This window comes from Dickeya sp. ws52, assembly GCF_007210685.1.
Classification (GTDB): domain Bacteria; phylum Pseudomonadota; class Gammaproteobacteria; order Enterobacterales; family Enterobacteriaceae; genus Dickeya; species Dickeya chrysanthemi.
Window position 1 is genome coordinate 57,672 of sequence record NZ_SZVX01000012.1, and the last position, 57,671, is coordinate 115,342.

Here is a 57,671-nt window from a genome sequence, read left to right on the forward strand (position 1 = left end):
AAACAAGCAAACCATTCACAAAACAAACCAATCGCAAAACCAAGCGGACCATAAAAACGCCCCGTTGCGGCAAGCAAACGGGGCGTCAGGCTTATTCTTCTTCGTCGCTGTCTTCTTCTTCCAGCAGTGCCTGATAGCCAGCGGCATCAAGCAATTCGTTCAGTTCGGCTTCGTCAGAGGCTTTGATGCGGAACAACCAGCCTTCGGCGTAAGGCGCGCTATTTACCAGCTCCGGCGCACCTTCCAGCTCTTCGTTGATTTCCACGATTTCACCGCTGATCGGCGCGTAAATATCAGACGCCGCCTTGACGGATTCCGCCACCGCGCAATCGTCGCCGGCGTTTACCGTACTGCCAACCTCCGGCAGATCGACAAACACCATATCACCCAGCAACTCCTGCGCATGTTCGGTAATACCTACGCTGTACACGCCATTGCCTTCCGCCATCACCCACTCATGGGATGAGGTATATTTCAGTTCTGCCGGAACATTGCTCATTGCCACCTTCTCCTTCCATTAATGCCAAAAATTAAAACTGAACCAGCGCTTTGCCGGCGCGGACGAAATTCGGTTTGGTCACGTGCACCGGCATCTCACGATTGCGAATCTGCACGATTGCCTGCTCGCCGATACCGGCGGGAACACGGGCCAGCGCAATGCTGACGCCCAGCGTAGGCGAAAACGACCCGCTGGTGATCACCCCTTCCTGCATGACGCCATGATTATCGGTAAAGCGGACCGGTTGACCGTGACGCAGCACGCCTTTTTCAGTCATCACTAAACCGACCAACTGTTCAGTGCCTTCCGCCTGCTGGCGTTCCAGCGCCTCACGACCGATGAACTGACGGTCTTCCGGCCGCCAGACAATAGTCCAGCCCATGTTGGCCGCCAGCGGAGAGACGGTTTCATCCATGTCCTGACCGTACAGGTTCATGCCCGCTTCCAGACGCAACGTGTCACGCGCACCCAGCCCACAGGGTTTTACACCGACGGACAGCAGTTGTTGCCAGAAGCCGACCGCCTGTTCCTGTGGTAACGCAATCTCATAGCCTGCTTCGCCAGTATAGCCAGTGGTGGCGATAAAGAGGTCGTCGGCCTGCACGCCGAAGAAAGGTTTCATGCCCGCCACGATGTCACGTTGGGCATCGCTCAGCAGACTACGCACCTTTTCCTGCGCCTGCGGCCCTTGCACGGCTATCAACGACAGATCTTCGCGTTCGGTGATAGCCACCATGAACGGTTTGGCATGTTCGGTAATCCACGCCAGATCTTTTTCACGCGTGGCGGAATTCACCACCAGCCGGAAATAGTCTTCGGTCTGGAAATAGACGATCAGATCGTCGATCACGCCGGCCGACGGCGTCAGCATCGCGGTATAGAGCGCTTTGCCAGGCTGGGTTAATTTGGCGACATCATTCGCCAGCAGGTAACGCAAAAATTCGCGGACACGGGCGCCGCGCAAATCCACGATAGTCATGTGCGACACATCGAACATGCCGGCGCTGCTGCGTACGATGTGATGTTCATCCAGTTGGGAGCCGTAATGCAGCGGCATCATCCAGCCATGAAAGTCCACCATTTTGGCGCCATCGGCCAGATGCTGTTCATACAACGGGGTGTGGTTTGCCATTCTTTTCTCTCTACGTTAGCCGCGCGTTGTGATGCCAGGCTCCACGACGCAAACGTTTATCCTGCCGTTGAACTTACCACCGAAGCGCGCGTTCCACCACTCCTATAGCCATAAGTTTATCTATATAAAAAATCTGTTTTACCTCCATCAAACCCTCTCGACTACAAGAATATAAAACCAATAAATTTAAAAAATTAAAGATTAAAATCCATTAAATAAAAAATAATAAGTATCTTTATGCAAAAATAAATGAATACCTGGCGTGATGCCAAAACACTCTCCGCCACATTGAATTAGATAAAGTAATGCGAAAAAGGCTTAAAATTAGATTATTTCAGGTCACCCGGCATTCGTCTTTGATTGTTTTCACCAGTCGATTTTGTGATCGCCATTCAGGATATCTTCCCGACAACGACAATACACCGTGATTGATGGCAGCAATGGGAAGGCGGTTCGCCACGACAGGTTTCACACTGGCGGCATCGGCAGGCTATCCATCAGACAACGATTTGATTTTTATCAATCAAGCGCGAGCTTTCACCACCGCCCGCAACAGGCGGAACTAGATTGATTATTGACCTTACCGCTGCCGGCCAGGCAGCGAAAAATGGATAGCGGACAAGCCACCATAATTAAAAATCAATATGTTAAGGAGAGTGCATCGTGACGCACAGAATGATACTGAATGAAACGTCCTACTTTGGCAGCGGCGCCATCGCCCATTTAACAGCAGAGGTGCAACGGCGCGGTTTCCGCAAAGCGCTGGTGGTGACGGACAAAGAGCTGGTGAAATACGGCGTCGCCGGTAACGTGACCGCCCTGCTGGATAACGCCGGGCTGCCTTATGAGGTGTATGACGGCGTGATCCCCAATCCGACTATCGCCGTCGTCCAGCATGGGGTCGAGCGTTTTCAGGCCTCCGGCGCTGATTATCTGATAGCTATCGGCGGCGGTTCCCCGCAGGATACCTGTAAAGCCATCGGTATTATTATCAACAACCCGGAATTCGCGGATGTACGTAGTCTGGAAGGGGTGGCCGCCACCCGTAAACCCAGTGTGCCTATCTTCGCGATACCGACAACCTCCGGCACCGCCGCCGAAGTGACCATCAATTATGTCATCACCGATGAAGAGAAACGGCGTAAATTCGTCTGCGTCGATCCGCACGATATTCCGATTGTGTCGTTTATCGACGCGGACATGATGCGCAGTATGCCGGCATCGCTCAAAGCCGCTACCGGCATCGACGCGCTGACCCACGCTATCGAAGGGTTCACCACCCAAGGCGCCTGGGAACTGACCGACATGCTGCACCTGAAAGCCATCGAAATCATCAGCCGTTCGCTGCGTGATTCCGTTGCCGGGAAAGCGCAGGGCGTAGAAGACATGGCGCTGGGGCAATACATCGCCGGTATGGGTTTTTCCAACGTCGGGCTGGGGCTGGTGCACGGCATGGCGCACCCGCTGGGCGCGTTTTATAACACTCCACATGGCGTCGCCAACGCCATTCTGCTGCCGCATATCATGGCCTGGAATGCGGAGTATACCGGTGAAAAATTCCGTGCCATCGCCGTTGCCATGGGGGTGAAAGGCGCAGACGACATGCCGCTGGCGCAGGTGCGGGAAGCGGCGATTCAGGCGGTACGGCAGTTGGCGCAGGATGTGGATATCCCGGTGCAATTGCGCCAGGTCGGCGTCAAAGAACAGGATATTCCGGCACTGGCGCAGGCGGCATTTGACGATGTCTGCACCGGTGGCAATCCGCGCCCGGCAACGGTGAAGGAAATTGAAGCGCTGTATCACGCGATCTACTGATTGCTGACCGCGCAGCGACGGTTTGACTGCCAACCGTTTTGCGGATAACGCGATCACACGCAACACAGTTGCACGCGGAGCATAGCGGGATGCGGCAAAAAACGCGCGTCCTGCCAATATCGGACTGTTTATCCTGCCGCGCAGTATACGCGGCAGGTCAGCCAAGCCCCTCCATGTCATAGGAGCTTCAGGACGCGTGGAGCAACAGGTGCCCATCTGGTGCCTCAAAATACACCGGGCATCATGGGCGAACAGCGCTCTAAAAGGCTGCAAAGCCTTGCAGCAGGTAGGATTAGTACCAGCAGGTAAGATGAGTCCTGAACCGCGGGCGATATCGCGCCCTAGATCAGGTGGCTGATATTGACGTTCTCCATCAGGTAATGGTTGTCGGAATAATCCACCGGAATCGCAATCACCGCCGGTCCATCGACATCCATCGCCTGCCAGAGCTTCGGCACCAGCTCGGCGGCGGATTCAACGGCGAAACCTTTAGCGCCGAACGCTTCCGCATAGGCTTTGAAATCGATGGGGCCGAACTTGACGCCGGAAGAGCGGCGATACTTCTTCTCTTCCTGAATTTCCACCATGTTGTAGGCGTTATCTACCCAGATAATGTGCAGAATGTTCGATTTCAGCCGCACCGCCGTTTCCAGCTCCATGCTGGACTGCATGAAACCGCCATCCCCGGATACCGACACGACCTTCTGTTTCGGGTTGACCAACGCCGCGGCGATCGCCCACGGCAGCGCAACCCCCATGGTCTGCTGTCCGTTAGTCATCAGTATCTGACGGGCTCGGAAGCTATAAAGATAACGCGCCAGCCAGATATGAAAGCTGCCCATATCCACGCACAAGGTCACGTCTTTATTGACCAGATCCTGCATCACCCGCACCAGGCGCAACGGATGGATAGCAAAGCCATCCATGTTGATGGCACGGGTCGCTAATTGGTGGCGCAACTGGCTGCGCTCTTCCAGAATCGCGGCCGCCTGAGGAGACAACACAATCGGCGAACTCAGTTGCTCGTTGAGCATATCGACGGTAATGCTGATATCGCCGACCAGTTCCACATCCGGGCGGTAGGCGCTTTCCACTTCAGCGGGCAGCACATCAATGTGCACCAGCGTCGCCTTACCGGAATTCCACAGCGCCGGGGCGTACTCCACCGGGCTATAACCGACCGTGACGATAAGGTCCGCCTGTTGTAACAGTTTGTCGCCGGCCTGATTGTTGAACAACCCGACCCGGCCGGCAAAGTGATCAAAATGCTGTTGATCGATAACCCCAGCGGCCTGATAGGTGCTGGTCACCGGCAAGCCGCTATGATGCAGTAACCGACGCAGCGCCTGCGCGTTTTTCGGCTGGCTGGCCATCAACCCCAGCAGCAATATCGGGTTTTTCGCGTTTTTGATAAGCCCGGCCACATGTTCGACATCCCGTAGCGGCGCGCTATTGAGGGTCGGCAGCGAAGTACGCGCCAGAATCGGGCTGTCTGCCGGTTCGTTGACAATATCTTCCGGCAGGCTGATGAATGCGGCGCCCGGCCGGCCAAACTCGGCGGCGCGAAAGGCGTTGGCCATCACTTCTGAAATCGCGGACGACACGGTGATTTCCGCGCTGTACTTGGTCACCGGTTGAAACAGGCTAACGGTATCCAGGCTTTGGTGGGTCAGTTTCAGGCGGTCGGCACGTTTCACCGCGCCCCCCAGCGCCACCATCGGGTCGCCTTCTGCCGTTGCGGTAGCCAAACCGGTCACCAGGTTCGAACAGCCAGGCCCCGATGTCACCAGCGTCACACCAGCTTTACCGGTCAGGCGACCGACGGCCGCCGCCATAAACGCGCCGTTGGCTTCATGCCTGACGGGAATGGTCTGGATCGACGAATCCACCAGTGAATCAAACACGCGATCGACTTTTGCACCAGGAATGCCGAAGACATAGTTGACGCCTTGCTGCTCAAGATGTTTTACGATCAGTTCAGCACCACTAGACCAATGCTGTTGACCATCCATATTTTCCATAATGTTTATCCTCTGCATAACAGTGTGCTTGTGCTTTCAGTACCTGCTCGATGCCTCAACTCTCCACGGAGTGAATCACGCTATCGAGATCTTCAGGGGATAAATTGGCTTTCAGGAAATCCCTGTCACGGGGAAGATCGATAACCAGTTTGGCGATGGAGCCAAACGTCAGCACGCCTTCTTCCAATTGATAATCAAGGATATGCCCACCACCTTTACGATCCTCGGTGATGAAGTGCTCGTGATAACCAGCCACATTAATCCCCTGAACATAGGCAGGACTACGGAAACCGACCACGCTGCCCGGACACTGTTCGAAACGGAACGTGGGTTGTTGGGCAATCGCTTCCAGCATCGGTTTATAAGGACGTTCCTGGCGAGGTACCGTACGGGTTTCGACATGGCTAAATCGGCCATCTATCCGCAGGGCACAAAACAGATTATCTGTTGCAATCAACTCATCAATGCGCCGATGAATCGCTTCACGGTCGGTCGCTTGTCCAAAATGGATCTGCTCCGTCGGCCGGAAAAACGTCATCACCGCGAAGGGCGTTTTTTGGTATGGCAGCGCCGCACGCGCACTGCCGTCTTCACGGAGTTGGAAGATGCGGCTATTCAGCGCGACCAGTTCACCGTCAAGATTATTAAACGTTCCTAATCCAAAATCGCCATGTTTAAGAAGCTCTTCCATCGTGACGTGACCTTCGTAAACGCCATTAATAAGGCCGCTCATTAATGACGTTTGATAAATAACGCACTCTGGATGCTGTTGTTGATGATGAAGTGCAAAGCTGGTCAGTTCCCTGACACAGGGGTCGACACAGTTAACATCTTTCATATCCATCCCCTTCCGACGATGATCAACTTAAATTTATTTAATGTTTCACTTGAATATTGACCTTCGTCACACCAAAGTTCCAATACAGAAATGTGGCTGTTTGGAGATCGAAAATATATGGAGTTACGTTACCTGCGCTATTTTGTCGCAGTGGCCTCAACCCGGCACTTCACCCGTGCAGCAGAAATACTGGGCATCTCGCAACCGCCGTTAAGCCAGCAAATTCAGAAGCTTGAACGGGAAATCGGCACGCCGCTGTTCAAACGGCTGACCCGTGGCGTAGAGATGACGGAAGCCGGCGAAGCGCTGTATCAGGACGCCAGCCATATTCTGGAACTGGCCGATTCGGCCGTAGAAAGGGTGCGCAGCATCGCCCGCGGTGAAAGCGGCGTGATCAACGTCGGCTTTTCCTGCGCGGTCACCTTCCACCCGGCGGTGCTGACGCTGCTGCGCCGCTATCGGCAGCAGTATCCCAATGTCCGGCTACAGCCGCGTGAAGAACATATTCATGAAATTCTGGAGAGCCTGCGTAACCGCACCACGGATATCGCGTTTGTGCGGCTGCCTGGCGACATCGGCGATGAGTTTGAAGGCGAATTACTGGCGGACGAGCCGATGCGGCTGGTGCTGCCGGAACATCACCCATTCGGCGATCAAACACAAATCAATCTTGGGCAGTTGCGGCATGAACCCTTGATCATTTTCCCGCGGGAACTGTGCCCCAGCCTGCACGACCTGATTGTCCGCGCCTGCTACCTGTCGGGTTACCAACCGAAAATCAATCCGTTGGCGCCGCACCTCACCGCCACCATCAGTATGGTGGCGTCGGGTTTTGGCGTGACCTTTGTTCCTGAATCGTTGAGCAGCATCCAGACCGGTAATGTGACGTATCACGATACCAACACGCCGCACCTCACCACGCAGATTGCCGTCATCTGGCGTAAGCATGACCGCTCCGCCACGCTGCTCAATATGTTGCAGCTGGTACGCCACTATCTGCACCACGCCTGATTGCCGCCGGCATACCAAACCTGCCGTCGTTAAACGGCAGGTCATCGAAAAATCACACGACATCGGTTGTATAGCCGAAAATCTGATATATGATATTAGTTATCATTATCAATAAAAGAGGCCACCATGCTGACTGCCATGATCGCCGCCTGCGGGCTATGGGGAATAAGCTGGTATTTTGGCAAACGCTTATCCAGTGCCTGGGGCGTACTGCTACCGGCAACGCTGTTGCCGCTGCTGGCCCTGCCGGAACTGAATCTCACCCATCTGAAATACATCTGTGCACTGGCGATGCTGCTCACATTAAGCATGTTGTTTCACCGCCGTATGCGCCACTATCTGCTGCTGCCGTCCTGCATTGCGCTGGCAGGCGGCCTGGCGGCGCTGTCGCTCACGCTCAGAGGGTGGCAACACTGGCCCTGAAGCAGACTGATATTCAGAAATATTAGAGAAAACAGATGGTTGATATCGTTATTGAGGAGTATTGCTGTGCTGGAACAAAGAAGAAAATAAGGAGAGTGGTGCGAAGAGAGGGACTTGAACCCTCACGTCCTAAGGACACTAACACCTGAAGCTAGCGCGTCTACCAATTCCGCCACCTTCGCACTGTGTACGACGATTTACTGCAATGTATTGATTTGCATCCCAGTGGTGCGAAGAGAGGGACTTGAACCCTCACGTCCTGAGGACACTAACACCTGAAGCTAGCGCGTCTACCAATTCCGCCACCTTCGCAGGTACTGTGAAATACAAATCTGTGGTGAGTTTGGTGCGAAGAGAGGGACTTGAACCCTCACGTCCTAAGGACACTAACACCTGAAGCTAGCGCGTCTACCAATTCCGCCACCTTCGCAAACCAAGCAACATTACGTCACATAATGTCACCACGGAGGCGCATTCTAGAGGTTTTGCCATCAACGTCAATGATTATTTCCATACCGTTGCCGTATTTGCTGTAAAAATCAGCACTCAGACAAACGGCGCCTGATGAAAGCACTGCGCAAGCCACTCGATAACCACCCGAATACGCGGCGCCAGAAAGCGCCCGGAGGGATACATCACATACAGCGGCATATCGGGCGGCGGCAACTGCGGCAGGATTTCCACCAGTTCTCCGCTCGCCAGCAACGACGACGTCAGGCCGTAACGCGGCGCCTGAATAATCCCCATGCCGGCCTGACAGGCGGCGATATAGGCGTCGGCGCCGTTGATTTCCACCAGGCTTGGTAACGAGCGGGTGATCAATTGCCCTTGCTGCATAAATTCCAGCGGGTAGCGCTGCGATGTGCGCAGCGAAAAATAGCTCACCATACGGTGCGACGTCAGCGCTTCCAGCGAGTCAGGTACGCCAAATTCCGCACAGTAGGCGGCCGAAGCACAGGTAACCTGCGGTAAAGACGGTAACGAGCGCGCCACCAGCGAATCATCCTCCACCTGCCAGGCACGCAGTACGCAGTCCACGCCTTCGCGCAGTACATTAATCGCGGCATCGTTGGCGCTCAGCACCAGCGAAATCTGCGGATAGCGGCGGTAAAACGCGGGCAACGACGGGATCACCACCTGCCGCGCCAGCGAGTGCGGCATGTCGATTCGCACACGGCCGCTGGGCTGCTGGCGCTGATGGGAAAACAGCGCGTCGGTCTCATCGATCTCCGCCAACAACTGCACACAGCGCTGGTAATACAACAAGCCTTCGTCCGTTACCTGCACCTGGCGGGTGGTGCGTTGCAACAGGCGCACGCCCAGCCGCAGCTCCAGCCGTTTCAGCGTCTGGCTGACGGTGGCGCGCGGCAGCCCCAGCTTTTCCGCCGCCCGGCTGAAACTTTCCGTCTCCACGATGCGCACGAATACCCGCATGGCCTGAACCTGATCCATCCCCGGCTCCATTGTTTGTATTTTACAAACAGTGTTGCATAAAACCGCGAATTTATCTTTTTAACTCAAACAACCACACTGCATAGACGAAGCGAACAACACGGAGCAACAACATGCAACAGCGAAAACTCGGCCCGCAGGGGCCAACGGTCTCAGCCATTGGCCTCGGCTGTATGGGGATGAGCGATTTCTATTCCACCGGGCAGGATGAAAGTGAAGCCATCGCCACGCTGCACCGGGCGCTGGAACTGGGCGTGACCTTGCTGGATACCGCCGATATGTACGGCCCGCATACCAATGAAGAACTGGTAGGAAAAGCGATTAAAGGCAAACGGGAACAGGTGTTTCTGGCTACCAAATTCGGCATTCTGCGCGACCCGGCCAACCCGGCGCTACGCGGTGTCTGCGGCCGACCGGAGTACATTCGTCAGGCGGTCGAAGGTAGCCTGAAGCGCCTGGGTGTTGATGTTATCGATCTCTACTACCAGCACCGTATCGACCCGGCCGTACCGATTGAAGACAGCGTCGGCGCGCTGGCTGATTTGGTGAAAGCGGGCAAGATTCGGTATATCGGCCTGAGCGAGGCGTCTGCCGCCACACTGGAGCACGCGTACCGCGTTCATCCCATCACCGCGTTGCAAAGCGAATACTCCTTGTGGACGCGCGACGTGGAAGCGGAGATCCTCCCCACCTGTCGCCGTCTGGGTATCGGTTTTGTGCCTTATAGCCCGCTGGGTCGCGGCTTCCTGACCGGCGCCATCAAACAGCCGAGCGATCTGGCCGCAGACGATTTCCGACGCGGCAACCCGCGATTTAGCGACGAAAATTTCGCTAAAAACCGGCAACTGGTGGATAAAATCACGCAACTGGCGCGGGAAAAAGCGGTCACGCCATCGCAATTGGCATTAGCCTGGGTGATGGCGCAGGGCGAACATATCGTGCCTATTCCCGGCACCAAACGTCGTCGCTATCTGGAAGAAAATGTCGGCGCGCCGTCAGTATCATTGACGCCGCGTGAGCTGGATGAGATCAACGCCATCTTCCCACCGCAGGCAGCCGCCGGCGAGCGCTATGGCCGGGAAGGAATGGCGACGCTCGATAACGCCTGAACGTCGCATGACGCCCGGCAAAAACGCCGGGCGGCTTAGTTAGCGTTTTTTATTACGACGCAGCACCGCGCGATACACGCGGAAACGACCGGTCTGGGCGAGAACTTCGTGGCTGCCGAAGGTCTCGTCCAGCAGCGCCGGGTACGGCAGAAAGGCGTTGGCGACGATGCGCAGTTCACCTTCCATGTTGAGGTGGGCAGCCGCACCGCGAATCATCATTTCCGCCGCATGTAGGCTGGTTTGCATACCGTCGTGGAACGGCGGGTTAGAGATAATCAAATCAAAGCGCCCCTGAATATCAGAGTAAACGTTGCTGGCAATCACCTGTCCTTCCAGCTCATTCGCCGCCAGCGTCGCCCGGCTGGCTTCCAGCGCAGCCGCGCCGACATCACTCAGCGTCAGGCGGATTTTCGGCGATAGCCGGGCAAACGACGCCGCCAACACCCCGGCGCCGCAGGCAAGATCGAGCACTTTACCTTTACGATGCGGCTCCAGCGTCGAAAGCAGCAACTGGCTGCCGACATCCAGACCATCACGGCTGAATACCCCCGGCAGCGTACAAACCGTTGCACCATTTACATCATATTCCTGCCACCAATCCTCCAGTGCAAACGCGGAGGGCGCATCCAGACGGCCGTGATACAAACCGCAGCGACGCGCGCTGTCTATCTTATTGATGGCGGCGATCGGCTCCAGAATCCCCTCGGCGCTGCGCACACCGCTGCGGTTCTCGCCGACGACAAAAATCTCACAGCCGACCGGCAGCAGCGACAGCAGATTAGACAGTTGGAACTGCGCTTCCTGCTTGCTCTTCGGCCAGTAGTAAATCAGGGTGTCACACCCGGCCACCATTTCCGCCTGCGCCAGCAACGAAAAATGCGCGTTGTCGCCCAATACAGGCTGCAACTGCTGCCAGTGATGATATTGCGTGGTGTGCACGGTCACCGAAGCCGCCTCAAAATGTGCGGGCAGCGTATCCTGCAAATCACCGGCAAACAGTACCCGGCGGGCAACAAATTCATCACTATGGCGCAGTATCACTTCACTGGCGGGGGTTAATGCTGACATCAGGTCTGGCTCCTCAATAAACTGAGCGGGGATTATAGTGGTTTGTTGGCGCAGGTTCAGCGATTTGTTAGCATAGCGCCGCACTATCGTGCACCGTTATCATCATGATCATCGGGCACCACCATCGCACGCAGAGTGAGTAAGGCATGACATCAAGACGGGACTGGCTGTTGCAGCAACTGGGGATCACCCAGTGGACCTTGCGTCGTCCGTCGGTGCTGAAAGGCGAAATCGCCGTCAGCCTGCCGCCCGACGCCCGGTTACTGATCATTGCCGATCCACTCCCCGCCAGCGACGACCCGCTCTTGCAGGACGTGGTGCGCAGCCTGCATCTCTCCGCGCAGCAGATAGTCGGCCTGACGCCGCGTCAGGCGCAGATGCTGCCGGAGCACACCCGCTGCCACAGTTGGTGGCTGGGGCTACCCGCCACCGACCAGTGGGATGGCGTACAACTGACCAGCCCGACGCTGGCCGAGCTTTATCACAATGCCGGGGCCAAACGCGCCCTGTGGCAACAGATTTGTCACCATGAACATGATTTCCACCCTGACCGCGGCTGACCTGCCGCAAGCGTTTGAGATTGAACGCCTGAGCCACGCCTTCCCGTGGAGCGAACAAACCTTCATCAGCAATCAGGGCGAGCGTTACCTCAACCTGAAACTGTGCCGTGACCAGCAACTGGCGGCCTACGCCATCACCCAGGTGGTGCTGGATGAAGCCACGCTGTTCAATATCGCCGTCGCCCCGGCGCACCAGCGCCACGGCTACGGGCGTCAGTTGCTGGAGCACCTGATTGCCGAGCTGGAACGCCGCGACATTCTGACGCTGTGGCTGGAAGTGCGTGCTTCCAACGCCCGCGCCATCGCGCTGTATCAAAGCATGGGATTCAACGAAGTATCGGTACGGCGGGATTATTACCCGACCACCACCGGCCGGGAAGACGCCATTATTATGGCGCTGCCGCTGGGGTAATAAAATCCTTAAGTACAGGATGACGCTTTTCCGGCGTCAAAAACTGTGCTGAGGTGGGCGACTTCACCGGGTGAGCGACAGAACGTCGCGAAAGCCCGTGCCGTGTTGGACAAAAACGCCGGGAGCGTTTTTGAACAGCGTTTACGCTGGCCCGAAGGGCGAGCCCCAGGGATGGGGCGAGTAATCGCGTCACGGGCGGCCCGAACAGCGAAGTCGAACGCCGAAGGAACCGCGTAGCGACACACCATTTTGCAACGCAAAATGGAACAGCGTTTACGCTGGCCCGCAAGGGTGAACCCGTCAGGGTTCATAGTTTAGCCACCAGCCAGAGGTCAAGGAGAGGTGGCGCTTGCACCTCTCCTTGTCGTGCGTGCAATGAAGCTGCAAAGAAATGACACCGTTTATCCCGCACGAAATGACTCACTGACCGGACAAACTTCACCATTCACAAGACAACATAGCTGTTTGTCAACAGCATCAAGCCTCGGCTTTATCGCCCAGCAGTACCGATTCCAGCGCGATTTCGATCATCTCGTTAAAGGTGGTCTGGCGCTCGGCGGCGGTGGTCTGCTCTTGGGTGCGGATATGGTCGGACACGGTGCAGATAGCCAGTGCTTTAGCACCGAATTCCGCCGCCACGCCGTAGATGCCGGCTGCTTCCATTTCCACACCCAAAATGCCGTATTTTTCCATCACGTCGAACATTTGCGGGTCCGGCGTGTAGAACAGATCGGCGGAGAACAGGTTGCCGACGCGGGCGTTAATGCCGCGGGCTTTGGCCGCGTCCACCGCGTGGCGCAGCAGGTCGAAGTCGGCAATGGCCGAGAAATCATGATCTTTAAAGCGCATACGGTTCACTTTGGAATCGGTGCAGGCACCCATCCCGATCACCACGTCGCGCAATTTCACATCGGCACGCACCGCACCGCAAGAACCCACGCGGATGATTTTCTTCACGCCGTATTCTGTTATCAGTTCTTTGGTGTAAATGGAGCAGGATGGGATACCCATGCCGTGGCCCATCACGGAGATACGACGGCCTTTGTAAGTACCGGTGAAGCCCAACATGCCACGCACGTTGTTCACTTCCACCGCGTTTTCCAGAAAGGTTTCCGCGATGTACTTGGCGCGCAGCGGGTCACCCGGCATCAGTACCACGTCGGCGAAGTCACCCATTTCTGCATTGATATGTGGCGTAGCCATCCTTTTTCTTCCTTTTTAAATTCAGTGTGAAATCATGATGATGCAGTATAGCGGCGCGCGGTCAGCGCATCGACCTATCAACGCATCTATCGGTTAAAACAGCGGCGTACCGTAATCCATCGGCGACAGGCCGAAATAATGAGCAACCGTCTGGCCGATATCGGCAAAGGTGGTGCGGTGGCCGTAATCGCCCGGCTTAACGTTAGGCCCGTAAATCAGCACCGGCACGTGTTCGCGGGTGTGATCGGTGCCCGGCCAGCTTGGGTCGCAACCGTGGTCGGCGGTCAGAATCAGGATGTCATCGCCCGTCACCCGCGCCAGCATCTCCGGCAGGCGGCGGTCAAACAGCTCCAGCGCGGCGGCATAACCGGCAATATCACGGCGATGGCCGTAGGACGAGTCGAAATCGACAAAATTGGTGAACACGATGGTGTCGTCGCCTGCCTGCTCCATCTCTTTCAGCGTGGCGTCAAACAGCGCATCGATACCGGTGGCTTTCACTTTTTTGGTGATGCCGACGTTGGCGTAGATATCGGCGATTTTCCCCACCGACACCACATTGCCGCCCTTTTCGTCCACCAGCTTTTTCAGCATAGTTGGTGCCGGCGGCTCCACCGCCAGATCGTGGCGGTTACCGGTACGCTGGAACTGGCCGGCTTTATCACCGACGAACGGCCGGGCGATCACCCGCCCAATGTTGTAACCGCCTTCGGTCAGTTCCTCACGGGCGATTTCACACAGTTCGTACAGCTTCTCCAGCCCGAAGGTCTCTTCGTGGCAGGCGATCTGGAATACCGAATCCGCCGAGGTATAGAAAATCGGCTTGCCGGTTTTCATGTGCTCCTCACCGAGCTGGTCGAGGATCACCGTACCGGAGGAATGACAATTGCCGAGATAGCCCGGCAGCCCGGCGCGTTCGACCAGCCGGTCCAGCAGCGCCTGCGGGAAGCTATTGTGTTCGTCGTGGAAATAGCCCCAGTCGAACAGCACCGGCACACCGCCGATTTCCCAGTGGCCGGACGGCGTATCCTTGCCGGAAGAAATTTCGCTGGCGTACGCGTACGCGCCGATGATCTCCGCCTGCGCGTCCAGCCCCGGCGGAAAGCAACCGGTGGAACCTTCGGCCGCTTTGCCCAGCCCCAGACGGCTCAGGTTCGGCAAGTGTAGCGGTCCTTGTCGGCCGATATCCGCCTTGCCTTGTGCGCAGGCTTGTGCGATATGGCCCAGCGTATCTGAACCTGCGTCGCCAAACCGTTCGGCATCGGCGGCGCTGCCAATCCCGAACGAGTCGAGAACCATAATAAATGCACGTTTCATATTGTTATCTCCTGCGTCGTGCGTAAGGGCACAGCGTGTACATAAAGTATCAATGCGCGTAGGGCAAAACGGCGACCAACGCTTAGATATCCGCGATATCCAGTCGGCGATAAATCAATGGGCAAGGCGCAGGCACCTGAGAATCCAGACAGATTGCTTCACGCAACGCCTGTGCCGCCTGCTGCCAGTCCGATTCGGTTCTGGCATGGATAACCGCCAGCGGACGCTCGGCATCCACGCGGTCGCCCAAACTGACCATGTCGCTCAGCCCGACACTACTATCAATGATATCACTGGCCTGACGTCGACCACCACCCAGCGCCACCACCGTCATGCCCAAGGCGCGCGCATCCATCGTGCTGACGAAGCCTTCCTGCTCAGCAAATACCGGCTTGCTGAGCGTCGCCGGTTGCAGATAGCGATCGTAATGCTCGACAAAATCCGCCGGGCCGCGCTGGGCTGCGACCATACGGCCAAATACCTCCGCCGCCCGGCCGTTGTCCAGTACCGCCTGCAATTTGGCTCGTGCCTCGGCGGCATCACGCGCCAGGTTACCGGCCAGCAACATCGATTCACACAGCGCCATCGTCACCTCAAACAGACGTGGATTACGCTGTTCACCGGTGAGAAAGCGTACCGCTTCGCGTACTTCCAGCGCATTGCCGGCACTGGAGGCCAGCACCTGGCTCATGTCGGTCAACAATGCGCTGGTGCGGCAGCCGGCATTATTGGCGACGCCGACGATCGCCTTCGCCAGTTGTTCAGACTGTTCATAAGTCGGCATAAATGCGCCGGAGCCGACCTTAACGTCCATCACCAGCGCATCCAGCCCTTCCGCCAGCTTTTTCGCCAGAATCGAGGCGGTAATCAGCGGGATGGAATCCACGGTAGCGGTGATATCGCGGGTGGCGTAAAAACGCTTGTCCGCCGGCGCCAGCGAATTGGTCTGGCCGATAATCGCCACCCCGACCTGACGGATAATCTGCCGAAATACCTCATCTTGCGGGAAAATATCCAGCCCCGGAATCGACTCCAGTTTATCCAGCGTGCCGCCGGTGTGGCCCAGGCCACGGCCGGAAATCATCGGCACATAGCCACCACAAGCCGCGACCATCGGCCCCAGCATCAGCGACGTCACATCGCCAACGCCGCCGGTGGAGTGTTTATCCACCAACGGGCCGTTGAGGTCTAACCCGGACCAGTCCAGCACCGTGCCGGAGTCGCGCATCGCCAGCGTCAACGCCACCCGTTCATCCATGGTCATATCGTGAAAGAAGATGGTCATCGCCAACGCGGCGATTTGCCCCTCCGACACGGTGTTATCGCGTATTCCATTAACAAAAAAGCGAATTTCTTCCGCACTGAGCGGATGGCCGTCCCGTTTTTTACGGATAATTTCCTGAATCAACAACACGGTGTGTTCTCCTGCCTGGTCCATACAGACTTACGCGCCGCGCTCGTCCGGCGCGAACCGCATCAGTAGCCGCTGCGCGCCTGCCCGGCGGCGTGCCCCAGCGTGGTCAGCAAGCTGCCGAGCAAGCCGGATGCGCCGAAACGAAAATGACGGGCATCCGCCCAGCCAGCACCCATTATGCTGTCGGCAAGTTGCAGGTAATCAGCGGCATCCTGTGCGGTACGCACGCCACCGGCCGGTTTAAACCCAACCTGCTCGCCCACGCCTTTATCGCGGATCACACTCAACATCACCTCAGCCGAATGCAACGTGGCGTTCACCGCCACTTTCCCGGTAGAGGTTTTGATGAAATCCGCCCCGGCCTCAATCGCAATCTCGCTGGCTTCACGAATCAACGCATCGGTTTTCAGCTCACCGGTTTCAATGATCACTTTCAGCAACACACCGGCTGCCGCACACGCGCTCTTACAGGCTTTCACCAGTTCGAAACCGACCTGACGATTGCCCGCCATCAACGCCCGATAGGGGAACACCACGTCCACTTCATCGGCGCCATAGGCAATAGCCGCATTGGTTTCCGCCAGCGCGATATCAATGTCGTCGTTACCGTGCGGGAAATTGGTCACGGTGGCGATACGAACATCCGGCGTACCCTGCTCGCGCAGTACCTTACGCGCCAGCGGCACAAAACGCGGGTAGATACAGATGGCGGCGGTTTTCCCCGCCGGGCTGTTGGCCTGACGGCACAGGGCCGTCACCTTTTCATCGGTATCGTCATCATTCAGGGTAGTTAAATCCATCAGTCCCAGCGCACGTTGCGCCGCCGCAGTTAAATCAGTCATACAAGGCTCCCGCTAATCAGCCACAAGGTCGTCTCTTCGGCGAGTATCGTTATTTCACCCGGAGATTACGGCTATATTGTGGTTTTATTCACACAGAAAAGAAATTACACCAACATAAATCACGATCAATGTGAATATTATCACAACCCTGTGCATAACATCGCGCCGGATTGTACCGGTATCGCACACCCGCGCTTATCCCCGCTGGCGCGGGGAACACTCTAAAATTACATACTTGTTTTATAATGATTTTTAAGAGCTAAAAAATTCCACCGGCTTTTTTACGTGATTAAAGGGCGCTAAATTATTGATAAATCAATACTTCGGTTTTCTCCACCGCGCTCCACCACCCCATATCGCCGCTACGTGCTGCCTTCACCGACATAACCCCGTAAAATAGGCGCTTCGAACATACAGAGGGAAAAACGGTGAAAGACACCGGAGCAATATGGTTCCTGTATCTGCTGCGTACCGGCAGCGGGCTGCTTTATACCGGTATCACTACCGATGTGACGCGGCGGCTGGCACAGCACCAAAGCGGGAAAGGCGCGCGCGCATTACGTGGTAAAGGGCCGCTGACGCTGGTGTATCACTGCGTGGCAGGCGATCGCTCCACGGCGCTGAAATGGGAATACCGCGTCAAGCAGTTGAGCAAAATGCAAAAAGAAAGGCTGGTGCAGCACCAGCCTTCAACAGTTGCCGATTTTCAACCACTGTTCAGAAACGATTAAACGGTTCCGCGTACTCCACCAAACCGCTGGCGCCTTGAAAATGGTTGTCTGCCAGCGGGTAAACCTGAAAGTCCGACTCGCACCCCAGCCAGCGGCAATAAAGCTGCTGCTCCGCCGCCGGCACAAAGCCGAAACGCGCGTAGTAATGACGATTACCCAGCACGACTACGGCGGTATAACCGAACTCGTTAAGTGCATCCAACCCGGCATACACCAACTGCTCGCCAATACCCTGACGTCGATGGCTTTCATCCACCGCCATCGGGGCCAGCGCCACCCATTGCAAATCCTCGCCACCCAGCGTCACCGGGCTGAAGGCCGCGTAAGCTATCACGCCGCCTTCGTCGTCAGTCGCGACGATCCCCAGCGTCAATTGGCCGTCTTCACGCAACTGATGCACTAACTCCGCCTCGGCGCTGGTCGGAAACGCGCGTCGCAGCAGGGCATCGATCCCCGGCGCATCAACCGGAATTTCAACGCGAATCAACATGATACTGGCGCGTGCGGGCTGGCCTGCTCCGCGCCCTCCTGTAAACCGGCTGCCACGAATCCGGCCAGTTGCAGCAACGCAACCCGCAACGGCGCCGGCATATTTTCCAGCTCGATGGCATCCATCAGGTTTTTAACGTACAGCCCCAGTTCGGTATCGCCTTCAATGCGCAGGCGACGCTGGAAAAACAGCGTGTCCGGATCTTCACGACGGGCGGCGATCAAAATCAGATCGTTGGCATCGGCGCTGAAACTGACGTCCGCCAGCTCGTTATGGCCGATCTCCAGCCGGTTATCACGCAGCGTAACAAACCACTGCAAACCGATATCCCGCACTTCGATTCGCAACCAACGCCCGTCAAGAAAATCCAGTTCACCTTCTTCCAACGCCTGACGGAACTGCCATCCCAGCAATTGCTCCAACACCCGGCGTTGCAGGAAGAAAGGCGTTAACGTTAACGGCTTACTCAGTAAACGCGGCCCCTGACGCACAATCTGCGCCCGTAGTTTTTCCAACACTGGCGTACTCCTCATAAAGCAATGCTGCCCAGACCGATAAGGTCAATATTCTGCCACAGAACGGGAAACGGGCAGCAAGGGTCTATATCAATAAAAATGCCGGAAGCGTTTTTTTAACGTCGCCTGGCGACACCCGAGGGAAAGTCACCCGAAGGTGACCATTTAAATTTAGCCTGTTCCGCGCTAAATCACGACCTGTAACCACCAGCAATTCCTCGATATGCTGGTTTAAATCAAAGTTGATGGCAGCCGGGTTCACTAAGATTCTTTCTCATTGCAAACCGGCCCGCTGCGTCAGGCCGTGATGAAAGGACGTAAGAATGGAACTGCTTTGCCCCGCCGGTAATCTGCCGGCACTGAAAGCCGCCATCGATCATGGCGCCGACGCGGTGTACATCGGGCTGAAAGACGACACCAATGCCCGCCACTTCGCCGGCCTCAACTTCAACGATAAAAAATTGCAGGACGCCAGCGACTACGTGCACCGCCATCGCCGCAAGCTGCACATCGCCATCAACACCTTCGCCCACCCGAACGGCTATCAACGCTGGCAACGCGCGGTAGACACGGCGGTGCAAACCGCTGGTGCCGACGCACTGATTCTGGCGGATCTGGCGATGCTGGAATATGCCGCCGAGCGTTATCCGTCGGTAGAGCGACATGTGTCGGTGCAGGCATCCGCCACCAATGAGGAAGCCATTCGCTTTTATCAGCGCCACTTCGATGTCGCCCGCGTCGTGCTGCCGCGCGTGCTCTCCATCCATCAGGTCAAACAGCTGTCGCGCACCAGCCCGGTGCCGCTGGAAGTGTTCGCCTTCGGTAGCCTGTGCATCATGGCGGAGGGGCGCTGTTACCTGTCTTCTTACCTGACCGGTGAATCTCCCAATACCGTGGGCGCCTGCTCGCCGGCGCGTTTCGTGCGCTGGCAACAAACGAAAAACGGCATGGAATCACGGCTGAATGATGTGCTGATAGACCGCTACCAGGACAATGAAAACGCCGGTTACCCGACCTTGTGCAAAGGCCGCTATCTGGTGGATGGCCAGCGTTACCACGCGTTGGAGGAACCCACCAGCCTGAATACGCTGGAACTGCTGCCGGAACTGATGGCGGCCAATATCGCCTCGGTGAAAATCGAAGGCCGCCAGCGCAGCCCGGCCTACGTCAGCCAGGTAACCCAGGTGTGGCGACAAGCGATAGACCGCTGTAAAGCCGACCCGGCGCATTTTACCCCCACCGCCGAGTGGATGGAGGCGCTGGGTGCCGTCGCCGAAGGTACACAGACCACGCTGGGTGCTTATCATCGCCAGTGGCAGTAGTCAGGAGACATCAACAACATGAAATATTCACTGGGCGCGCTGCTCTACTATTGGCCCAAAGCCGACATTGAAACCTTCTATCAGGCCGCGGCCGCCAGCAGCGCCGATATCGTCTATCTGGGCGAAACCGTGTGCAGCAAACGCCGGGGGATGAAAGCCGGCGATTGGCTCACACTGGCACGTGAAGTCGCCGCCGGCGGCAAACAGGTGGTGATATCGACGCTGGCGCTGTTGCAGGCGCCGTCCGAACTGACCGAACTGAAAAAGTACGTGGAGAACGGCGAATTTCTGCTGGAAGCCAACGACTTGGGCGCGGTCAATATGGCGGCGGAACGCGGGCTGCCGTTTGTCGCGGGTCATGCCCTCAATTGTTATAACGCCTATACCCTGCGGCTCCTGCATAAACAAGGCATGATGCGCTGGTGTATGCCGGTAGAACTGTCGCGGGACTGGCTGCAAGACCTGCTGACGCAATGCGATGAACTCGGTTTTCGCCGCCAGTTTGAGGTGGAAGTGCTGAGTTATGGTCACCTGCCGCTGGCCTATTCCGCACGCTGTTTTACCGCCCGTTCGGAAAATCGCCCCAAGGACGAATGCGAAACCTGTTGCATCCAGTACCCACAAGGGCGCCAGATGTTGTCGCAGGAAAATCAGCAGGTGTTTGTACTGAACGGCATCCAGACCCAGAGCGGTTACTGCTATAACCTTGCTAACGACCAGTCTTCTATGGAAGGGCTGGTGGATATCGTCCGGCTGTCGCCGCAAGGATTGGACACGCTGGCGATGATCGACCATTTCCGCGCGAATCAACACGGCGAACAGCCGCTGACGCTGGAAAATCAGCAGGATTGCAACGGCTACTGGCGACGCGTCGCCGGGCTGGAGTTGGTCAGTTAAATCAATCGGGCGATGCGCACGCATCGTCCGTTGCCAATTGTTAAGATCGCGTAACATCTCATCCGTGTTTATTTGGGCTGATGTGTCGGCCCCTCAACCTGATGAGTGACGCTTATGACCGCTACCATTCCTTTCTCGCTGCTCGATCTGGCCCCTATCCCGCAGGGCAACACGGCCCGCGATGCGTTCCATCATTCTCTGGATCTGGCGCAACATGCGGAAAAATGGGGATATCAGCGCTACTGGCTGGCAGAACACCACAACATGACCGGCATCGCCAGCGCGGCCACCTCGGTATTGATCGGTTACCTTGCCGCAGGAACGCAGCGCATCCGGCTTGGCTCCGGCGGCGTGATGCTGCCAAATCATGCGCCACTAGTGATTGCCGAACAGTTCGGGACTCTCGAATCGCTCTATCCCGGCCGTATCGAGCTGGGACTGGGGCGCGCACCCGGCACCGACCAACGCACCATGCAGGCATTACGCCGCCACCTGAATGCCGATATCGACGATTTTCCCCACGATGTGCAGGAACTTCAACGCTACTTCGCCCCAGCTCAGCCGGGTCAGCCCGTGCAGGCAGTACCGGGACAGGGGTTGAATGTCCCAATTTGGCTGTTAGGTTCCAGCTTGTACAGCGCGCAGTTAGCGGCTTCAATGGGGCTACCGTTTGCCTTCGCCGCCCATTTCGCACCGGATATGCTGTTGCAGGCTTTGCAGCTTTATCGCGACAATTTCCGGCCATCCGCTCAACTGGAGAAACCGTACGCCATGGTGTGCGTCAATGTCGTCGCCGCCGACAGCGATCGTGACGCCCGTTTCCTGCTTACTTCGCTACAGCAGCAGTTTATCAACCTGCGGCGTGGTACGCCGGGGCCGCTGCCGGCACCGGTGGAATCGATGGAGACGTACTGGTCAGCCGCGGAGCAGTTTGCCGTGGAACAGACATTGCGGCTGGCTATCGTAGGTGATACGGCCAAAGTGCGCCACGGCCTGCAAACCTTACTACGGGAAACTCAGGCAGACGAGCTGATGATCAACGGCCAGATATTCGACCATCAGGCACGGCTGCGTTCGTTTGAGCTGGTAGCGCAACTGCAACCGGAAATCGTGCGGGAAGCGCGTATTCAGTAACCGAAGAAATGATGACGTAAAAAAACCAGCCCGAAGGCTGGTTTCATATCAACTCAACGCCAGAAGTTATCAGGCATCGTTGAAACGACGCGGAGCACGCTGGCCGTCGCGGTTACCGCGACGCTCGCCACCTTCGCGGCGCTCACCGCTGAACGGACGACCACGGCCGCTGCCGGCGCGATCACCGAATCCACGGGCGCCACGTTCGCCGCGCTCACCGCCTTCACGACGCTCGCGACGTTCATGCGGCTGGGCATCACCCATCAGTTGCATGTTCATCGGCTTGTTCAGAATACGCGTGCGAGTAAAGTGCGACAGCAAGTCTCCCGGCATCCCTTTCGGCAGTTCGATAGTGGAGTGCGAAGCAAACAGTTTGATGTTACCAATGTAACGGCTGCTGATATCGCCTTCGTTAGCAATCGCGCCCACGATATGACGCACTTCTACGCCATCGTCACGACCCACTTCGATCCGATACAGATCCATTTCACCCACGTCACGGCGCTCACGACGAGCCGGACGCTCATCACCACCACGCGGGCCACGCTCGTTGCGCTCGCCACGGCGTTCGAAACGATCATCACGTTCGCGGAACTCACGACGCGGACGGCGCTCAACCACCGGATCCGGCGGCAGAATCAGCGGACGCTCGCCCTGTGCCATTTTCAGCAGTGCGGCAGCCAGCGTTTCGATATCCAGCTCTTCCTGCGGCTGCAATTTGCCGAGCAGCGCACGGTACATGTCCAGATCACTGCTTTCCAGCTGTTGCTGTACTTTGGCGGCAAACTTCGCCAGACGACGCTGGCCCAGCAGTTCGGCGTTCGGCAAATCGACTTCCGGGATCGTCAGCTTCATGGTGCGTTCGATATTACGCAGCAGGCGGCGCTCACGGTTTTCTACGAACAACAGCGCACGGCCAGCGCGGCCGGCACGACCGGTACGGCCGATACGGTGTACGTAGGATTCGGAATCCATCGGGATATCGTAGTTCACCACCAGGCTGATACGATCAACATCCAGACCACGTGCGGCCACGTCGGTCGCGATCAGAATATCCAGACGACCGTCTTTCAGACGTTCCAGCGTTTGCTCACGCAGCGCCTGGTTCATGTCGCCGTTCAGCGCGGCACTGTTATAACCGCTGCGCTCCAGCGCTTCGGCCACTTCCAGCGTAGCGTTTTTGGTACGCACGAAGATGATCGCAGCATCAAAATCTTCCGCTTCCAGGAAACGGATCAGCGCTTCGTTTTTACGCATACCGTATACCGTCCAGTAGCTCTGGCTGATATCCGGGCGGGTCGTCACGCTGGATTGAATACGCACTTCCTGCGGATCGTTCATGAAACGACGGGTAATGCGACGTATAGCCTCCGGCATGGTAGCGGAGAACAGCGCCGTCTGATGCTCAGCCGGGATCTGCGCCATGATGTTTTCTACATCTTCGATGAAGCCCATACGCAGCATTTCGTCGGCTTCGTCCAGCACCAGACCACTCAGGTTAGACAGGTCCAGCGTACCGCGTTTCAGGTGATCCAGCAGACGTCCCGGCGTACCGACGACAACCTGCGGTCCCTGACGCAGCGCGCGCAACTGCACGTCATAACGCTGGCCGCCATACAGTGCGACCACATTGACGCCCTGCATGTGTTTGGAAAATTCGTTACAGGCTTCTGCAACCTGCACCGCCAGCTCACGAGTCGGTGCCAGCACCAGCAACTGCGGTGCTTTCAGGTCAGCCTTGATATTGTTCAGCAGCGGCAGGGAAAACGCCGCGGTCTTGCCGCTCCCGGTCTGCGCCATACCCAGTACGTCGCGCCCGTTGAGCAGATGAGGAATACATTCCGCCTGAATCGGGGACGGTTTTTCATACCCCATCTCAGACAGTGCATTCAGAATAGGAGCAGACAGCCCCAAGCTAGCAAAAGAGGTTTCAAACTCTGCCATGTAAACTTAGCCTCACTTCAAAATGGCGGCCAGTCTACATAACTTGTCGAGAAAATACTCAATCATTTTCATTGAAAAGTGTGAACCGGCTCAAATTGGATTAAAAAGCGAACAAAAAAGCCTCACCCGTTAAGGCGATGAAGAAATCGTCATGATCTCTGGCTGAAAGGTGTTCGTCAGCTATTGCTGGTCCGATCCTGATAGGTCGTCTTGCTCTTGGCCTAACTGCGCCAATTCCAACAATGCATAGCGGTGCTCAACAAAATTGTGAACATTGTTAGCAACCGTCAGCTTGAACAACGCCTCGGCGGTGTTCTTGTCCCCCAGACTTAGGTAGTGCTTACCTAAATAGAAGTCAGTTTCACTGAGATGCTCGGCGAGCGAAGTGTTATCCTTAGCTTCTTCCTGGATGCGCTGCATCAACGCTTTTTCGTTGATGTTGCCCAAGTAGAATTCGACAATCGTCCATCCCCACACACCTTTCTTTGCGCCCTCGTAGCGTTCTTTCAACGCCAGTTTGGCCTTCTCGGGATTGATTTCTCTCTCCACCAGATAAAGCCACAGGGAACGGAAAGGATCATTAGGATCGTCGCGATAAAACGCTAGCAGATCATCCTGCGCCAACAGGTAGCGACCGCCGTAGTACAAAGCGATGCCCCGATTCAAACGCGCATAATTGTAAGTTGGATCAAGCTCTAATACAGAATCAAACGCTTCATAGGCAGCATCAAAATTGCCTGCCTGCGTCAAGTAAATGCCGAGATAGTTAAACACTTCCGGCATATCGGGTCGGATAGAAAGCGCTTGTGAAAAATCATTTCGCGCCAACGCCCGTAACCCGAGGCTATCATACAGCACTCCGCGCTCATATAACAGCTGTGCTCGTTCATCGGGAGTAATTGCCCGGCTCGCCAGGATTTGCTCCATGCGCGCCAGAATGACTTCCTGCTGCAGCGTAGGCTGCAACGGAACCGCCAGCAATGCATCTTTGCGCCAATCCGTGTTGCTGCATCCTGCCAGCATAATTGCTGTCGCAACATAACACCAGCGCAAGAAAGGCTTCATTTCCCACTCCCGAAGACAAACATTGGATGAACATCCTGTCCCCGACTGCTCAGCATAAGGATATCCGTTCCTTATAATACACGCAGCTCCTTCACACTGTAAGGAGCTGCCAATTGATTATCCGTTATTATTCTGCCTCGGAAACCGGAGCAGCTTCCTGAGGTTGAGCGGTTGCTTCTTTTATGCTCAAACGGACACGACCCTGACGGTCCACTTCCAGCACCTTAACCGGCACTTCCTGGCCCATCTGCAGGTAGTCAGTCACTTTCTCGACACGCTTGTCGGCGATCTGAGAAATATGAACCAGACCTTCTTTGCCGCCGCCAATGGCAACAAAAGCGCCAAAGTCAACGATACGGGTCACTTTACCCTGATAGATACGGCCCACTTCGATTTCAGCCGTGATCTCTTCGATACGGCGAATCGCGTGTTTGGCTTTTTCACCGTCGGTCGAGGCTATCTTCACCGTACCGTCGTCTTCGATCTCGATAGTCGTACCGGTTTCTTCGGTCAGCGCACGGATAACAGAACCGCCTTTACCGATCACATCTTTGATCTTGTCGGTGCTGATCTTGATGGTGTGAATACGCGGTGCGAATTCGGAGATATCGCCACGCGGCGTGCTGATAGCCTGTTCCATCACGCCCAGAATGTGCAGACGCGCACCCTTGGCCTGGTTCAGCGCCACCTGCATGATTTCGCGGGTAATACCTTCGATTTTGATGTCCATCTGCAGCGCGGTCACGCCTTCACGGCTACCGGCTACTTTAAAGTCCATATCGCCCAGGTGGTCTTCGTCACCCAGAATATCCGACAGCACAACGTAGTTGTCGCCTTCCTTCACCAGACCCATCGCGATACCGGCAACGGCGGCTTTGATCGGCACGCCGGCATCCATCAGCGCCAGAGAAGCACCACAGACGGAAGCCATGGAAGAAGAACCGTTGGATTCGGTAATTTCAGACACAACACGTACGGTGTACGGGAAGGCTTCCGGTTTCGGCATAACAGCCAGCACGCCACGTTTAGCCAGACGACCGTGACCGATTTCGCGGCGTTTCGGCGACCCAACCATACCGGTTTCACCCACGGAGTACGGAGGGAAGTTGTAGTGCAGCAGGAAGCGATCGGTACGCTCGCCGGTCAACTCATCGATAGTCTGTGCATCACGCTCAGTACCCAGCGTCGCGGTCACCAGCGCCTGAGTTTCACCACGGGTGAACAGCGCGGAGCCGTGAGTACGCGGCAGCACGCCGGTACGTACATCCAGACCACGGATCATGTCTTTTTCGCGACCGTCGATACGCGGTTCGCCACGCAGCACACGGCTACGTACCACGTTCTTCTCGATGCTGCCGAGGATGTCACGCAGTTCGTTTTCGTCCAGCGTTTCATCTTCTGCCAGCAGGGCCGCAACCACGTCAGCTTTGATGGTATCAACCTGCGCGTAGCGTTCTTGTTTTTCAGTGATGCGATAAGCGTCGCCCAGACGAGCTTCAGACAGCGCCTGCACACGATTGTGCAGTTCGACGTTCACGTCCGGTGCCTGCCAGTTCCACTTCGGTTTGCCGGCTTCTGCCGTCAGCGACTTGATGTTTTCGATAACAATCTGTTGCTGATCATGACCAAATACCACCGCACCCAGCATCTGATCTTCGCTCAGCAGATCCGCTTCGGATTCCACCATCAGCACCGCGCCTTCGGTACCTGCTACTACCAGGTCCAGGCGGCTGGTTTTCAGCTCTTCAGTCGTCGGGTTCAGCACGTACTGATCGTTGATGTAACCAACGCGAGCGGCACCAATCGGGCCATTGAACGGGATACCCGACAGGCTCAGCGCCGCAGAAGCACCGATCATGGCAACGATATCCGGGTTAACCTGCGGATTTACGGAAACCACGGTGGCAATAACCTGGACTTCGTTAACGAAACCATCTGGGAACAGCGGACGAATCGGACGGTCAATCAAACGGGAGATCAGCGTTTCGCCTTCGCTCGGGCGGCCTTCACGGCGGAAAAAACCACCAGGAATACGGCCAGCCGCGTAGGTACGCTCTTGATAGTTAACAGTCAGCGGGAAAAAGTCCTGCCCCGGTTTAGCGTGTTTGGCACCCACAACGGTTACGAATACCGCGGTGTCATCCATGCTAACCATCACAGCGGCGGTGGCCTGACGGGCCATCATACCGGTTTCCAGTGTCACGGTATGTTGGCCGTACTGGAATTTACGAACGATCGGATTTAGCAAAATACTATCCTTTACCAGAGGCGCACACCATATCCCTGATATGGCGCACCAGTTAAATACCCGAATCCGCTCATTACATCCTCGCGACTAATGACAGCCTTTATTCTGGCGCAACAGTAACAAATAAAGTCTCTCATTAGCCGCGCGAATCGCTGTAAGTACGGATCCTATTCACAACGGCAATACATTACTCTGTTTTGACGGCACTTCCTAGAAGAAAGGGGCCCAAAGAGGCCCCTTTCTCCCGAAACTCGTCGAATTAGCGACGCAGACCCAGACGTTCAATCAGGGCGGTGTAGCGTGCCAGATCTTTACGCTTCAGGTAGTCCAGCAGCTTACGACGCTGAGAAACCATACGCAGCAGACCGCGGCGGCTGTGGTGATCTTTTTTGTGCTCAGCAAAGTGACCCTGCAGATGATTAATCTGAGCAGTCAGCAGAGCAACCTGAACTTCGGTAGAACCGCTGTCATTGGTACCACGACCGAATTCCGCAACAATTTTCGCTTTTGCTTCAACGCTTAGAGACATAATTTACTCCAAAATATTATAGATAGAACGGGCGCCGATCTCTAATTCAGCCGCCCAAGATTTAAGCCGCGCTATTTTACTCTCAGCGCTATATAAGCGCAAGGCGCTCAGGCATTCGTCGGCACAGGGTTTTCCACGACCAGACGACGCGGCGCCACCCGTCCTTCGTCATCGATTTCACCCATGCCGATAAAGCGGTGTTCATCGCCCTCGGTGATGCGTACCATGCCATCAACTGGTGCTGCGGCAGCACGCACAGCCTGACCCAGCTTGAGGTAACCCGCCACTACCGGCGATAGGTTGACTTCAGGAAATGCCTGCACGGCGGTATCCATCGGCAACAATAATACATCCAGCAATTCACCGATTGGTTGTTCCTGAGTTTCCGCCTGCTCACGCAACGCCTGCAACTGTTCCAGGGTCACCATCCGCTCAAGCGGATACGTCGCTACCTGCAACCGGCGCAGGTAGACCACATGGGCGCCGCACCCCAGCTTCTCACCCAAATCATCAATGATGGTACGGATGTAAGTTCCTTTGGAGCAATGGATTTCCAGTTCCAGCTCATCGGCTTCCCAGCGGATAAACTGCAGTTCATAAACGGTGATATTACGCGCTTCCCGCGGCACGACCTGCCCCTGACGGGCATATTCGTACAATGGGCGCCCCTGGTATTTCAGAGCGGAATACATTGACGGCACCTGCTGGGTATCGCCGCGGAAACTATCCAGCGCCTGCATCAGCAGATCATGGGTAAAAGCAACAGGACGTTCCTGAATCACATTACCGTCTGCATCCGACGTATCGGTTCGTTGCCCCAGACGGGCTATCACCCGGTAACGTTTATCCGCATCCAGCAGGTATTGGGAAAACTTGGTCGCTTCACCCAAACATACCGGCAGCATACCGGTTGCCAGTGGGTCCAGCGCACCGGTGTGCCCGGCTTTATTGGCATTAAAGAGGCGCTTTACCTTCTGCAGTACATCGTTAGAAGATGCACCTTGTGGTTTATCCAACAGCAGAACGCCGTGGATATCCCGACCACGACGGCGAGGACGCGACATTACCCCTCCTGCTCATCATCTGCGTCAGGAGCACGACGCTCGGCGTCGCGTTTAACCACGCTGGTTACCAGATTAGACATCCGCATCCCTTCCACCAGGGAATTGTCATAGGAGAAGGTCAGTTCCGGCACCACACGCAGGCGCATCGCTTTACCCAACAGCATACGGATAAAACCGGACGCATCCTGTAATGCCTTCACGCCGGCTTTAACCTGCTCCGGCTCGTTGTCATTCAAGAAGGTCACAAATACTTTGGCGTAAGCCAAATCGCGCGACACTTCTACGCCGGATACCGTTGCCATACCTACACGCGGATCTTTCACTTCACGCTGAATAATAATGGCGATTTCTTTTTGCATTTCCTGAGCCACACGCTGCGTGCGGCTGAATTCTTTTGCCATGATGAATCCTCAAAGAAAAATTGGGGGGCACTTGGCCCCCCAGCATGAAAACATCAGGTACGTTGTTGCACGTATCACTCGATGGTGCGCTTGATCTCAATGGTTTCAAACACTTCGATCATGTCACCGGTGCGAACATCGTTGTAATTCTTCACGCCGATACCACATTCCATACCGTTGCGGACTTCGTTGACATCGTCCTTGAAGCGGCGCAGGGACTCCAGCTCGCCTTCAAAGATAACGACGTTGTCACGCAGCACGCGAATCGGGTTGTGACGTTTCACCACCCCTTCGGTCACCATACAGCCGGCAATCGCGCCAAACTTCGGTGACTTGAACACATCGCGCACTTCCGCCAGACCGATAATTTCCTGCTTGTATTCCGGTGCCAGCATACCGCTCATCGCCTGCTTCACTTCGTCGATCAAATCATAGATAACGGAGTAGTAACGCAGATCCAGACTTTCCGCTTCAACGACACGGCGGGCAGAAGCATCGGCACGGACGTTAAAGCCAAGGATAATCGCATTGGATGCGGCAGCCAGCGTGGCATCGGTTTCGGTGATCCCACCCACGCCGGAGCCCACGATCTTGACTTTGACTTCGTCGGTAGACAGTTTCTGCAACGAATCGGAAATCGCTTCCACAGAGCCCTGAACGTCGGCTTTCATTACGATGTTCAGTTCGGATACTTCGCCTTCGTTCATGTTGGCGAACATATTTTCCAGCTTGGACTTCTGCTGACGCGCCAGTTTCACTTCGCGGAACTTACCCTGACGGTAAAGCGCAACTTCACGGGCTTTCTTCTCGTCGCGGACGACCGTCGCTTCGTCACCGGCAGCCGGTACGCCGGACAGACCCAGAATTTCCACCGGAATGGACGGACCCGCTTCGGTAATTTCACGACCCAGTTCGTCACGCATGGCACGAACACGACCGTATTCAAAACCACACAGTACGATGTCGCCCTTGTTCAACGTCCCTTCGCGCACCAGCACGGTAGCAACCGGGCCGCGGCCCTTGTCCAGGAAGGATTCGATAACCACACCGCTGGCCATGCCGCTGTGAATGGCCTTCAGTTCCAGAACTTCGGCTTGCAGCAGGATAGCTTCCAGCAGTTCGTCGATGCCTGCGCCGCTTTTGGCGGATACATGTACAAACTGGGATTCGCCGCCCCACTCTTCCGGCATAATACCGTACTGAGAGAGTTCGTTTTTAACGCGATCCGGATCAGCTTCGGGTTTATCGATTTTGTTAACAGCCACAACCACCGGCACTTTGGCCGCTTTGGCGTGCTGAATAGCTTCAATCGTCTGCGGCATCACGCCGTCATCCGCGGCAACAACCAGTACCACGATATCGGTCGCCTGAGCACCACGAGCACGCATAGCGGTAAACGCAGCATGACCTGGGGTATCCAGGAAGGTAATCATGCCGTTATCCGTTTCAACATGGTAGGCACCGATATGCTGGGTAATACCACCCGCTTCGCCTGCCGCCACTTTGGTTGAACGAATGTAGTCCAGCAATGAGGTCTTACCATGGTCAACGTGACCCATGATGGTGACTACCGGCGCACGTGACTCGGATTCGGAGGACAGACCGGTATCACGGTCGCTCATTACCGCTTCTTCCAGCTCGTTTTCACGGCGCAGGATCACTTTATGACCCATTTCTTCCGCGACCAGTTGAGCGGTTTCCTGATCGATAACCTGGTTGATGGTCGCCATCGCACCCAGTTTCATCATCGTTTTGATGACCTGAGAACCTTTGACCGCCATTTTGTTGGCCAGCTCGGCTACGGTAATGGTTTCGCCAATCATGACGTCACGGTTGACCGCCTGCACCGGCTTATTAAAGCCTTGCTGCAACGTACTCGGCTTACGCTTGCCTTTGCCGCCGCGAGTCACCGCACGGGCTTCCTCACGATCAGCTTTCGATTCAGACAGGCGATTGCCTTTCTTCTGTTTAGCCACTTTGCTGCCGCGACCGCGACCGCGACCACCTTCGACCTGGCGGTCGTTCTCATCTTCCGCTTCACGCGCATGATGAGAGGTGGTTACGTGATAATCGGCGTCTTCGGTTGTTTCGCTGCCTTCTTTTTCCCAGCGTCCGGCATTTTCTTCTGCCATCCGTCGAGCTTCTTCAGCGATACGACGAGCGTCTTCCTCGACCTTACGACGAGCCGCTTCTTCCGCCTTACGCTTGAGTTCAGCCGCTTCCGCTTCGCGACGCGCTTTCTCAGCCTGAGCTGGTTTAGTCATACTATCGTTTTGTTGATTGCTCACTTTCTCTTTTTCCGCTACGTCACGCTTAGCTTTTTCGGCGGCCTCACGTTTGGCTTGCTCTTCAGCAACGGCGCGTTTTGCCTTCTCTTCTTCCTCACGCTTGGCTTTTTCTTCAGCCTCGCGTTTGGCTTGTTCCTCAGCTGCGCGCTGTGCCTGTTCTTCCGCTTCACGCCGTGCCTGCTCTTCCTCCGCCACAGCTTGCTGCTCTTCGTGAGGATCGCGTTTTACATAGGTGCGTTTCTTGCGGACTTCGATCTGCACCGATTTGCTCTTACCACCGGTGCTGGGAATATTTAACGTGCTACGTGTCTTACGCTGCAATGTCAATTTCCCTGGCGCACCGCCGCGTTCGCGGTTCAGGTGCGCCAGTAGTGTTTCTTTTTCGCTCTGAGTCACAGAGTCCGACGCAGACTTGGTGATCCCCGCGTCAGCAAACTGCTGTATCAGGCGGTCAACCGGCGTCTGGATCTCTGCGGCCAGTGATTTCAGGGTTACATCTGTCATGCTGTTCCTTTCCTGCTACAGTTCGTTATTCGTTACTGCCACCAAACCAACAGATATTACGCGCAGCCATAATCAGCTCACCGGCTTGTTCTTCATCAAGCCCTTCGATATCTGCCAGGTCATCGACGCCCTGCTCAGCAAGATCTTCCAGCGTGCAAACACCGCGAGCTGCTAGTTTAAACGCCAGCTCACGAGACAGACCAGATAAATTGAGCAAATCTTCTGCCGGCTGACCGTTGCCACGGTTCTCTTCGTTAGCCAGCGCCAGCGTCGTCAGCGCTGCTTTTGCGCGCTCGCGCAACGCTTCGATGGTTTCTTCATCCAACCCATCGATCTCCTGCAACTCATTGATGGGCACATAAGCCAACTCTTCCAATGAAGAGAAGCCTTCTTCAACCAGTGCTGTGGCGAATTCTTCGTCAATGTCCAGATGTTTGGTGAAAATATCGATGGCAGCATGGGCTTCAGCCTGATGCTTAGCCTGCAAGTCCTCAATGGTCATCACGTTCAGTTCCCAGCCGCTCAGTTGGGAAGCCAGACGCACGTTCTGACCATTACGGCCGATGGCCTGAGCCAGATTACCGGCCTCAACCGCGATATCCATGGTGTGTTTGTCTTCATCGACCACGATGGATGCCACATCAGCCGGAGCCATGGCATTAATCACGAACTGTGCCGGATTATCATCCCACAGGACGATATCGATACGCTCGCCGCCCAGCTCGCTGGATACCGCCTGAACGCGCGCGCCGCGCATCCCTACACATGCACCCACCGGGTCGATACGCTTATCGTTGGTTTTAACCGCGATTTTAGCGCGGGAACCCGGATCGCGGGCAGCGGCTTTGATCTCAATGACTTCTTCACCGATTTCCGGCACTTCGATGCGAAACAGTTCAATCAGCATTTCAGGGCGGGAACGGCTCACAAACAACTGTGCGCCGCGCGCTTCCGGACGTACCGCGTACAGCACGCCGCGAATACGGTCGCCTGGGCGGAAATTCTCACGCGGCAGCATATCTTCACGGCCGATCACCGCTTCGGCATTGCTGCCCAAGTCCAGGGTGATGTTATCGCGGTTAACTTTCTTAACGACGCCGGTAACGATTTCACCTTCCTGTTCACGGAATTGATCAACCACCATCGCACGCTCGGCTTCGCGCACTTTCTGCACGATAACCTGCTTGGCAGTTTGCGTGGTAATGCGGTCGAAAGTCACGGATTCTATCTGATCTTCGATGTAACCGCCCAGATCAATACTCGGTTCTTCGAACTGCGCCGCTTCCAGCGTGATTTCACGTGTTGGCTGGGTCACTTCGTTGACGACCTGCCAACGGCGGAAGGTATCGAAATCACCGGTTTTACGGTCGATGCAAACACGAACATCGATTTCCTGCTCGTATTTTTTCTTGGTCGCTGTCGCCAGTGCAGTTTCAAGCGCTTCAAAAATCTTTTCGCGCGGCACGGCCTTTTCATTGGAAACCGCTTCAACAACAGCCAGAATCTCTTTATTCATCCTAGTTGCCTCATCCAAACTTTAAAAGTGGGGTACCAGGTTCGCCTTCTGGATATTGCTCAGCGCGAACACTTCCTCTTTGCCATCCACTGTTACGGTGATCATCTCGCCTTCAACGGACTTGATAATACCTTGCCACTTACGGCGATTCTGCACCGCCATACGCAGCACCAAGCTCACTTCTTCACCCACAAAATGCGCGTAATGTGCAGCAGTAAAAAGCGGCCGGTCCAAACCCGGTGACGACACTTCCAGGTTATAGGCAACGGATATAGGATCCTCAACATCCAGTACCGCACTGACCTGGTGGCTAACATCAGCACAATCATCAACAGTGATACCATCTTCACTATCAATATAGATACGCAGTGTCGACTGGCGTCCCCGGATGAACTCAATGCCCACCAGCTCATAGCCAAGGGCTTCAACAGGTGCCGAAATCATCTCTGTTAACTTTTGTTCTAATGTGGACAAGTCCACCCCCAAGACATAAAAAAAGGGCTTAATAGCCCAGTAATTCTGCTGTCAGATAACAAAAAACCCCGATATATCGGGGCTTTATGCAACTGGACCCTATTTACCGCAAAAAACTGCGGCATAACTACCATCAAGTATTCTTTCAGAATCCACCGTAAACAACGCGTTTGATACGATACAGTTTATTTGAAAAAAAACTTTTCTGGGAAGTTAAGTGGTTGCGGGGGCCGGATTTGAACCGACGACCTTCGGGTTATGAGCCCGACGAGCTACCAAGCTGCTCCACCCCGCGTCCGAAAACGTGGCAAATACTACGCTGACAACCGCAAAAATGCAAGTTATCTATAGGATTGGTACCGAGGACGGGACTTGAACCCGTAAGCCCAATCGGGCACTACCACCTCAAGGTAGCGTGTCTACCAATTCCACCACCTCGGCATCACAATTTGTTTTTATCATCAGCATTTTTGATGCTGATGAAACGTCTGCGATTATTTAGGAATATCGCTTGACGGTGCAGCTGGCGCTTTAGACTGCTCAGCTTTTTCAGGCGCAACAAGCTGACTCAGGTTGTCCCAGCCACTGCCTTTTTTGCTGTGGTCAGAACTCATATTTCCCAGAATCAGGCTGAGTACGAAAAACAGCGTGGCAAACAGCGCCGTCATTCGGGTCATGAAATTGCCGGATCCGCTAGAACCAAACAGCGTAGCGGAAGCACCTGCTCCGAACGACGCTCCCATATCTGCACCTTTACCTTGCTGCAGCATGATAAGACCAACAAGGCCAATCGCTACCAGCAGGAAAATTACCAGAAGAGCTTCGTACATAGTCGTACCCGTTATTTATCCCCACCCTTCGGCAAGGCATCGCTAATTCTTGCGGTTTACCCGCGATTATCCGCAATAGGATGAACAACATCCCCTATAAAGCGGGTCTGAATACTAACTAAAGCCTCGAATGTACGCAAGGGTAATTTGACGCTCATTAACCGATTGAGGAAAAAAACAGCGCCTTGGAAAAACAGACCGGAAAATACTGATTACACAGTGGTTCACACGCTTGCTACCACGGTGGCAAGCGTCTACTCCCTTACCACCGCTTCGGTCTGTCGCGGCGCCGCTTAGCCCGCTGCTTTTACTGCATCGGCGATGTGGTTAGCCATCTGTGTAACGGTAGCCTCATCTTCCCCTTCCACCATCACGCGGATTAACGGCTCCGTACCCGATTTACGCAGCAGCACCCGACCTCGGCCGGCCAGTTGTGCTTCCACATCCAGAGTCGCCTGTTTAACTGCGTCGCTTTCCAGCGGGTCACCCTCACCGGAGAAGTGAACATTCACCAATATTTGCGGGAAGAGTTTCATACCGCTGCACAGATCATGCAGGCTCATGTGATTACGAACCATTGCGGTCAGCACCTGTAAACCTGCGATAATGCCATCACCAGTCGTGGTTTTATCCAGCAGAATCACGTGGCCTGAGTTTTCCGCCCCCAAACGCCATCCCTTTGACTGCATCAGTTCAAGAACATAGCGGTCACCCACTTTAGCGCGGGCAAACGGCACGCCGAGCTGTTTTAATGCAACTTCAAGCCCCATATTGCTCATCAGCGTACCAACAGCACCACCACGAAGTTGCCCTTGACGCAAGGCTTCCCGAGCAATGATATACAGGATTTGATCACCATCCACCCTATTCCCTTGGTGATCAACCATAATCAGGCGGTCACCATCGCCATCAAACGCCAGACCCACGTCGGCTTTTTCAGACAGGACTCGCGCCTGCAGTTGGGTAACATCGGTAGCGCCGCATTGCTCATTGATGTTCATGCCATCAGGCTCACACCCTATCGTTATCACCCTTGCGCCCAACTCTCTCAACACACTGGGCGCAATGTGATAAGTCGCACCATTGGCACAATCCACCACGATTTTAAGGCCATTGAGGCTCAGTTCACTGGGGAACGTGCCTTTACAAAATTCAATATAACGGCCGGCGGCATCGACGATACGACTTGCACGGCCTAATTCGGCGGATTCCACACAGGTCAGTGGTTTTTCCATTTCCGCTTCGATCGCCTCTTCTACTTCGTCCGGCAGCTTGGTGCCGTCAATCGAAAAGAACTTGATGCCGTTATCGTAGTAAGGATTATGTGAAGCCGAAATAACGATCCCGGCCTCAGCGCGGAAAGTGCGGGTCAAATATGCCACAGCCGGGGTTGGCATTGGGCCGGTAAACGATGCGGACAACCCCGCAGCAGCCAAGCCGGCTTCAAGTGCAGACTCCAACATATAGCCGGAGATACGCGTATCTTTGCCGATGATAATCTTTCTGGAACCGTGGCGAGCCAGAACCTTACCGGCCGCCCAACCCAATTTCAGTACAAAATCAGGTGTAATCGGCAGATCGCCGACCTTGCCCCGAATACCGTCAGTGCCAAAATATTTGCGGCTACTCATAATTGTTGTTATTCCTTTGCTGATAGAGTTGCTTCGACTACACGTATCGCATCCACCGTCGCCTTCACATCATGGACGCGGATAATATGGGCCCCTTTCATGGCGGCAATGACCGCACACGCCACGCTGCCGTAAACTCGCTCAAGCGGCGGAACGCCCAGCAATTGCCCGAGCATGGTTTTTCTGGACATACCAACCAGCAGCGGTAAACCGCAGCGATGTAATATCTCCAGATGCCCCAACAGTCGATAATTGTGCTGTAAATTCTTGCCGAACCCGAACCCAGGGTCCAGCAATAACTGTTCGCGCGGTATACCTGCAGCCACACAACGGGCGATATGATGCTCAAAAAATGCCATGACCTCACCCACAACATCGTCATAATGCGGCGTCTGTTGCATGGTTTTTGGCAATCCCTGCATATGCATCAAACACACAGGCAAACCTGTTGCCGCCGCCGCCTCTAACGCTCCCGGTTCTCTCAGCGCTCGAATATCATTGATCAGATGTGCGCCAGCTTGCGCACTGGCGGTAATCACTTCAGGTTTGGAAGTGTCGACTGAAATCCAGACTTCAAAACGTTGCGCTAATGCTTCTACCACCGGTACAACACGGTCCAACTCCTCCTCGATACTGACTTCATCAGCCCCAGGACGGGTCGATTCGCCACCAACATCGATAAAAGTCGCACCCGCGGAGATCATCTGTTCAGCATGGATCAACGCGGCGTTCAGGGTATTGTGCTTTCCCCCATCGGAAAAGGAGTCAGGGGTTACATTCAGGATCCCCATAACCTGGGGACAAGAGAGATCCAACGTCAATCCGCGAGCGTTCAATTTCATGTTTTGTCTCTCAACTCTATCTTGTTGTTCTCGCTTTTGGAGTAAAAAACCCCGGCAAGCCGGGGTTGGAAGGGATTATGCAGCCCATTGAGGCCGTCACAACAAGTGTTTCGTTACTTGTCGTTCAAAGGCCCAGGCATGGTATTGCCAGGCGTTGACGCATGAGGTTCATCTACCGCCGTCGGCGCTTTAGGCGCTCCGCCATTATCAGACGAAGACGAATTATTGCCTGGAGTCGGTTCTTCCCAGCCTGCCGGTGGGCGAACATCTTTACGTGACATCAAATCGTCAATTTGCGGCGCATCAATCGTTTCGTACTTCATCAGCGCGTCCTTCATTGAATGCAGAATGTCCATATTCGCCATCAGCAATTCACGAGCACGTTGATAGTTACGTTCGATCAGTGCTTTCACTTCCTGATCGATGATACGCGCGGTTTCATCCGACATATGTTTGGCTTTAGCAACAGAGCGGCCGAGGAATACTTCGCCTTCCTCTTCCGCATACAGCAATGGCCCCAGTTTTTCCGAGAAGCCCCACTGCGTCACCATGTTACGCGCAATCGACGTCGCCACTTTAATATCATTGGACGCGCCGGTAGAAACATGTTCCGACCCGTAGATGATCTCTTCGGCCAGACGACCACCGTACAGCGTAGAAATCTGGCTTTCCAATTTCTGACGGCTGGCGCTAATCGCATCCCCTTCAGGCAGGAAGAACGTCACACCCAAAGCACGGCCGCGCGGGATGATTGTCACCTTGTGCACCGGATCGTGTTCTGGCACCAGGCGGCCGATAATGGCATGGCCGGCCTCGTGATAAGCCGTAGACTCTTTCTGAGCTTCAGTCATCACCATAGAGCGGCGTTCCGCCCCCATCATGATTTTGTCCTTGGCCTTCTCGAATTCCACCATCGAGACGACGCGACGGTTGCCGCGAGCCGCAAACAATGCCGCCTCGTTCACCAGGTTAGCCAAATCCGCGCCGGAAAAGCCCGGCGTACCGCGCGCGATAACGGAAGCATCAATATCCGGCGACAGCGGTACGCGGCGCATATGAACTTTCAGAATCTGTTCACGACCACGTACATCCGGCAGACCGACCACTACCTGACGGTCAAAACGGCCTGGACGCAACAGTGCCGGGTCCAGCACGTCGGGACGGTTGGTCGCAGCAATTACGATGATACCTTCATTGCCCTCGAAACCATCCATTTCAACCAGCATCTGGTTCAACGTTTGTTCGCGCTCATCATGACCACCGCCCAAGCCAGCGCCACGCTGCCGACCCACGGCATCGATTTCATCGATAAAGATGATACAAGGCGCCGCTTTCTTGGCCTGTTCAAACATGTCTCGTACGCGAGATGCACCGACACCGACAAACATTTCCACAAAGTCGGAACCGGAAATGGTGAAAAACGGCACCTTGGCTTCACCTGCGATGGCCTTCGCCAGTAACGTTTTACCGGTCCCCGGCGGGCCAACCATCAGTACGCCTTTCGGAATTTTCCCGCCCAGCTTTTGAAAACGGCTTGGCTCACGCAGGTACTCAACCAGCTCGGCAACTTCTTCTTTGGCTTCATCACAGCCCGCCACATCGGCGAACGTGGTTTTGATCTGATCTTCGGTCAGCATCCGCGCCTTGCTTTTGCCGAAAGACATCGCGCCTTTGCCGCCCCCGCCCTGCATCTGGCGCATGAAGAAAATCCAGACGCCAATCAGCAACAGCATTGGGAACCAGGAAATGAAGATTGAAGCCAACAGGCTCGGCTCTTCCGGTGGCTCACCAACTACTTTTACATTTTTGGTCAGAAGGTTATCCAGCAGTTTAGGATCGTTGACAGGGATGTACGTGGTATAACGGCTGCTGTCTTTTTTGACAACATTGATCTCGCGCCCGTTGATGCGCGCCTCACGGACCTGATCCTGATTCACTTCAGTCAAAAAGGTTGAATAATCCACCCTACGGCCATTCGACTCGCTGGGCCCAAAGCTCTGGAATACGGACATCAACACGACTGCGATGACCAACCAGAGAATCAGGTTTTTCGCCATGTCACTCAAGGGATTAACCTCATATTACAACTGTGTTAAAAAATAGCGTCAGGGTACTACAGTTTGCGACCTGTCGCTACAATGTACACCTCACGGGACCGGGCTCGCGAGGCATCTGGCTTACGAATCTTTACCGTCGTAAACAAGGAGCGAATCTCGCGCAGATACTCATCGAAGCCCACTCCCTGAAATACTTTCACTACGAAACTGCCACCCGGCGCTAATATATCCCGACACATCTCCAGTGCAAGTTCGACCAGATACATGGCACGGGGAATATCCACCGCCGGCGTACCGCTCATGTTCGGGGCCATGTCGGACATAACCACCTGAACCTTGTCGTCTCCAACCCGTTCCAACAGGGCTTTGAGCACTAATTCATCACGAAAATCCCCTTGAAGGAAATCGACTCCGACAATAGGATCCATCGGTAAAATATCGCACGCGATAATGCGGCCTTTTCCACCAATCTGGCTGACGACATACTGAGACCACCCGCCAGGCGCCGCCCCCAGATCCACCACCGTCATGCCGGGCTTGAACAGCTTATCCGTCTGCTGTATCTCATCAAGTTTAAACCAAGCGCGCGAGCGAAGCCCTTTTTTCTGCGCCTGCTGTACATATTTATCGCTAAAGTGTTCCTGCAACCAGCGACTGGAACTTGCAGAACGCTTTTTGTTAGCCATCGATTTTCCAACTATGATTTTTTCTAACTACTGTTAATTAAGATGCCCACGACGGACAACACATCTCGACGACAGCCAATCAGTATAGCCGGATTGGTTATAATCATGAGATGGCGGTAGAATGGTCCGCTTTCAATCCTAACCTAAGCAAAAAAGACAATGAATCTGAGTAACAAACAAAAACAGCACCTGAAAGGCCTGGCCCATCCGTTAAAACCCGTCGTCATGCTGGGCAACAACGGCCTCACTGAAGGTGTGCTGGCTGAAATCGAACAAGCTCTGGAACATCACGAACTCATCAAGGTGAAAATCGCCACTGAAGATCGCGAAACCAAAGGGTTGATTGTCGATGCCATTCTGCGCGAAACCGGCGCCAGCAACGTTCAGGTGATCGGCCACACTCTGGTGCTCTATCGTGCGTCAAAAGAACGCAAGATTGTGTTGCCTCGTTAACATTTTCAGTTCAGGTTACCTTGTTTCACAGCAAGGTTCCATGACCCGCTGGTGAGAAAAAAGGCCGATATCGGCCTTTTTCCTTTCTTTACAATCCAGATTGCTCACGGAGATCAGAGGTATACAACCTTCAGAATTTCGTACTCGACCACGCCTCCCGGCGTACTGATCGTAACGACGTCATCTTCCTCTTTCCCGATCAAACCACGGGCAATCGGCGAATTAACAGAAATCAGGTTCTGCTTGAAGTCAGCCTCATCGTCACCCACGATACGGTAAGTTTGCTCTTCTTCCGTATCCAGGTTCATGACCGTCACCGTCGCACCAAAGATCACTCGACCATTGGCCGCCATTTTGGTGACATCGATGACCTGAGCATTAGACAGCTTGGCCTCAATTTCCTGAATCCGGCCTTCACAGAACCCTTGCTGCTCACGGGCCGCATGGTATTCCGCGTTTTCCTTCAAATCGCCATGTTCACGCGCCTCAGCGATCGCAGCGATAATTTCAGGCCGACGCACCGACTTCAGGAAGTCCAGCTCTTCGCGTAACTTTTCAGCACCACGCAACGTCATCGGAAATTGTTTCATATCGTCACTACCTCTAAAAAAATCCGTACGGCTCACGTTACCGTCATCCTGACGCGATAAAATCACCTGCGACGGAATGTTTCCATGCCAGTGCACCTGACAATTTAAACAAAAACTGCCTCGCCCGGAACATCACTTCCAGGCCAGACGCGTTTTTGCATTTTGATACGCATTTTACCCCAGAGTTCCAACAGGGTCATCGTTTACTTTATCCCTTGATGCGCCGTAGTATGACCACCACGTTACCCTGTACTTAATTGAGATTATGCGTTTTTTATCGACTCTGACCGGTTTTGCCTGTGCAGTTGCCTTACACGCCAACGCCGCCCCGATTGATGAGTACACCAAATATCTACCAGATGGAGCCAATCTGGCACTAGTGGTGCAAAAAATCGGCGCGTCTACTCCAACAGTTGATTACCACAGCCAACAAATGGCGCTCCCTGCCAGTACGCAGAAAGTCATCACGGCCCTGGCAGCATTGCTGCAATTGGGGCCGAATTACCGCTTTATTACGACGATGGAAAGCAACGGAAGCATCGCCGGCGGGGTATTACGCGGTAACCTGGCGATACGTTTCAGCGGCGATCCCTCGCTGAAACGCCAGCAGTTGCGTAACATGGTACAGGAACTGAAAAAGCGAGGAATCCGAGAAATCAGCGGTGACATCCTGATAGATACCTCCGTATTCGCCAGTCATGACAAAGCACCCGGTTGGCCCTGGAACGATATGACTCAGTGTTTCAGCGCACCGCCCGCCGCCGCGATTGTCGATAAAAACTGTTTTTCCATTTCGCTCTATAGTGCGCCTAAAGCCGGTGACAACGCCTTCATTCGTGTAGCGTCCTATTATCCGGTACACATGTTCAGCGAAGTCCGTACGTTGCCGAAAGGCTCGCCTGACGCCCAATATTGCGAACTGGACGTCGTGCCCGGTGAACTCAGCCGTTTCACCGTCACCGGTTGCCTGACGCAACGGGCTGAACCGCTGCCCCTGGCGTTTGCCATTCAGGATGGTGCCAGCTATGCCGGAGCCATCGTAAAAGACGAATTGCAACAGGCGGATATCCGAATCGCCGGCAGCCTACGGCGCCAGTCATTACCGAGCACCTCCGGCACGGTACTGGCGCAAACCGAATCGGAGCCGCTGCATGAACTGTTGACCACCATGCTAAAGAAATCGGACAACATGATTGCCGATACCGTTTTCCGCACCATCGGACATGAGCGTTTCAAGGTTCCCGGCACCTGGCGCGCCGGTGCTGATGCCGTACGCCAAATCCTGCGTCAGAAAGCGGGAATCGATCTGGGCAACACCATCATTGTTGATGGCTCTGGGCTGTCCAGGCACAACTTGATCGCTCCCGCAACCATGATGCAGGTTCTGCAATACATTGCCCAACACGATAATGAATTGAATTACATAAAGATGTTGCCGCTGGCTGGCTATGACGGCACCTTACGCTATCGTGCAGGCCTGCACGAAGCAGGACTGGATGGCAAGGTCTCAGCCAAAACCGGTGCGTTACAAGGAGTGTATAATCTGGCTGGATTCATCACTACCGCCAGTGGTCAGCGCATGGCTTTCGTGCAATATCTTTCCGGCTACGCCGTGCCGCCGGAAGATCAAAAGGAACGGCGAATTCCGTTAGTCCGTTTTGAAAGCCGTGTTTACAAAGATATCTACCAGAACAACTAATCGGACAATAAAAAAATCCCTTATCTGCCAAAGCAGATAAGGGAAACATGTACAACTAACAAGCAAACTTTTCGACTATCGGCCGGATAACCGATGCAAGATCAACGCTGATAAACAATTTCGACGCCTTCGTCGTCATCTTCATCCCAATCGTCATCCCACTCTTCTTCGGCTTCGGCCTGTACGGCTTCCAACTGCTCCCGGTGGTAGTCATCCCACATAAAGTCCACTTTTTCAGGCGCTTTGTTCTCTACTTCGGCCAACGCTTTCGGCTGAGTATTGAGGAAATTCATGACATCCCAGCACAGGGCGTTCACCCCTTCACGGTTGGCTGCCGAAATTAGATAATATTTGCCTTCCCAACCCAGCGCGGCGGCAATTGCCTTCGCACGTTTTTCAGCCTCGCCTTTCTCCAGCAGGTCGACTTTGTTGAATACCAGCCAGCGAGGTTTCTCCGCCAGAGACGCGCTGTATTGCTGCAATTCATTGACGATCACTTTGGCGTTTTCGATCGGATCGGATTCATCGATCGGCGCCAGATCGATCAGGTGCAGCAGCACGCGACAACGTTCCAGATGTTTCAGGAAACGGATCCCGAGCCCTGCACCTTCGGATGCGCCTTCAATCAATCCTGGAATGTCCGCCACGACAAAGCTTTTCTCGCTGTCCATACGTACGACGCCCAGGCTCGGCACCAGCGTAGTAAACGGATAATCCGCTACCTTCGGCTTAGCTGCGGATACCGCGCGGATAAAGGTCGATTTCCCGGCATTCGGCAACCCTAACATGCCTACATCCGCCAGCAGCAGCAACTCCAGCAGCAACTCGCGTTCTTCGCCCGGCGTACCGTTGGTTTTCTGCCGCGGCGCACGATTCACAGAGGATTTGAAACGGGTATTACCCAACCCGTGCCATCCGCCTTTAGCGACCATCAGTTTCTGCTGATTACGGGTCATATCACCCAGCACTTCGCCGGTGCTTTTATCCAGTATACGCGTACCGACCGGCACTTTAATGGTGATATCTTTACCGCGTTTGCCGGTGCAATCACGACTTTGACCATTCTGCCCACGTTCGGCACGGAAGCTTTTCTCAAAACGATAGTCAATCAGGGTATTGAGGTTTTCATCCGCCAGCAGGTAGACATCACCACCATCGCCGCCGTCGCCACCATCAGGCCCACCGTTGGGAATATATTTTTCACGACGGAAGCTGACACAGCCGTTGCCACCGTCACCCGCCACAACCAGAATGGTGGCTTCATCTACAAACTTCATGAACTATCTCCGCAAAAAACCAATAGAGAATGACCGACGCGTTTGAATAATTTATTGGTTCTCTTTGGCTCAACGAATTGGATTGATGACAGATAACCACAGTATGTCACCTGCCACTGAAAAACCGACGCATCAGAACCGTTTCGATAAAAGGGCGCTGATTGTACCTGCTTGGCGAAAGGATTTCACCTGTATTAAAAATAATCAGGCCCTCTCTGTGCTTTTCCCCGCCTTCCAACCATACCTGGCGTCTGCTGTTTTATACCTGTGGATATTTGCTGCGTTTTGCTGCGATTAATCGATGTCCAATCGCAGCAAACATCGCCCCCGCTACGACTATGAAGGACCCGGCATATCCCAATAAATTCAGCGATGGTGCAGCAAATAGCGATGGCCAGGCTAATGACAGCAAATCAGAGAAGAACAGCGTAAACAACGGCGTCAGCGTAATAATGGTACTCACCTGCGCAGCTTGCCAGCGGGCCATCGCTTCCGCCAATGCGCCGTAGCCAACCAGCGTATTCGCACCGCAAAACAGCAAACAGGCCAACTGCCAGCCGGTCAGTTGAAACACGACCTCAGGTTTAGCCAGCGGCGTAATAAACAACACGCAAAGCGTGTATAACAGAAACAGTAATTGTTGTGAGGTGAGTCGGCGCAACAATACCTTTTGTGCTACGCCATAAGCCACCCATACGGTGGATGCCGCCACACCCAGCAAAATCCCGAAGGTGTAATCCGTCAGACGAGTAAAAAGCTCTACCAGGCTGCTATTGAAAAACATCAATAACCCACAGATAAGCACTACGGCACCGATTACCTGATTGAGTCGCATCTTCTCTTTGAGAATAACGACACTGGCAACCATCAACCCTACCGTCGACAACTGCCCGATTACCTGTGACGCCGTAGGACTAAGGTATTGTAACGAGGAACTGAACAGCACGAAATTACCCAATAACCCACCGGTCGCTACCAGCAACAGGATCCACCAACGCTGGTGATCGAACATCTTTGGCTTTGGCAGCGCGCCTTTGCTGTACAAAAAAATGCCCAACCCGGCGGACGCGATCAAAAAGCGATACCAGACGATGGTATAAGGCTCCATCGCTACCAGAACCTGTTTCATCGCGATTGGCAGCGCTCCCCAGCATATGGCGGTGGTCAGCGCCAGACAAAACCCGATGCCAGCATTCTGTTTCATCCCTTCACCCGTTCTTTTTATTGATTTTTATCGTGCAGTCTAAATGTAAAAAGCCCCGCAACAAGTTGCAGGGCTTTATGATTCAACCTGATACCGAAAAATTACTCAGCGACGATGCTGATATATTTACGGTTGTTCGGGCCTTTTACTTCGAATTTAACTTTACCGTCAGACAGTGCAAACAGGGTGTGGTCTTTACCGCAACCTACGTTGCTGCCTGCGTGGAATTTGGTGCCACGCTGACGAACGATGATGCTGCCAGCCAGAACCGATTCACCGCCAAAGCGTTTTACACCAAGACGTTTACTTTCTGAGTCACGGCCGTTACGAGTAGAACCGCCAGCTTTTTTGTGTGCCATTAATCCGCTCTCCTAAAACTTAAGCGCTGATGCCGGTGATTTTCACGTCAGTGAACCACTGACGGTGGCCAGCCTGCTTACGGTAGTGTTTACGGCGACGAAACTTAACGATTTTAACTTTCTCGCCACGGCCGTGAGCAACAACTTCAGCCTTGATTTTGCCGCCTTCGACGAAAGGAACGCCGATTTTGACATCTTCACCATTGGCAACCATCAGAACCTGGTCAAACTCAACAGCTTCACCGGTTGCGATGTCCAGCTTTTCCAAGCGAACGGTCTGGCCTTCGCTTACTCGGTGTTGTTTACCACCACTTTGGAAAACTGCGTACATATAAAACTCCGCTTTCCGCGTGCTTCTTTGAATGATGTGAAGCGCGCTATAAATATTCACAATAGGGCGCGAATTCTACGCAAAAAACCTACTGATGACAAGCGCAGAATCAATCAATGTGAAGAAAAAGGATACAACCTATGAACTGCCGTTTATCTACGCCGTTTTTCAAGTACAATCAGGCCTAACGTTCCCTTTTCCGTGCCGACACCATCAGTATTTTTACGGCAGAAACAGAAGCAATCAGCTGGCAGAAACAATGAACTTAGAGCAAATCACAGCGTTAAGCGCACAGGATATGGCCGCCGTCAACCAGACCATACTGGATCAGCTCAACTCCGATGTTGTCCTGATCAATCAGTTGGGAAATTACATCATCGGCGGCGGCGGCAAGCGTATTCGCCCGATGATCGCGGTATTGGCCGCCAGAGCGCTGAGCTACCAGGGTGACAAACACATTACCGTTGCCGCGCTGATTGAATTTATCCACACCGCCACGCTCCTTCACGACGATGTCGTCGACGAAAGCGACATGCGCCGGGGAAAAGCCACGGCGAATGCCGCTTTCGGCAATGCCGCCAGCGTGTTGGTCGGCGACTTTATTTATACCCGCGCCTTTCAGATGATGACCAGCCTGGCTTCGCTGCGCGTTATGTCCGTTATGTCTGACGCCGTTAACGTTATCGCGGAAGGCGAAGTGCTCCAGCTCATGAACTGCAACGATCCGGACATTACCGAAGACAGTTACATGCGGGTGATTTACAGCAAAACGGCCCGTTTATTCGAAGCGGCGGCACAGGCTTCAGCCATTCTGTCGGATGCCAGCAGCGAGCAAGAACTGGCACTGCAGGAGTACGGTCGTTATCTCGGTACCGCTTTCCAACTGATTGACGATTTGCTCGACTACAGCGCCGACGGCAAAACGCTGGGTAAAAATACCGGGGATGACTTGAACGAAGGCAAACCCACGTTACCATTGCTACATGCCATGCACCACGGCAACGAAGAACAGCGCATCATGATCCGTCAGGCGATTGAACAGGGTAACGGCCGGCACTTGCTGGAACCGGTGTTGGCTGCCATGCAGTCCTGCGGCTCCCTTGTCTATACACGACAGAGAGCCGAGGAAGAAGCCGATAAAGCCATCACCGCCATTCAGTGCCTGCCGGCCAGCGATTTCCGCACCGCGCTGGAGGGGTTGGCTCATCTCGCGGTGCAGCGCGACTTCTAAGTCACTCTTCTTTAATACCGTAGTCCTGATTTTTATATTCCCGCGGCCCGTTTTCCAGACGGGCCAGCATACCCATCGCACCTTCACGCAGAATATGCCCAATCAGCCGGGTGCGTTCTTCCACCGAAAGCTGGTGATAAATCTGTATCCAGGTGCTCTCCTGAACATTTGTCGGGGTGACCACAGCATAATCGGGAGATGTTTCCCGCATCAGCGTCGTTTTTACTTCTTCCGGCAGGCTCCAGATAGCGTACTCAACGCCTTTACCCTGAACACCTTTGCGACGTCGCCTTTCCCAGCCATGATCCTTGGCCTTTTTATTCAGCCCCTGACGAGATTTCGGCAACCCTGCCACCCCTAACAATTCATTGGTTGTAAACCAGGTCTTTTCCATCATCATTCTCCCTTTCATCTCTTTCCTGATACGAATACATAATCAGATGACAAAAACATCGATTACGTTTCCACATAATAGACTAATTTTATTCAAACCACTAACGCAATAGTGTTAAAAGCCGAATTAATTAGGCGCAGGAAAGCCTTACAGGAAGAAATCTGACGGAGAAAAAGAGGAAAGCCATTCCACAAAAAGACAATCGGGAATGGCCTGGGGTAATTAATCAGAAAAATCTTTTATCAAAGTCACGCTTGCCGGATTGGCAAGACCCAGTTGCTTCAACGTGGAAGACACGCCTTCGCGCATGATATACGCAATCAGTTTTTCCCGTTCAGGAACAGATAACTGATGGTAAATCTGGATCCAGACTGACAACATGTCTGACGGCTTTGCCGAATATTCACCTGACGTTTCCTGCATCAGCAGTGTTTGCTGAACAGACTGAGGCAAGCTATGGATAGAATATTCTACCCCCCTTCCTTGTACACCTTTACGGCGACGCTTTTCCCAACCATCTTCTCGGGCTCGCTTATTCAATCCTTGCCGTGATTTAGGGAGTCCGCCAATACCAACCAATTCGCTGGTCGCAAACCACTCTTTTTTCATGTCCTTTTCATCCCGATAGTGATACTCGTTACCTATTCAGATCCATTTGGAAATTAATTTGGAAATATTAAGGAATATGGTGCTATATTATTTCCAAATAATGGCTTGTGGTTAGCGAAACCATTCACCATGAGCCGTTAGTTATACCATTAATACGCTGTCGTCTTAATAGCAATAAGGGAAGGATTATGAATTCAAGGAAAAATGACTGGCATTCCGCTGATATTATCGCGGCATTGAGAAAGAAAGGGACAACGCTTGCTGCCGTATCGCGCCGTGCCGGGTTGAGCTCTTCCACGCTGGCCAATGCCTTATCACGCCCATGGCCAAAGGGAGAGTGGTTAATCGCCGACGCTCTAGGCATTCATCCATCGGAAATCTGGCCCAGCCGCTATTACGATCCGGAAACACAAGAATTACTCGATCGCAAACGACTGATTCGGCCACCCTCTGATTCGCAACCCGAATAATACTTCCGAAAAAAAGGCCGGAGAATAAACTCCGGCCTCACCTACAGTGTGTTATTACACAATAGTGATTATTTCTTGTTAACGAACTCTTCGCCCAGCGCAATATCCTGTTTCAGGGTATCCAACATGCTCACCAGAGCCTGCTGTTCAAACGCGCTCAACGCACCAATATCTTTATGCTCGGCGATACCGTTTTTACCCAGCAGCAGCGGCTGTGCAAAGAAGCGGGCATGTTTACCATCGCCTTCAACATAAGCACACTCAACCACACCGCTTTCGCCCTGCAGAGCACGAACCAGCGACAAGCCAAAACGTGCGGCCGCCTGCCCCATGGAAAGGGTTGCTGACCCGCCACCGGCTTTCGCCTCCACAACCTCAGTACCTGCGTTTTGAATACGTTTGGTCAGGTCTGCGACTTCTTGTTCAGTGAAGCTCACACCCGGAATCCGGGACAACAACGGCAGAATAGTAACGCCAGAGTGGCCGCCAATAACCGGCACTTCGATCTCCTGCGGCTGCTTACCTTTCAGTTCAGCAACAAAGGTATTCGAGCGGATAATGTCCAGCGTCGTCACGCCAAACAATTTGTTTTTGTCATAGACCCCAGCCTGTTTCAGCACTTCGGCGGCAATCGCTACCGTGGTATTGACCGGGTTGGTGATAATACCGATACAAGCTTTAGGACAGGTACTGGCAATCTGAGAAACCAGATTACGCACAATGCCCGCGTTAACGTTAAACAAATCGGAACGGTCCATACCCGGCTTACGGGCAACACCGGCAGACATCAACACAATATCCGCACCTTCCAGAGCTGGAGTTGCATCTTCGCCACTAAAACCTTTGATTTTCACGTCGGTAGGAATGTGGCTCAAGTCGACAGCTACACCCGGTGTAACGGGAGCGATATCATAAAGAGAGAGCTCTGAACCTGAAGGAAGCTGGGTTTTGAGGAGAAGAGCAAGGGCTTGACCAATACCACCTGCGGCTCCGAGAACTGCAACTTTCATCCTAAACTCCTTATTATGTTAAGTAAAATTACCGTGGATTCGTTTAGTTAAAAACGTTTTTGCTCGCGAGATAAGCCAGGCACCAAACCTGCTTTCAGAAGGGCACTACATAGGTCCGCTGCGATAACGCACTATGTAATTAATAATAAACTAACAATCTGCCTGATATCTGAAAGATAATTAAAGTAACAGGCGATTGTGGCGTGCCCCGATATAAGCCCACGACTGATTAACGGGTATGTTACATTACACCTGCAAGCAGCCTCCAAACAACATCATTTTGATAACATTTATTTTACTTTTATGTGATGAAGGACACACTTTTCAATACCCCGATAAAGTATTGCCGCCACAAATTTTTTGTCTGATGCATGAAGCCAATAATTCGGTTTTATACGCGCCCATATTGCATAAAAATTCATTTAAATGCATAATCCAGGTATATTTCACTTTTCCCGAATACGGTGCAGAATGCGTAACTCCACTAAACAAGAAGACCTGGTTAAGGCGTTCAAAGCGCTGTTAAAAGAAGAGAAGTTCAGTTCTCAGAGCGAAATTGTGCAAGCGTTGCAGGATGATGGTTTTGACAACATCAACCAGTCCAAAGTATCCCGTATGTTGACCAAGTTTGGCGCAGTACGCACCCGCAACGCGAAAATGGAAATGGTGTATTGCCTGCCGGCGGAGTTAGGCGTCCCCACGACTACCAGCCCGCTAAAAAATCTGGTGCTGGACGTAGACTACAACGATGCCGTGGTCGTTATTCATACCAGCCCCGGTGCGGCGCAATTGATCGCACGCCTGTTGGACTCGCTGGGTAAATCGGAAGGCATTCTCGGCACCATCGCCGGTGATGATACGATTTTTACCACACCAGCGAGGGGGTTCAGCGTCAAGCAATTGTATGAAGCCATACTGGTATTATTTGAACAGGAACTCTGATCTGACTTGCGCCCCGAGAGCATTCGGGGCGAAATGGAACAGAGTCAACGCATCATAATGCGGGCAACTCGGCCAGCGGCCAGCGTGGCCGCACGGTGATACCGAGCGCCTCTGTAACCCCTTGGCTAAACCGAACCGCCCCTGCATACGCAATCATCGCGCCATTATCGGTGCAGAACTCAGGACGCGCATAGAACACCTCGCCGCCTCGTTTTGCCATGATCTCCGCCAGCCGGTGGCGCAATGTCCGGTTGGCGCTCACACCGCCGGCCATGACCAACCGGCTAAAACCAGTTTCGTCCAACGCACGTCGACATTTGATGGCCAGCGTATCGACCACGGCATCTTCAAACGCTCGCGCAATATCCGCCTGAGTCTGCGCATCGTTGCCATTTTCACGAATAGTATTGGCTGCAAACGTCTTCAGCCCTGAGAAACTAAAATCCAGCCCCGGTCGATCGGTCATCGGTCGAGGAAAGACAAAACGGTCGGGGCGACCATTCTGGGCCATTCTCGATAGCAATGGCCCCCCAGGGTAATCCAGTCCCAGCAATTTAGCGGTTTTATCAAACGCCTCACCGGCGGCATCATCAATGGATTCCCCCAGCAATCGGTATTGACCAATCCCGGTAACGCTGATCAACTGCGTATGGCCACCGGATACCAGTAATGCGACGAACGGGAAAGCAGGCGGATTATCTTCCAGCATCGGCGCTAACAGATGACCTTCCATATGATGAACCGGTATGGCCGGCACATTCCAGGCAAACGCCAGCGAACGCCCGACCGTAGCACCAACCAGTAATGCCCCTACCAGCCCAGGCCCCGCCGTGTAGGCGATCCCGTCAATATCCCCTTGCTGCAAGCCGGCCTCTTTTAACGCCGCCTGAATCAACGGCACGGTCTTGCGAACATGATCGCGGGACGCCAGTTCTGGCACCACGCCGCCATAATCAGCATGTAGTTTCACCTGGCTGTAAAGCTGATTCGCCAGCAGCCCGGCCTGCGTGTCATAAATCGCGATCCCGGTTTCATCACAGGATGTTTCAATACCCAATACGCGCATTGCTGTTTTCACTCTCGGTTACATTGACTTACCGCGGCCTGCCCAGCCGCTTGATTCAGGCGGAGCACAGTCTACCATAAGCTCGCCCGCAGACGAGCGGCCCCGCATCGCACGTTTTATGATCGCTGATGGACTTTACAAAGGCGCCCCGGTTGCAGTAGAATTCCGCACCATTTTGAAAAGGCTGGCACAAGGCCAGCGACAAACCGAATTTACTGAGGTGAGAGGCACATGCCGGTAATTAAAGTACGTGAAAACGAGCCGTTCGACGTCGCTCTGCGTCGTTTCAAGCGTTCCTGCGAAAAAGCAGGTGTTTTGGCTGAAGTTCGTCGTCGTGAGTTCTATGAAAAACCGACTACCGAACGTAAGCGCGCTAAAGCTTCCGCAGTGAAACGTCACGCGAAGAAGCTGGCTCGAGAAAACGCACGCCGCACTCGTCTGTATTAATTTTTTGGGGGTTATCCTCCACCGCGTGATTAATCCGCAGACTTAGCAGTTGCATACGAAGGCCGTGCATTTCCGAAAGGAATGCGCGGCTTATTGTCGTTTATAAACGTATATAGATAAGGGGCTTATGGCTGGACGTATTCCCCGCGTATTTATTAATGACCTGCTAGCCCGTACCGACATCGTTGACCTGATCGATGCGCGCGTAAAATTAAAAAAGCAGGGCAAAAATTACCACGCGTGTTGCCCGTTCCACCACGAGAAGACCCCTTCGTTCACCGTTAACGGTGACAAGCAGTTTTACCATTGCTTTGGTTGCGGCGCCCACGGCAACGCAATTGATTTCCTGATGAATTATGATCGTCTGGAATTCGTTGAGAGCATTGAAGAACTGGCTGCAATGCACGGACTGGATGTTCCTTACGAAGCCGGCACCGGTCCGACTCAGCTCGAACGCCACCAGCGGCAAAGTTTATACGAGCTGATGGAACAATTAAGCGCTTTTTACCAACATACCTTGAAGCAACCCGCAGGCGCTCCTGCCAGAGAGTATCTGGCCAGACGTGGTCTGAGTGATGAAATCATCCAACAGTTCGCTATCGGATGTACATTGCCTGGGTGGGATAATGTATTAAAGCGTTTCGGTCGCAGCAGCGAAAACCAAACCACGCTGACCGATGCCGGCATGTTGGTGACGAATGAGAATGGTCGTACCTATGATCGTTTTCGCGACCGGGTCATGTTCCCCATCCGCGATAAGCGCGGGCGGGTGATTGCGTTCGGTGGCCGGGTCATGGGTGACGGCACCCCAAAGTACCTGAACTCGCCGGAAACCGAGATTTTTCATAAAGGTCGGCAATTATACGGCCTGTACGAAGCGCAACAGAAAAATCCGGAATTGAAGCGACTGCTGGTAGTCGAAGGGTATATGGATGTGGTGGCGCTGGCTCAGTTCGGCATCAATTACGCTGTCGCATCGCTGGGAACATCAACAACAGCGGATCATATTCAGTTGCTGTTCCGCGCCACCGATCAGGTGGTGTGCTGTTACGACGGTGACCGTGCCGGACGTGATGCGGCCTGGCGCGCGCTGGAAACCGCGCTACCCTATCTTGATGACGGCAGGCAACTGCGTTTTATGTTCCTGCCTGATGGCGAAGACCCGGATACGCTGGTTCGTCAGGAAGGTAAAGCGGCTTTCGAGCAACGAATCGAGCAGGCGATGCCGTTATCAGCCTTTTTATTCGATTCGCTGTTACAACAGGTAGATATGAGTACCCCGGATGGGCGCACCAAGCTGAGCACGCTGGCGTTACCCCTTATTGGTCAAGTCCCGGGCGAAACGTTGCGCTTATACTTACGTCAACAACTCGGCCATAAGCTGGGGCTGTTGGATGACAGCCAGTTGGATCGTTTGTTACCGAAGACAGCGGAACAAACATCGCATTACCAGCCGCCGCGGCTAAAAGTCACAACTATGCGTATACTGATAGGACTTTTAGTACAAAATCCGAGGCTATCCGCCGAGGTGCCGGAGCTGGCGCTGGACGGTGTGGAAGAGAACAAAATTGCAGGGCTGGAGCTTTTTTTAACGCTGGTAAAAACCTGCAATGAAAGCCCAGGCATGAACATGGGACTGCTGCTGGAGAAATATCGCGAAAGTAAATATCGCAAGCAGCTTGAAACCCTGGCCGCCTGGGACCATATGATTGAAGAAGAAGAGCTCGAAGAAAAATTTCGCATCAGCCTGGCAGAGCTCTATGACCAGTTGCTACAGCAACGGATGGATACACTCATTGCTCGTGAAAGAACACATGGGCTGAGCATGAATGAGCGCAAAGAGTTGTGGTCGCTGCAACTGGCGCTGACACGAAAAAACTGATTTCCTGCGGCTTAATTGCCGATAAACAGTAGGGTTGAGCCCTACAGCGTGCCGCTACAGGGGCTGCGGCGATAAGAAAAATACCCCTAATGTTATTGTTAGCGATTTACGCTGACCGACACCAACCCCAATATTCTGAAGTGTGGATACCGTCTTATGGAGCAAAACCCGCAGTCACAGCTCAAGCTACTTGTCACCCGTGGTAAGGAGCAAGGCTACCTGACCTATGCTGAGGTCAATGACCATCTGCCGGAAGATATCATCGACTCCGATCAGATCGAAGACATCATCCAGATGATTAACGACATGGGCATCCAGGTGATGGAAGAAGCACCGGATGCCGATGATCTCATGCTGGCTGAAAATACTGCCGATGAAGACGCTGCTGAAGCAGCGGCTCAGGTATTATCCAGCGTCGAATCTGAGATTGGCCGTACGACCGATCCGGTTCGTATGTACATGCGTGAAATGGGCACCGTCGAACTGCTGACCCGTGAAGGGGAAATCGATATCGCCAAGCGAATCGAAGACGGTATCAATCAGGTTCAGTGCTCTGTTGCCGAATACCCGGAAGCGATCACCTATCTGTTGGAACAATACGATCGCGTTGAAGCCGGAGAAAGCCGCCTGTCCGATCTGATAACAGGCTTTGTCGATCCGAACGCCGAAGAGGATTTGGCACCGAATGTCGCTCCTGAAAACGCCGAACTGGCCGATGACGGCATCGACGATGACGACGACGAAAACGAAGAAGACGAAGACGATACCGACGATGACAACAGCATCGACCCGGAGCTGGCGCGTCAGAAATTCACCGAACTGCGCGATCAGTACGAAGCGACCCGCGTCAGCATCAAGGCGCATGGCCGTAGCCACCCGTCGGCGATCGAAGAAATCAACAAACTGTCTGAGGTATTCAAGCAGTTCCGTCTGGTGCCCAAACAGTTCGACCTGCTGGTAAATAACATGCGTTCCATGATGGATCGCGTGCGTACACAGGAACGCCAGATCATGAAGCTGTGCGTTGAACTGTGCAAAATGCCGAAGAAAAACTTTGTAACGTTGTTTACCGGCAACGAAACCAACAGCAAGTGGTTCGAAGCGGCGCTTTCCATGGGTAAACCTTGGTGTGAAAAGCTGCGCGAAGTTGAAGATGACGTACATCGTAGCCTGCAAAAACTGCAGCAGATCGAAGAAGAAACCGGTCTGACTATCGAGCAGGTGAAGGATATCAACCGCCGCATGTCCATCGGTGAGGCCAAAGCTCGCCGCGCCAAGAAAGAGATGGTGGAAGCGAACCTGCGTCTGGTGATTTCCATCGCCAAGAAATACACCAACCGCGGTCTACAGTTCCTCGATCTGATTCAGGAAGGCAACATCGGCCTGATGAAGGCGGTAGACAAATTCGAATACCGCCGGGGTTACAAATTTTCTACCTATGCCACCTGGTGGATCCGTCAGGCGATTACCCGCTCTATCGCGGATCAGGCGCGCACCATCCGTATTCCGGTGCACATGATTGAGACGATTAACAAACTCAATCGTATTTCCCGCCAGATGCTGCAGGAAATGGGCCGTGAGCCGACGCCGGAAGAGCTGGCCGAGCGTATGCTGATGCCGGAAGATAAGATCCGTAAAGTCTTGAAGATCGCCAAAGAGCCGATCTCGATGGAAACCCCGATCGGTGATGATGAAGATTCGCATCTGGGTGATTTCATCGAAGATACCACGCTGGAGCTGCCGCTGGATTCCGCTACTTCAGAAAGCCTGCGCTCCGCCACCCACGACGTACTGGCTGGCCTGACCGCCCGTGAAGCCAAAGTACTGCGTATGCGTTTTGGTATCGACATGAATACCGACCACACACTGGAAGAAGTCGGCAAACAGTTCGACGTTACCCGTGAGCGTATTCGTCAGATCGAAGCGAAAGCACTGCGTAAATTGCGCCATCCGAGCCGCTCTGAAGTACTGCGCAGTTTCCTGGATGACTGATAGATAAGATTTATTACTTAAATGATGCAACCCCCGGTTTCGACTGGGGGTTTTTATTTAAACCACATTAGCGCCGCCTTCTCACGTCCGCCAGGCAAAAGCGTTACCCTACACAGTGTGGTCATGCGCCGATGCCTACAGACTCCCACCAAACCCCGCATGAATTCTTAATAATAACAATCTACTGTAGAGTGAATACAAAACGACCATACGGTCGCCAGGCTATAGACCCGACTAGCCGGATTACCTATAATTAACCCCCGCTTGGCCCCTTAGCTCAGTGGTTAGAGCAGGCGACTCATAATCGCTTGGTCGTTGGTTCAAACCCAACAGGGGCCACCAAATAAAACAAGGAGTTACGTTAAAAACGCGACTCCTTTATTTTTTCGGGGATATGCAGGGGATATTTTGCAGCGGTAATCACTGTGGTTATTGGCTGTTTTATGCTCACTTCATAGCCTCACTGCCCTCCTACCCTGGAGACTGTAAGAATAAGCAGTGCTGACCCCCCCACTGATTAAATAGCCAATTCACTTCTTGAAAACGTATATAAGCACAATGCCCGCGTGTGTTATCAACCTACAAAGGCCATTTCCCGCACCTGTAACGCTCACAGCGTTACCATTTGTATATAAAACCCACGAGCTGGCCCGCGCTGATATATTCGATTACATTGAAATGTTATATAACCACCCCGGCACCACAGTCACCTGGCCCAGAAGCCTTCGAGCAAGCCCCGTCATGAGAACCGACTTTGTCTACTGACATGGGTCAGTCCAAATGACATTTCTGCTCAGCACTAATATTGAAACAACTCTTGGTAAAAAATTTACATCTGCCGTTTTTTACAGAGTAAGCAATAACTCGTTTTCTGTTGGTGCACATGCTCAGATGGATGACAGGGGCGAATGAGCAAATTAAACAGTTGCTGACCTGCTACCTGTTGATTGACACATCCCAACATTAGAATGCATGCAACAAATTTCTTATCCCGTTCTAATGCGTTGACCATCAGTAATATACTGATAATATAGAAAATTCATTAAAAACCTTTGGCACTAGTGCCGATATTTCTCTACCAGAACGCTCGCATCAGGATTCTGTAGGCATATATAATACGTAACAACGCAGTATTTCTGGTCAACACCCTGCCTCGATAATATAGTCCTGACTCAGGCAAGCCATTACAATGACGCATTTAGGCCGGAAATCACAACGAGAGATGTTCAGTATGTTATTGATAAATAAATTACAGTTAACAGCTGTAGTTCCGGGGAAAACCAGACCAGCAGATTCGTAAAACGTGCACAGTGTCCCAAAGCAAAAGCGAGCGCTGACTTAGGAGCAAACAGAGCATCCCGTGTTTTCTCAGTATGAAGCCGATATCGACCTGAACCCGGAAGTCGGCACGGGACCGGATGCCCAGAGAGA

54 protein-coding genes, 6 tRNA genes and 2 pseudogenes (1 of these 62 only partly in view) are annotated in these 57,671 nt (G+C 53.9%); 21 read left to right on the forward strand and 41 right to left on the reverse strand.

The window, feature by feature from the left end; translation table 11 throughout:
* Window positions 1-91: 91 nt before the first annotated feature.
* A complete protein-coding gene (gcvH, locus tag FDP13_RS12990) occupies window positions 92-499 on the reverse strand; it encodes a glycine cleavage system protein GcvH (RefSeq protein ID WP_012771094.1) in 408 nt (135 codons plus the stop codon).
* Window positions 500-530: 31 nt separating this feature from the next.
* Window positions 531-1,631 carry a glycine cleavage system aminomethyltransferase GcvT gene (gcvT, locus tag FDP13_RS12995; protein WP_143839607.1) on the reverse strand — a complete coding sequence of 367 codons (1,101 nt, stop codon included), beginning with the start codon at window positions 1,629-1,631 and terminating at the stop codon, window positions 531-533.
* Between the two features lie 663 nt (window positions 1,632-2,294).
* On the opposite strand from gcvT, the gene fucO reads away from it, so the two are divergent.
* Window positions 2,295-3,446, forward strand: a complete 1,152-nt coding sequence (fucO, locus tag FDP13_RS13000) for a lactaldehyde reductase (RefSeq protein WP_012771096.1) — start codon at window positions 2,295-2,297, stop codon at window positions 3,444-3,446.
* A 341-nt stretch (window positions 3,447-3,787) separates the two neighbouring features.
* Here fucO and alsS read toward each other — a convergent pair whose 3' ends face one another.
* Both alsS and budA read right to left on the reverse strand, forming a co-directional pair.
* Entirely contained in the window at window positions 3,788-5,467 is a 1,680-nt protein-coding gene (alsS, locus tag FDP13_RS13005; RefSeq protein ID WP_012771097.1) for an acetolactate synthase AlsS, read from the reverse strand.
* A gap of 55 nt (window positions 5,468-5,522) precedes the next feature.
* Window positions 5,523-6,311, reverse strand: a complete 789-nt coding sequence (gene budA, locus FDP13_RS13010) for an acetolactate decarboxylase (protein ID WP_012771098.1) — start codon at window positions 6,309-6,311, stop codon at window positions 5,523-5,525.
* 111 nt (window positions 6,312-6,422) lie between these two features.
* On the opposite strand from budA, the gene FDP13_RS13015 reads away from it, so the two are divergent.
* Window positions 6,423-7,316, forward strand: a complete 894-nt coding sequence (locus FDP13_RS13015; protein WP_012771099.1) for a LysR family transcriptional regulator — start codon at window positions 6,423-6,425, stop codon at window positions 7,314-7,316.
* Between the two features lie 126 nt (window positions 7,317-7,442).
* The gene (locus FDP13_RS13020) at window positions 7,443-7,739 is read left to right on the forward strand and encodes a DUF1435 domain-containing protein (protein ID WP_012771100.1); all 297 of its coding nucleotides are present in this window, start codon (window positions 7,443-7,445) and stop codon (window positions 7,737-7,739) included.
* Between the two features lie 96 nt (window positions 7,740-7,835).
* Here FDP13_RS13020 and FDP13_RS13025 read toward each other — a convergent pair.
* The 4 genes from FDP13_RS13025 to FDP13_RS13040 form a co-directional block, all read right to left on the reverse strand.
* Window positions 7,836-7,921 (reverse strand) — tRNA-Leu (locus tag FDP13_RS13025).
* A 44-nt stretch (window positions 7,922-7,965) separates the two neighbouring features.
* Window positions 7,966-8,051: transfer RNA gene (locus FDP13_RS13030), tRNA-Leu, on the reverse strand.
* Window positions 8,052-8,083: 32 nt separating this feature from the next.
* Window positions 8,084-8,169, reverse strand: a tRNA-Leu gene (locus tag FDP13_RS13035).
* A gap of 116 nt (window positions 8,170-8,285) precedes the next feature.
* Window positions 8,286-9,191 (reverse strand): LysR family transcriptional regulator, encoded by a 906-nt coding sequence (locus FDP13_RS13040; RefSeq protein ID WP_027713102.1) that lies wholly within the window; start codon window positions 9,189-9,191, stop codon window positions 8,286-8,288.
* Window positions 9,192-9,304: 113 nt separating this feature from the next.
* Between FDP13_RS13040 and FDP13_RS13045 the strand changes: the two genes are divergently transcribed.
* Window positions 9,305-10,300: an aldo/keto reductase gene (locus FDP13_RS13045; RefSeq protein ID WP_143839608.1), complete on the forward strand. Its 996-nt coding sequence runs from the start codon at window positions 9,305-9,307 to the stop codon at window positions 10,298-10,300.
* 39 nt (window positions 10,301-10,339) lie between these two features.
* Here FDP13_RS13045 and rsmC read toward each other — a convergent pair whose 3' ends face one another.
* The gene (gene rsmC / locus FDP13_RS13050; protein ID WP_143839609.1) at window positions 10,340-11,368 is read right to left on the reverse strand and encodes a 16S rRNA (guanine(1207)-N(2))-methyltransferase RsmC; all 1,029 of its coding nucleotides are present in this window, start codon (window positions 11,366-11,368) and stop codon (window positions 10,340-10,342) included.
* Between the two features lie 146 nt (window positions 11,369-11,514).
* Between rsmC and FDP13_RS13055 the strand changes: the two genes are divergently transcribed.
* Together FDP13_RS13055 and rimI are read left to right on the forward strand one after the other, a co-directional pair.
* Entirely contained in the window at window positions 11,515-11,928 is a 414-nt protein-coding gene (locus tag FDP13_RS13055; RefSeq protein ID WP_027713105.1) for a DNA polymerase III subunit psi, read from the forward strand.
* A complete protein-coding gene (gene rimI, locus FDP13_RS13060) occupies window positions 11,897-12,340 on the forward strand; it encodes a ribosomal protein S18-alanine N-acetyltransferase (RefSeq protein ID WP_143839610.1) in 444 nt (147 codons plus the stop codon). Before FDP13_RS13055 ends, rimI begins: the two co-directional genes overlap by 32 nt.
* 477 nt (window positions 12,341-12,817) lie before the next feature.
* Here the strand turns inward: rimI and deoD are convergent, their stop codons facing one another.
* From deoD to deoC, 4 genes are all read right to left on the reverse strand, one after another.
* A complete protein-coding gene (gene deoD / locus FDP13_RS13070; RefSeq protein WP_012771107.1) occupies window positions 12,818-13,543 on the reverse strand; it encodes a purine-nucleoside phosphorylase in 726 nt (241 codons plus the stop codon).
* Between the two features lie 93 nt (window positions 13,544-13,636).
* Complete coding sequence (gene deoB / locus FDP13_RS13075) at window positions 13,637-14,860, reverse strand: phosphopentomutase (RefSeq protein WP_012771108.1); 1,224 nt, start codon at window positions 14,858-14,860, stop codon at window positions 13,637-13,639.
* Window positions 14,861-14,942: 82 nt separating this feature from the next.
* Complete coding sequence (deoA, locus tag FDP13_RS13080) at window positions 14,943-16,274, reverse strand: thymidine phosphorylase (RefSeq protein WP_143839643.1); 1,332 nt, start codon at window positions 16,272-16,274, stop codon at window positions 14,943-14,945.
* A 62-nt stretch (window positions 16,275-16,336) separates the two neighbouring features.
* Window positions 16,337-17,116, reverse strand: coding sequence for a deoxyribose-phosphate aldolase (gene deoC / locus FDP13_RS13085; RefSeq protein WP_027713109.1), 780 nt, complete (start codon window positions 17,114-17,116; stop codon window positions 16,337-16,339).
* A gap of 428 nt (window positions 17,117-17,544) precedes the next feature.
* Here deoC and FDP13_RS13090 point away from each other — a divergent pair, with 428 nt between their 5' ends.
* Window positions 17,545-17,847: a GIY-YIG nuclease family protein gene (locus FDP13_RS13090; RefSeq protein ID WP_027713110.1), complete on the forward strand. Its 303-nt coding sequence runs from the start codon at window positions 17,545-17,547 to the stop codon at window positions 17,845-17,847.
* Here FDP13_RS13090 and FDP13_RS13095 read toward each other — a convergent pair.
* Both FDP13_RS13095 and FDP13_RS13100 read right to left on the reverse strand, forming a co-directional pair.
* Window positions 17,834-18,337: a GNAT family N-acetyltransferase gene (locus FDP13_RS13095; protein WP_012771112.1), complete on the reverse strand. Its 504-nt coding sequence runs from the start codon at window positions 18,335-18,337 to the stop codon at window positions 17,834-17,836. The two genes, FDP13_RS13090 and FDP13_RS13095, sit on opposite strands and share 14 nt — an antisense overlap.
* Window positions 18,331-18,855, reverse strand: a complete 525-nt coding sequence (locus tag FDP13_RS13100; protein WP_012771113.1) for an SCP2 domain-containing protein — start codon at window positions 18,853-18,855, stop codon at window positions 18,331-18,333. Before FDP13_RS13100 ends, FDP13_RS13095 begins: the two co-directional genes overlap by 7 nt.
* A 320-nt stretch (window positions 18,856-19,175) precedes the next feature.
* On the opposite strand from FDP13_RS13100, the gene FDP13_RS13105 reads away from it, so the two are divergent.
* From FDP13_RS13105 to FDP13_RS13115, 3 genes are all read left to right on the forward strand, one after another.
* The gene (locus tag FDP13_RS13105; protein ID WP_012771114.1) at window positions 19,176-20,174 is read left to right on the forward strand and encodes a peptidase U32 family protein; all 999 of its coding nucleotides are present in this window, start codon (window positions 19,176-19,178) and stop codon (window positions 20,172-20,174) included.
* Window positions 20,175-20,192: 18 nt separating this feature from the next.
* Window positions 20,193-21,071 carry a U32 family peptidase gene (locus tag FDP13_RS13110; RefSeq protein WP_012771115.1) on the forward strand — a complete coding sequence of 293 codons (879 nt, stop codon included), beginning with the start codon at window positions 20,193-20,195 and terminating at the stop codon, window positions 21,069-21,071.
* Between the two features lie 114 nt (window positions 21,072-21,185).
* Window positions 21,186-22,205, forward strand: a complete 1,020-nt coding sequence (locus FDP13_RS13115; protein WP_143839611.1) for a luciferase-like monooxygenase — start codon at window positions 21,186-21,188, stop codon at window positions 22,203-22,205.
* Between the two features lie 69 nt (window positions 22,206-22,274).
* Here the strand turns inward: FDP13_RS13115 and FDP13_RS13120 are convergent, their stop codons facing one another.
* The 17 genes from FDP13_RS13120 to rlmE all read right to left on the reverse strand — a co-directional run bounded on the left by FDP13_RS13120 (window position 22,275) and on the right by rlmE (window position 40,284).
* Window positions 22,275-24,149, reverse strand: a complete 1,875-nt coding sequence (locus FDP13_RS13120) for a DEAD/DEAH family ATP-dependent RNA helicase (protein WP_143839612.1) — start codon at window positions 24,147-24,149, stop codon at window positions 22,275-22,277.
* Between the two features lie 12 nt (window positions 24,150-24,161).
* On the reverse strand, window positions 24,162-24,221 hold the full coding sequence (gene yrbN, locus FDP13_RS21990; RefSeq protein ID WP_107760761.1) for a protein YrbN: 60 nt from the start codon (window positions 24,219-24,221) through the stop codon (window positions 24,162-24,164).
* A gap of 108 nt (window positions 24,222-24,329) precedes the next feature.
* On the reverse strand, window positions 24,330-25,214 hold the full coding sequence (nlpI, locus tag FDP13_RS13130) for a lipoprotein NlpI (RefSeq protein WP_012771118.1): 885 nt from the start codon (window positions 25,212-25,214) through the stop codon (window positions 24,330-24,332).
* A 127-nt stretch (window positions 25,215-25,341) separates the two neighbouring features.
* Window positions 25,342-27,462, reverse strand: a complete 2,121-nt coding sequence (pnp, locus tag FDP13_RS13135) for a polyribonucleotide nucleotidyltransferase (protein WP_033575760.1) — start codon at window positions 27,460-27,462, stop codon at window positions 25,342-25,344.
* 259 nt (window positions 27,463-27,721) lie between these two features.
* Window positions 27,722-27,991, reverse strand: a complete 270-nt coding sequence (rpsO, locus tag FDP13_RS13140; RefSeq protein WP_143839613.1) for a 30S ribosomal protein S15 — start codon at window positions 27,989-27,991, stop codon at window positions 27,722-27,724.
* Window positions 27,992-28,098: 107 nt separating this feature from the next.
* On the reverse strand, window positions 28,099-29,055 hold the full coding sequence (truB, locus tag FDP13_RS13145; RefSeq protein ID WP_012771121.1) for a tRNA pseudouridine(55) synthase TruB: 957 nt from the start codon (window positions 29,053-29,055) through the stop codon (window positions 28,099-28,101).
* Window positions 29,055-29,456, reverse strand: a complete 402-nt coding sequence (rbfA, locus tag FDP13_RS13150) for a 30S ribosome-binding factor RbfA (RefSeq protein WP_012771122.1) — start codon at window positions 29,454-29,456, stop codon at window positions 29,055-29,057. Before rbfA ends, truB begins: the two co-directional genes overlap by 1 nt.
* A gap of 74 nt (window positions 29,457-29,530) precedes the next feature.
* Window positions 29,531-32,248 carry a translation initiation factor IF-2 gene (gene infB, locus FDP13_RS13155; RefSeq protein WP_012771123.1) on the reverse strand — a complete coding sequence of 906 codons (2,718 nt, stop codon included), beginning with the start codon at window positions 32,246-32,248 and terminating at the stop codon, window positions 29,531-29,533.
* A gap of 25 nt (window positions 32,249-32,273) precedes the next feature.
* The gene (nusA, locus tag FDP13_RS13160) at window positions 32,274-33,764 is read right to left on the reverse strand and encodes a transcription termination factor NusA (protein WP_012771124.1); all 1,491 of its coding nucleotides are present in this window, start codon (window positions 33,762-33,764) and stop codon (window positions 32,274-32,276) included.
* Window positions 33,765-33,785: 21 nt separating this feature from the next.
* On the reverse strand, window positions 33,786-34,238 hold the full coding sequence (gene rimP / locus FDP13_RS13165; RefSeq protein WP_027713119.1) for a ribosome maturation factor RimP: 453 nt from the start codon (window positions 34,236-34,238) through the stop codon (window positions 33,786-33,788).
* 218 nt (window positions 34,239-34,456) lie between these two features.
* A tRNA-Met gene (locus FDP13_RS13170) sits at window positions 34,457-34,533 on the reverse strand.
* A gap of 59 nt (window positions 34,534-34,592) precedes the next feature.
* Window positions 34,593-34,679: transfer RNA gene (locus FDP13_RS13175), tRNA-Leu, on the reverse strand.
* Between the two features lie 53 nt (window positions 34,680-34,732).
* Complete coding sequence (gene secG / locus FDP13_RS13180; RefSeq protein WP_143839614.1) at window positions 34,733-35,068, reverse strand: preprotein translocase subunit SecG; 336 nt, start codon at window positions 35,066-35,068, stop codon at window positions 34,733-34,735.
* A 293-nt stretch (window positions 35,069-35,361) separates the two neighbouring features.
* The gene (glmM, locus tag FDP13_RS13185; RefSeq protein ID WP_033575762.1) at window positions 35,362-36,699 is read right to left on the reverse strand and encodes a phosphoglucosamine mutase; all 1,338 of its coding nucleotides are present in this window, start codon (window positions 36,697-36,699) and stop codon (window positions 35,362-35,364) included.
* Between the two features lie 8 nt (window positions 36,700-36,707).
* A complete protein-coding gene (folP, locus tag FDP13_RS13190) occupies window positions 36,708-37,541 on the reverse strand; it encodes a dihydropteroate synthase (RefSeq protein WP_143839615.1) in 834 nt (277 codons plus the stop codon).
* A 113-nt stretch (window positions 37,542-37,654) separates the two neighbouring features.
* Window positions 37,655-39,607: an ATP-dependent zinc metalloprotease FtsH gene (gene ftsH / locus FDP13_RS13195; protein ID WP_027713122.1), complete on the reverse strand. Its 1,953-nt coding sequence runs from the start codon at window positions 39,605-39,607 to the stop codon at window positions 37,655-37,657.
* Between the two features lie 47 nt (window positions 39,608-39,654).
* Window positions 39,655-40,284 carry a 23S rRNA (uridine(2552)-2'-O)-methyltransferase RlmE gene (rlmE, locus tag FDP13_RS13200; RefSeq protein WP_012771130.1) on the reverse strand — a complete coding sequence of 210 codons (630 nt, stop codon included), beginning with the start codon at window positions 40,282-40,284 and terminating at the stop codon, window positions 39,655-39,657.
* Between the two features lie 159 nt (window positions 40,285-40,443).
* Here rlmE and yhbY point away from each other — a divergent pair, with 159 nt between their 5' ends.
* On the forward strand, window positions 40,444-40,737 hold the full coding sequence (gene yhbY, locus FDP13_RS13205; protein ID WP_012771131.1) for a ribosome assembly RNA-binding protein YhbY: 294 nt from the start codon (window positions 40,444-40,446) through the stop codon (window positions 40,735-40,737).
* Between the two features lie 113 nt (window positions 40,738-40,850).
* Here yhbY and greA read toward each other — a convergent pair whose 3' ends face one another.
* Complete coding sequence (gene greA, locus FDP13_RS13210) at window positions 40,851-41,327, reverse strand: transcription elongation factor GreA (RefSeq protein WP_143839616.1); 477 nt, start codon at window positions 41,325-41,327, stop codon at window positions 40,851-40,853.
* A 265-nt stretch (window positions 41,328-41,592) separates the two neighbouring features.
* Here greA and dacB point away from each other — a divergent pair, with 265 nt between their 5' ends.
* Entirely contained in the window at window positions 41,593-43,026 is a 1,434-nt protein-coding gene (gene dacB, locus FDP13_RS13215; RefSeq protein ID WP_143839617.1) for a serine-type D-Ala-D-Ala carboxypeptidase, read from the forward strand.
* A gap of 101 nt (window positions 43,027-43,127) precedes the next feature.
* On the opposite strand, the gene cgtA is transcribed toward dacB, so the two are convergent.
* From cgtA to rplU, 4 genes are all read right to left on the reverse strand, one after another.
* Window positions 43,128-44,303: an Obg family GTPase CgtA gene (cgtA, locus tag FDP13_RS13220; RefSeq protein ID WP_033575765.1), complete on the reverse strand. Its 1,176-nt coding sequence runs from the start codon at window positions 44,301-44,303 to the stop codon at window positions 43,128-43,130.
* A 259-nt stretch (window positions 44,304-44,562) separates the two neighbouring features.
* Window positions 44,563-45,507: a DMT family transporter gene (locus FDP13_RS13225; RefSeq protein WP_143839618.1), complete on the reverse strand. Its 945-nt coding sequence runs from the start codon at window positions 45,505-45,507 to the stop codon at window positions 44,563-44,565.
* Between the two features lie 101 nt (window positions 45,508-45,608).
* A complete protein-coding gene (rpmA, locus tag FDP13_RS13230) occupies window positions 45,609-45,866 on the reverse strand; it encodes a 50S ribosomal protein L27 (RefSeq protein ID WP_012771136.1) in 258 nt (85 codons plus the stop codon).
* Window positions 45,867-45,885: 19 nt separating this feature from the next.
* Window positions 45,886-46,197 carry a 50S ribosomal protein L21 gene (rplU, locus tag FDP13_RS13235; RefSeq protein ID WP_012771137.1) on the reverse strand — a complete coding sequence of 104 codons (312 nt, stop codon included), beginning with the start codon at window positions 46,195-46,197 and terminating at the stop codon, window positions 45,886-45,888.
* A 259-nt stretch (window positions 46,198-46,456) separates the two neighbouring features.
* Between rplU and ispB the strand changes: the two genes are divergently transcribed.
* Window positions 46,457-47,428, forward strand: a complete 972-nt coding sequence (gene ispB / locus FDP13_RS13240) for an octaprenyl diphosphate synthase (RefSeq protein ID WP_033575767.1) — start codon at window positions 46,457-46,459, stop codon at window positions 47,426-47,428.
* 1 nt (window position 47,429) lies between these two features.
* Here the strand turns inward: ispB and FDP13_RS13245 are convergent, their stop codons facing one another.
* Together FDP13_RS13245 and FDP13_RS13250 are read right to left on the reverse strand one after the other, a co-directional pair.
* The gene (locus FDP13_RS13245; protein WP_033581141.1) at window positions 47,430-47,822 is read right to left on the reverse strand and encodes a DNA-binding protein; all 393 of its coding nucleotides are present in this window, start codon (window positions 47,820-47,822) and stop codon (window positions 47,430-47,432) included.
* Between the two features lie 222 nt (window positions 47,823-48,044).
* On the reverse strand, window positions 48,045-48,431 hold the full coding sequence (locus FDP13_RS13250) for a DNA-binding protein (RefSeq protein WP_012771140.1): 387 nt from the start codon (window positions 48,429-48,431) through the stop codon (window positions 48,045-48,047).
* A 188-nt stretch (window positions 48,432-48,619) separates the two neighbouring features.
* On the opposite strand from FDP13_RS13250, the gene FDP13_RS13255 reads away from it, so the two are divergent.
* Window positions 48,620-48,901, forward strand: a complete 282-nt coding sequence (locus FDP13_RS13255) for a helix-turn-helix transcriptional regulator (protein ID WP_027713127.1) — start codon at window positions 48,620-48,622, stop codon at window positions 48,899-48,901.
* 68 nt (window positions 48,902-48,969) lie between these two features.
* Here FDP13_RS13255 and mdh read toward each other — a convergent pair whose 3' ends face one another.
* On the reverse strand, window positions 48,970-49,911 hold the full coding sequence (mdh, locus tag FDP13_RS13260) for a malate dehydrogenase (protein ID WP_012771141.1): 942 nt from the start codon (window positions 49,909-49,911) through the stop codon (window positions 48,970-48,972).
* Window positions 49,912-50,382: 471 nt separating this feature from the next.
* Between mdh and argR the strand changes: the two genes are divergently transcribed.
* Entirely contained in the window at window positions 50,383-50,853 is a 471-nt protein-coding gene (gene argR / locus FDP13_RS13265) for a transcriptional regulator ArgR (protein ID WP_012771142.1), read from the forward strand.
* A gap of 52 nt (window positions 50,854-50,905) precedes the next feature.
* Here the strand turns inward: argR and tsaD are convergent, their stop codons facing one another.
* Window positions 50,906-51,919 carry a tRNA (adenosine(37)-N6)-threonylcarbamoyltransferase complex transferase subunit TsaD gene (gene tsaD / locus FDP13_RS13270; protein ID WP_143839644.1) on the reverse strand — a complete coding sequence of 338 codons (1,014 nt, stop codon included), beginning with the start codon at window positions 51,917-51,919 and terminating at the stop codon, window positions 50,906-50,908.
* Between the two features lie 231 nt (window positions 51,920-52,150).
* Here tsaD and rpsU point away from each other — a divergent pair, with 231 nt between their 5' ends.
* The 6 genes and pseudogenes from rpsU to FDP13_RS21795 form a co-directional block, all read left to right on the forward strand.
* Entirely contained in the window at window positions 52,151-52,366 is a 216-nt protein-coding gene (rpsU, locus tag FDP13_RS13275; protein ID WP_001144069.1) for a 30S ribosomal protein S21, read from the forward strand.
* Window positions 52,367-52,493: 127 nt separating this feature from the next.
* A complete protein-coding gene (gene dnaG / locus FDP13_RS13280; protein ID WP_143839619.1) occupies window positions 52,494-54,248 on the forward strand; it encodes a DNA primase in 1,755 nt (584 codons plus the stop codon).
* 156 nt (window positions 54,249-54,404) lie between these two features.
* The gene (gene rpoD / locus FDP13_RS13285; protein WP_012771145.1) at window positions 54,405-56,240 is read left to right on the forward strand and encodes an RNA polymerase sigma factor RpoD; all 1,836 of its coding nucleotides are present in this window, start codon (window positions 54,405-54,407) and stop codon (window positions 56,238-56,240) included.
* 266 nt (window positions 56,241-56,506) lie between these two features.
* Window positions 56,507-56,582 (forward strand) — tRNA-Ile (locus FDP13_RS13290).
* 285 nt (window positions 56,583-56,867) lie between these two features.
* A pseudogene (locus tag FDP13_RS21995) lies at window positions 56,868-56,985 on the forward strand (IS3 family transposase); the annotation flags it as partial.
* Window positions 56,986-57,582: 597 nt separating this feature from the next.
* A pseudogene (locus FDP13_RS21795) lies at window positions 57,583-57,671 on the forward strand (transposase) (its annotated part continues 425 nt past the right edge of the window); the annotation flags it as partial.

Bases quoted from the DNA above. Each gene is read 5' to 3' on its own strand.
- gcvH (WP_012771094.1), bottom strand. From the start codon at position 499: ATGAGCAATGTTCCGGCAGAACTGAAATATACCTCATCCCATGAGTGG.
- gcvT (WP_143839607.1), bottom strand. From the start codon at position 1,631: ATGGCAAACCACACCCCGTTGTATGAACAGCATCTGGCCGATGGCGCC.
- alsS (WP_012771097.1), bottom strand. From the start codon at position 5,467: ATGGAAAATATGGATGGTCAACAGCATTGGTCTAGTGGTGCTGAACTG.
- budA (WP_012771098.1), bottom strand. From the start codon at position 6,311: ATGGATATGAAAGATGTTAACTGTGTCGACCCCTGTGTCAGGGAACTG.
- FDP13_RS13015 (WP_012771099.1), top strand. From the start codon at position 6,423: ATGGAGTTACGTTACCTGCGCTATTTTGTCGCAGTGGCCTCAACCCGG.
- FDP13_RS13020 (WP_012771100.1), top strand. From the start codon at position 7,443: ATGCTGACTGCCATGATCGCCGCCTGCGGGCTATGGGGAATAAGCTGG.
- FDP13_RS13040 (WP_027713102.1), bottom strand. From the start codon at position 9,191: ATGGATCAGGTTCAGGCCATGCGGGTATTCGTGCGCATCGTGGAGACG.
- FDP13_RS13045 (WP_143839608.1), top strand. From the start codon at position 9,305: ATGCAACAGCGAAAACTCGGCCCGCAGGGGCCAACGGTCTCAGCCATT.
- rsmC (WP_143839609.1), bottom strand. From the start codon at position 11,368: ATGTCAGCATTAACCCCCGCCAGTGAAGTGATACTGCGCCATAGTGAT.
- FDP13_RS13055 (WP_027713105.1), top strand. From the start codon at position 11,515: ATGACATCAAGACGGGACTGGCTGTTGCAGCAACTGGGGATCACCCAG.
- rimI (WP_143839610.1), top strand. From the start codon at position 11,897: ATGAACATGATTTCCACCCTGACCGCGGCTGACCTGCCGCAAGCGTTT.
- deoD (WP_012771107.1), bottom strand. From the start codon at position 13,543: ATGGCTACGCCACATATCAATGCAGAAATGGGTGACTTCGCCGACGTG.
- deoB (WP_012771108.1), bottom strand. From the start codon at position 14,860: ATGAAACGTGCATTTATTATGGTTCTCGACTCGTTCGGGATTGGCAGC.
- deoC (WP_027713109.1), bottom strand. From the start codon at position 17,116: ATGACTGATTTAACTGCGGCGGCGCAACGTGCGCTGGGACTGATGGAT.
- FDP13_RS13095 (WP_012771112.1), bottom strand. From the start codon at position 18,337: ATGTTGATTCGCGTTGAAATTCCGGTTGATGCGCCGGGGATCGATGCC.
- FDP13_RS13105 (WP_012771114.1), top strand. From the start codon at position 19,176: ATGGAACTGCTTTGCCCCGCCGGTAATCTGCCGGCACTGAAAGCCGCC.
- FDP13_RS13110 (WP_012771115.1), top strand. From the start codon at position 20,193: ATGAAATATTCACTGGGCGCGCTGCTCTACTATTGGCCCAAAGCCGAC.
- FDP13_RS13115 (WP_143839611.1), top strand. From the start codon at position 21,186: ATGACCGCTACCATTCCTTTCTCGCTGCTCGATCTGGCCCCTATCCCG.
- FDP13_RS13120 (WP_143839612.1), bottom strand. From the start codon at position 24,149: ATGGCAGAGTTTGAAACCTCTTTTGCTAGCTTGGGGCTGTCTGCTCCT.
- nlpI (WP_012771118.1), bottom strand. From the start codon at position 25,214: ATGAAGCCTTTCTTGCGCTGGTGTTATGTTGCGACAGCAATTATGCTG.
- rpsO (WP_143839613.1), bottom strand. From the start codon at position 27,991: ATGTCTCTAAGCGTTGAAGCAAAAGCGAAAATTGTTGCGGAATTCGGT.
- truB (WP_012771121.1), bottom strand. From the start codon at position 29,055: ATGTCGCGTCCTCGCCGTCGTGGTCGGGATATCCACGGCGTTCTGCTG.
- rbfA (WP_012771122.1), bottom strand. From the start codon at position 29,456: ATGGCAAAAGAATTCAGCCGCACGCAGCGTGTGGCTCAGGAAATGCAA.
- infB (WP_012771123.1), bottom strand. From the start codon at position 32,248: ATGACAGATGTAACCCTGAAATCACTGGCCGCAGAGATCCAGACGCCG.
- nusA (WP_012771124.1), bottom strand. From the start codon at position 33,764: ATGAATAAAGAGATTCTGGCTGTTGTTGAAGCGGTTTCCAATGAAAAG.
- secG (WP_143839614.1), bottom strand. From the start codon at position 35,068: ATGTACGAAGCTCTTCTGGTAATTTTCCTGCTGGTAGCGATTGGCCTT.
- glmM (WP_033575762.1), bottom strand. From the start codon at position 36,699: ATGAGTAGCCGCAAATATTTTGGCACTGACGGTATTCGGGGCAAGGTC.
- folP (WP_143839615.1), bottom strand. From the start codon at position 37,541: ATGAAATTGAACGCTCGCGGATTGACGTTGGATCTCTCTTGTCCCCAG.
- rlmE (WP_012771130.1), bottom strand. From the start codon at position 40,284: ATGGCTAACAAAAAGCGTTCTGCAAGTTCCAGTCGCTGGTTGCAGGAA.
- yhbY (WP_012771131.1), top strand. From the start codon at position 40,444: ATGAATCTGAGTAACAAACAAAAACAGCACCTGAAAGGCCTGGCCCAT.
- greA (WP_143839616.1), bottom strand. From the start codon at position 41,327: ATGAAACAATTTCCGATGACGTTGCGTGGTGCTGAAAAGTTACGCGAA.
- dacB (WP_143839617.1), top strand. From the start codon at position 41,593: ATGCGTTTTTTATCGACTCTGACCGGTTTTGCCTGTGCAGTTGCCTTA.
- cgtA (WP_033575765.1), bottom strand. From the start codon at position 44,303: ATGAAGTTTGTAGATGAAGCCACCATTCTGGTTGTGGCGGGTGACGGT.
- FDP13_RS13225 (WP_143839618.1), bottom strand. From the start codon at position 45,507: ATGAAACAGAATGCTGGCATCGGGTTTTGTCTGGCGCTGACCACCGCC.
- rpmA (WP_012771136.1), bottom strand. From the start codon at position 45,866: ATGGCACACAAAAAAGCTGGCGGTTCTACTCGTAACGGCCGTGACTCA.
- rplU (WP_012771137.1), bottom strand. From the start codon at position 46,197: ATGTACGCAGTTTTCCAAAGTGGTGGTAAACAACACCGAGTAAGCGAA.
- ispB (WP_033575767.1), top strand. From the start codon at position 46,457: ATGAACTTAGAGCAAATCACAGCGTTAAGCGCACAGGATATGGCCGCC.
- FDP13_RS13245 (WP_033581141.1), bottom strand. From the start codon at position 47,822: ATGGAAAAGACCTGGTTTACAACCAATGAATTGTTAGGGGTGGCAGGG.
- FDP13_RS13250 (WP_012771140.1), bottom strand. From the start codon at position 48,431: ATGAAAAAAGAGTGGTTTGCGACCAGCGAATTGGTTGGTATTGGCGGA.
- FDP13_RS13255 (WP_027713127.1), top strand. From the start codon at position 48,620: ATGAATTCAAGGAAAAATGACTGGCATTCCGCTGATATTATCGCGGCA.
- mdh (WP_012771141.1), bottom strand. From the start codon at position 49,911: ATGAAAGTTGCAGTTCTCGGAGCCGCAGGTGGTATTGGTCAAGCCCTT.
- argR (WP_012771142.1), top strand. From the start codon at position 50,383: ATGCGTAACTCCACTAAACAAGAAGACCTGGTTAAGGCGTTCAAAGCG.
- tsaD (WP_143839644.1), bottom strand. From the start codon at position 51,919: ATGCGCGTATTGGGTATTGAAACATCCTGTGATGAAACCGGGATCGCG.
- rpsU (WP_001144069.1), top strand. From the start codon at position 52,151: ATGCCGGTAATTAAAGTACGTGAAAACGAGCCGTTCGACGTCGCTCTG.
- dnaG (WP_143839619.1), top strand. From the start codon at position 52,494: ATGGCTGGACGTATTCCCCGCGTATTTATTAATGACCTGCTAGCCCGT.
- rpoD (WP_012771145.1), top strand. From the start codon at position 54,405: ATGGAGCAAAACCCGCAGTCACAGCTCAAGCTACTTGTCACCCGTGGT.